Origin of the sequence: Corallococcus exercitus (assembly GCF_042231735.1) — a bacterium.
Taxonomy (GTDB): Bacteria; Myxococcota; Myxococcia; order Myxococcales; family Myxococcaceae; genus Corallococcus; species Corallococcus exercitus_B.
The window spans coordinates 1,754,465-1,811,578 of the sequence record NZ_CP102577.1; the positions used below are offsets into that span (position 1 = coordinate 1,754,465).

Below are 57,114 nucleotides of genomic sequence, written 5' to 3' on the forward strand. Positions count from 1 at the left end.
TCGTACACCGAACGGATCAGCGGGGACTCCGCCGTGTCCGGGCTCGCCGGGCACCTGGATCTGGGGGTGGGGCTCACCGTCGGCTACGAGGGGGACGAGGTGTTCCTCCTCGCGCGCGGCAGCACCGGCCGCCCCGGGGAGGAGCTGGCGCTGATCACCGGCTACCGCAGCGTCTTCGGATCCGAGTCCTGGCGGACCTTCTTCGATCTCGGTGTTTCCGTGCGTCCGATTTCTGGGCCCTGGCTGGGGCCTCGCATAGGGTTCGGCGCCAGACACACCCTCTCGGATCATTTCGCGCTGTACGGCGGGCTCGGCTTCACGTTCGGGTTCGGCTCCGGACTGCGCGCGGACACCGAGCTCTTCACCGGGTTGCAGTGGATCATCCCGGTGGGTTCGGCCTCGTAGGTTGTTTTCTTGAGGTTGTCCGACATTGTGAGAGGGTGTGTGCATCTGTCGGAGGCCACGCACTTGGACATGAATCCCCGCCTCACCTCGGTCGTGTTTCGTCTCAACCGCGAGAAGCTGGACGCCCTGAAGGAGCTGTCGCGCACCACGCGCATCCGTCAGAGCGAGTACCTCCGGGAGGCCATCTCGGATCTGCTGGCGAAGTACGAAGCGCGCTTCGTGGACTGAAAGCGCGACGTCAGCCCGGCGGCGCTCCCATGAAGGGTGGCGCGTCGGGCAGACCGGGCGGGTGGAGGCGCTCGCCGGGCCCGAAGGGGTCCACCGCGGAAGGATAGCGGACCTCCCACAGCACCAGCCCATGCGCCGGGGCCTTGAAGCCGGCCAGGGAACTCCCCGCATCCAGCGCCGCGTGCCACTGCTCCTCGGACAGGAGCCCCGCGGCCACCTTCAGCGCGCTGCCCACCAGGTACCGCACCTGGTAGCGCGCGAAGCCGTCTCCCTCCAGCCTCGCCTCGAAGAGCCCTCCGCCCAGCTCCCGCAGGGTGGCGGACGCGAGCGTGCGCGGCTTCTGGGGACTGGAGCGCTCGTGGAACGCGGTGAAGTCCCGCGTGCCCACGGCGCGGGCGAGCAGCGCCTCCAGCTTCTCCGGCGTCACCCGGCGCCCGGGCTGGAGCGTCTCATCCGCCGCCACGTCCAGCGCATACGGCCGCCACGCCTCCGGGGGCGGCGCGCCCAGCGTCAGGTGGTAGCGGTACTCCTTGCCGCTCGCGCTCCACTGGGCGTGGAAGGCGCCCGGGGGCCGCTTCGCGAGGCACAGCCCCACGTCCGGGGACAGGTGCGGCGTAAGCCTCGCGGGCAGCGAGTCCAGGGGCACGTCCTCGTTGAGGCGCAGGCTGATGACCTGCATCCGCGCGTGCACGCCCCGGTCGGTGCGCCCGGACGGCATCACCGTCGCCGGTGAGCCTGCCTGCTCCAGGGCGTCCTCGAGCGCGTCCTGGACCGTGGGGCCTTCCACCTGGCGCTGGAAGCCGCGGAAGTTTCCGCCGCGATACCAAGTCCACAGTACGGCGGGAATTCGTTTGAGCGAGGGCCTGGCCACGGCGTTGCGATGTCGGCGGGAGAAACACGATACTCCCGCGCGAATGCTGGCCGCTCAAGAACTCGCGATGGACAATGATGGGCAGTGGCTTTTCCGGCAGGGCGACCTGGTGCTGGGGCCCATCACCGCGTCCCAGGTGGTGGAGAAGCTCTACACGGGGGAGCTGACCCCGGACAGCCCGGTGGCCCCGGCCGGTGAGCGGGAGTTCCGGACGCTCCGGGACACCGCCGCCTTCCAGGTGCACATCGCTCGCTACGAGGCGCAGGGCCGCGTCGCCCAGACGATGCTCGTGGAGCAGGCCCGCAACCAGAAGCGCGTGAAGCTGCTGGCCGGCGTCGCCGCGGGCGTGGCGCTCCTTCTGGGCGTCACCGGCTGGTACCTGGCGCGCAACGCCGCCGTGTACGGCCTGTTCGGCGCGACGGAGGAGGGCGACGGCATCACCATGGACCCGCCCACCATCCGCCTGGCCCAGGCCCGGGGGGACGACGAGGACCTCTTCGCCTACCCGTCCAACGACCCGCGCCGCCCGGATCGCCCCCAGGGGCAGGGCAGTGCCACCCCCAAGACAGGGAGCAGTGGCGCGGTGGCCAGCGCCGCCGCCAGCCGGCCGCCCAGGACGGGCAGCGTCTCCACGGATCCCGACGGCCTGGAGATGGCCCAGCAGTTCGACCAGGGCGCCATCAACCGCGTCGTCGCCGGCAACCAGTCCAAGCTCTTCCGCTGCTTCAAGGAAGAGGCCGAGCGCACGCCCGGCCTGGCCGCGAAGATTCCCATGGAGTTCGTCATCGGGAACGACGGCCGCGTGAACAAGCTCTGGGTGGACAACCCCCAGTTCAAGCAGGGCCCGCTCTACGAGTGCCTCTTCGCGGAGCTGAAGAAGTGGCCCTTCAAGGCCTACGACGGCGAGCGCGCCACCGTGGGGCTTTCGTTCAATATCGGCAAGCGGGGGTAGGGCGACTTTCTTGCCCACCCCCCGGACGTGCCCGATACAACAGGCATGTCCGCCTCTGTCGCCGAAGTCGAAATCGCCAAGAAGGCCATGAGCGTCCCCCCGGGGACGTTCCGCCACACCGTCCTGCTCGCCGCCAAGCGCTTCAAGTCCACCTGGGCGGAGCTGGGCAAGCTGCTCGTCCAGGTCCGGGACGAAGCCAAGTACGAGGAGTGGGGCCACGCCTCCTTCGAGGCCTACTGCCTCAAGGAACTGCACATCAAGAAGCAGACCGCGCTGAAGCTCACGCGCTCGTTCAGCTTCCTGGCCAAGCACGAAGCCCCGGAAGAGCTCCAGCAGCACGAGTTCCCGGAAAAGGCCCCCGCCTTCGAGGTGGTGGAAGTCCTGGCCGACGCCGAGGAGCGGGGCCAGCTGTCCCCCACCGAATACAAGTCCCTGCGCGACAGCATCTGGAGCCCGGAGAAGTCCCCCACGGAGCTCAAGAAGGAGTTCACCGAGCGCTTCCCCCGGCCCCCGCCGGAGCCGCCCCCGGAGAGCCTCCAGGTGCGGAAACTGGCGCAGATGGCGCGCAAGCTCGCCTCCGAGCTGGCGGGAAGCCGTCGAGTCCCCAACGCTGTCGCCGAGCGGGCGGCCGCCCTCGCGGACGATGTCGAAGAGATCGCGTCGAGCGTGACGGACGCTTGAGTCGCTGTTATCCAAGACCGACCCGTTGACCTGGGCTGAACGCTCCTGGGAAAGGGCACTCCTGACGGGCTTCCTGCCCGGAGGGGAGGGCCCTATAGTGGGTTCAGGGCCTGTAGCAGGTGGGCCTGGAGCCGTCGAAAGACGTGGGCGGCTTCGCGGGTGGTGGAGTGCGGTGGTCGGCGGAGAAGGTCCCGAACCGGGACCGGCGAACTCGGAGGCGGCAGTGAAGAAGGAGCACCACGTCAACCTGTCCTGCTCGTTCTGCGGCAAATCGCAGCGCGAGGTTCGGAAGCTCATCGCCGGACCCACGGTCTACATCTGCGACGAGTGCATCAAGCTGTGTAACGACATCATCGCGGACGAGAACGAACGCGAGGAGGGCAAGCCGCAGGTCAGCCTGCCCACGCCACTGGAGATCAAGGCGTTCCTCGATGACTACGTCATCGGTCAGGACCAGGCGAAGAAGGTCCTCTCCGTCGCGGTCTACAACCACTACAAGCGCATCTACCAGAAGAAGCCGGCCGCCCGGCCGCGCCCCGGAGTGAAGGCCCCTGGCGGCGAGGACGTGGAGCTGCAGAAGAGCAACATCCTGCTCATCGGCCCCACGGGCTCGGGCAAGACGCTGCTCGCGCAGTCCCTGGCGCGCTTCCTCAACGTTCCCTTCACCATCGCGGACGCCACCAGCCTCACCGAGGCCGGCTACGTGGGTGAGGACGTCGAGAACATCATCCAGAACCTCCTCCACAACGCCGACTACGACGTGGAGAAGGCCGCGCGCGGCATCGTCTACATCGACGAGATCGACAAGATCGCGCGCAAGGGCGACATGCCCAGCGCCACCCGCGACGTGGGCGGCGAGGGCGTGCAGCAGGCCCTCCTGAAGATCATCGAAGGCACCCGCGCCAACGTCACCCCGCGCGGCGGCAAGAAGTACAACCAGCAGGAGTACGTCCAGGTCGACACGACGAACATCCTCTTCATCTGCGGCGGTGCCTTCCACGGCATCGACGGCGTGATCAAGCGCCGCGTGGGTGAGAAGGGCCTGGGCTTCGGCGCGAAGATCACCCACAAGGAAGAGCGCAGCGTGGGTGAGCTGCTGGCCATGACGGAGCCGGAAGACCTGATGAAGTTCGGGATGATCCCGGAGTTCATCGGCCGTCTGCCGATGATCGCGACGCTCAACGACCTGAAGGAGGATGACCTCGTCACCATCCTCACGATCCCGAAGAACGCCCTGGTGAAGCAGTACCAGAAGATGTTCGAGATCGAGAAGGTGAAGCTCACCTTCACCAAGGAAGCGCTGCGCGCCATCGCTCGCGAGGCGATGCGCCGTCACTCCGGAGCGCGCGGCCTGCGCGCCATCATGGAGGACGCGATGCTGGAGATCATGTACGACGTGCCGTTCCGCGAGGGCGTCAAGGAGTGCAAGATCACCGAACAGGTGATCACCAAGCACGAGCCCCCGCAGATCGTCATGGAGAAGGAAAAGAAGACCGCCTGAGGTTTCCCTCGGCGGTCGTTGCATCCCACCCGGCGCCCCTCGCCTCACAGCAGGCAGGGGCGCCGTGGTGTTTGTGGCGCCCGGTGCGTCAGCTCTGCGTGACGCGCACCGTGGTCTTCATCTCGCGGCCGGAGGCGGGGTCCTTCGCGCGCATGGTGAGGATGCCCTCCACGCTCACGTCGAAGATGATCTCCACGTTCACCGTGCCGGCCTTGGCGGGCAGGATGCCGGAGAAGGTGAACTCACCCAGCAGGTCGTTGCGCGCCACCGTGTCGTGGTCGCCCTGGTAGATGCGCATGGCGAGCTCGGTCTGGTTGTCGATGCTCGTCGTGGCCAGCAGCTGCTTCGCGTTGGGGATGGACGCGTTGCGCGGGAAGACGACGTGGAAGCCGCCGTCGCCGCGCTCCAGGCCAATGGCCATGGGAATCACGTCCAACAGCTGGATGCGCAGGTTGGTGTCGTCCTGGAGCGAGTGCGCGTAGAGCGCGGCGCCAATGGCCACGGCCTCGTCCGGGTGGACGCCCTTGCTGGGCGGCTTGCCAAAGAACTTGGTGAGCCGGTCCTGCACGACGGGCATGCGCGTCTGGCCGCCCACCAGCATCACTTCGTCAATGTCCTTGGTGGACAGGCCGGAGTCCACCAGCACGCGCGCCACCATCTGGAGGGTGCGGTCGACCAGCTGGTTCGTCAGCTGCTCCAGCATCTTGCGCGTGAACTTCATCTCGATGTTCAGCGGCTGGCCCTGCGCCGTCATCGTGATGAAGGGGATGTTGAAGGGCACCTCCTCGCGCGCGGACAAATCAATCTTGGTCCGCTCCGCCAGGTCCTTGATGCGCTGCATGGCCACCGGGTCCGTGGCCAGGTCGATGCCCGTCTTGGCCGCGAAGTCCTTGAGGACGTGGTGGATGATGGCGTTGTCGAAGTCGATGCCGCCCAGGAACACGTCGCCGCCGGTGGACTTCACCTCGAAGACGCGGTCGCGGATTTCGATGATGGAGACGTCGAAGGTGCCGCCGCCCAGGTCGTAGATGACGACCTTCTCCGACAGCCCCTTGCCCACGCCGTAGGCGAGCGCCGCGGCGGTGGGCTCGTTGATGATGCGCACCACCTCCAGGTCGATGAGCTTGCCGGCGTCCTTCACCGACTGGCGCTGCCGGTCGTTGAAGTACGCGGGCACCGTCACCACCGCGCGCTTGATGGGCGTCTTCAGGTAGTTGGAGGCGACCTCGCGGATCTTCCCCAGAATCTTGGCGCTGATCTCCTGGAGGGTGAACTCCTTCTTGCCCACGTCCAGGGTGACGTCGTTCTTCGAGCCGGGGCGCATGTTGTACGCCACGGACTTCTTCATCGTGCCGACGACTTCACTGCTGAAGTTGAGCCCGACGAGGCGCTTGGCGCCGTAGACGGTGTTGCGCGGGTTGAGCTGCCACTGGCGCTTCGCCTCGAAGCCGATGAGCTCGTTGCCCTTGTCGTCGATGGCGAAGATGGAGGGGATGGTGTACTCGCCGCCCTTGTAGGGGATGAGCTTGACGTTCCCGCTGTCCTCGACGATCGCCGCGCACGAGTTCGTCGTGCCGAGGTCGATGCCGATGATGGGCTCCTTGTGCATCGCGTGTGGGCTCCGGGTGAGGCGTTGCGGCTCTGTGGGGTGTGGCAGTCCGGGACCGTATCTCACCCATCCCGGGTCCGCGAATCACCAACCATCCGTCATCCGACGGACGTCCTCAAACTTCCAGCGCGCCTGAACCTCCCACCCCCGGGCGCCCGCCTGGCCGGGTGGGACACGGCCGGCGTCCAAGCGCGCGGCCCCGAACACACCCGCCTTCAGGGAGGGGGCGCCGGCTTTACATCCCCGGGGCCGGGAACGAAGGTCGTTCCCCGGGGTTCACATGCGACGGCGCAGCGCCGTGGCTACATCCGAGAGACTACCCACCCACAGAGGGGAGCCGCCGTGGAAGCGAAGGGCTATCTGCAGGAGGTGGGCGCACAGGTCAGCGCCGACTTCGTCAAGAACCGGTCCATCCTGTCCTTCGAGGAGTACCTGTCGCTCTTCTTCACGGACCCGAAGGGGCAGTCACGCAACGCGGCGCAGTACCTGCGGGACGTGATGGACCACTACGGCACGGAGGCCGTGCCGCACCCCACCGGCACCATCCGGCGCTTCAAGGTGTTCGACGTCCCGTCCGCCGACCATGACGGCCGCGTCGCCGGGCAGGAGGAGGTGCAGAACGCCCTCTACCGCATCCTGGGCAACTTCGTGCGCGCGGGCCGCATCAACAAGCTCATCATGCTGCACGGCCCCAACGGCAGCGCGAAGTCCAGCCTGGTCAACGCGCTGAAGCAGGGGATGGAGGACTACTCCCGCCAGCCGCAAGGGGCCCTCTACCGCATCGCGTGGGTGTTCCCGTCGGAGAAGCTCATCAAGGGCTCCATCGGCTTCGGCGAGCGCGCGGGCGCGAAGTCCGCCGAAGGCGAGCTCACCACGTACGCCCACCTGGACGCGGAGGCGCTGGACCTGCGCATGCCCTGCGAGCTGCGCGACCATCCGCTGTTCGCGGTGCCCCCCACGGAGCGCAAGGCCCTGCTGGAGGGCGCGCTCAAGAAGAAGGGGCTGGGCAACGGGGACGGGGAGACGGGGGACTTCCTCCTGTCCGACTACGTGCGCGACGGCGAGCTGTGCGCCAAGTGCCGCCGCATCTACACGGCCTTGCTCAACTCCTACGGCGGGGACTACCTCAAGGTCCTGCGCCACGTGCAGGTGGAGCGCTTCTACGTGTCGCGCCGCTACCAGGTGGGCACGGTGACGGTGGAGCCGCAGATGAGCGTGGACGCCGCCGCGCAGCAGATTTCCGCGGACCGCACCCAGCTCAACCTGCCCGCCGCGCTGCACAGCACGGTGCTCTTCGAGCCGCACGGCCCGCTGGTGCACGCCAACCGGGGCCTCATCGAGTACGCGGACCTGCTCAAGCGCCCGCTGGAGGCCTTCAAGTACCTGCTGGGCTTCAGCGAGACGGGCGAGGTGCCCCTGGAGCCCTTCGTGCTCCAGCTGGACGAGGTGCTCATCGCGTCCTCCAACGAGAAGCACCTGGGGGCCTTCAAGGAGCTGCCGGACTTCGCGTCGTTCAAGGGCCGCATTGAGCTGGTGCGGGTGCCGTACCTGCGCCGCTACAAGGTCGAGCAGGAGATCTACGACGCGCAGATCACCGCCACGTCCGTGGGCAAGCACGTCGCGCCGCACGCCACGGAGGTGGCCGCGATGTGGGCGGTGCTCACGCGCCTGAAGAAGCCCATTCCGGACCGCTACCCGGCCAACGTGAAGCCGCTGGTGGATCAGGTGGCCCCGGTGGAGAAGCTGCACCTGTACCAGGAGGCCGGGGTGCCCGCGCGGCTGTCCTCCGCGAACACCAAGGAGCTGCTCAAGCTGCGCGAGGAGATGTACGAGGAGTCCGACGCGTACCCCAACTACGAGGGGCGCTCCGGCGCGAGCGCGCGGGAGATAAAGACGGCGCTCTTCAACGCCGCGCAGAACCCGGACTACAAGTGCCTCCACGCGCTGGCGGTGCTGGAGGAACTGCACGCGCTCTGCAAGGACAAGAGCGTCTACGAGTTCCTCCTCCAGGAGGTGATGGACGGCTACCACGACCACGAGACCTTCGTGCGCGTGGTGGAGGGCGAGTACCTGGACCGCGTGGACTCCGAGGTGCGCGACTCCATGGGCCTGGTGTCCGAAGGGCAGTACCGCGAGCTGGTGGAGCGCTACATCCAGAGCGTCAGCCACTGGGTGCGCGGGGAGAAGATGCGCAACCGCGTGACGGGCGAGTCGGAGAAGCCGGACGAGGCGCGCATGGCGGAGGTGGAGGCCATCGTGATGCCGCAGGGCGAGGCGCCGCCGGACTTCCGCCGGGGCCTCATCGCGAGCATCGGCGCGCACCGGCTGGACAACCCGGACGGCGCCATGGACTATCCGCGCATCTTCCCGGACATGTTCAAGCGCCTGCGCGACCACTACTTCGAGGAGCGCAAGCGCGTGCTGCGCAAGAACAAGGAGAACATCCTCAAGTACCTCTCCGAGGACCGCAACCAGCTCACCCCGCGCGAGCAGTCCCAGGTGCAGGACACGCTCAAGACGATGGCGGACCGCTACGGCTACTGCGAGTTCTGCGCGAAGGACGCCATCCTGTTCCTGATGCGCCAGCGCTACACCTGACGGGGCGGGGAGGGCAGGCATCCGGGAAGCCAATGCCTGCTCGTCTGCTTCCCAATCCGGGCCGGGGCTCGGGATGATGGGACCTCACACCGAGTTCGCGCGTGTGTCGTCGTCTTTCGTCCCTCCTCTTCCTTGCGCCTGGAGTGTTGATGAACCGGTTGCTGTTGGGCACCCCCCTCCTGTGGGCCCTCGTGTCGTGCGCCAGTGCCCCGTCGCAGTCCTCCACGGAGACCCCGGTCGCGACGCACACGCAGGCCCCGCTCCGGGTGGAGCGGGCGCTGTCCCGGCCCGAGCCCACGCCGCAGCCCACGCGCAAGGCGATGGTGCGGCGCATCCTCCCGCTCAACGTGCGGCTGGTGACGACGGAGGACGGCAAGGTGCGCCGCTCGGCGTCGGGCGTCGTCATCGGGACGGAGGTCGGGGAGTCCGGCCCCGTCAGCTACGTGCTCACCAACGCGCACGCGGTGGAGCAGGGCGACCTCAAGGACCCCGTGCTCAAGGTCGTGCTGGACCGGCGCGCGGAGTCGCACGAGTACGCCGCGGAGGTGGTGGCCACGGGGCAGGTGCCGGACCTGGACCTGGCGCTCTTGCGCGTGACGGGCGTGACGTGGCCCGTGGCGGAGCTGGCGGCGGACGACGAGCCGGAGCCCGGTGAGGACGTGGTGGTGGCGGCGTCCCCGTACGGCCGCGCGCTGTCCATCTCCGGCGGCATGGTGTCCCAGGTGGAGTGGGACAAGCAGACGAAGCACCCGCGCATGCTCAAGACGGACGCGCCCATCGGCTACGGGGCCTCCGGCGGCGGCATCTTCAGCCTGGAGACGGGGCGCCTCCTGGCCATCGTGGAGGGCTACCGCACCGCGAAGGTGGACTTCGAGGTCGCCGCCCAGAACTTCAGCTTCGACGTGCCCATGCCGGGTGAGACGTTCGCCGCGCCCAGCGCCAAGGTGCGCGGCTTCATGCAGGCGAAGGGCTTCGGCCGGCTGCTGGAGCGCTCCGCGGACGCGGACGGTGCGGGGCCGCAGAAGACCGCGAGTCGCTGATCCGACAGCCAGTTTTCGTCCCGATTTCCGATTACTGGACGTGATTCAGGCCGGCGTTAGAGCTGCGGGCTCATTCGCCGGAGGGTTCACGCGCATGTCCGCTCGGGGCAATTGGGATCAGTACTTCATGGACATCGCCCAGCAGGTGGCCACCCGCGCCACCTGTGACCGCAAGCATGTGGGCGCGGTGCTGGTGCGGGACAAGACCATCCTGTCCACCGGCTACAACGGCGCCATCCGCGGCCTGCCCCACTGCGACGAGGTGGGCCACATGATGGAGAACGGCCACTGCGTGGCCACCGTCCACGCGGAGGCCAACGCCATCATCCAGGCGGCGAAGAACGGCGTCCGCATCGACGGCGCGACCATCTACACGACCGCCAGCCCCTGCTGGCCGTGCTTCAAGCTGATCGCCAACAGCGGCTGCACCCGCATCGTGTTCGGCGAGTTCTACCGGGACCCGCGCATCTTCGAGTACGCGGCCCGGCTGGGCCTCCAGCTCGTCGGCCTGGGCGCCGCCGCGCAGCCTCCGGCGGCCGCAACCGGGACCTGAAGGCGGTGCCGTGTCCGGGGGCGGACAACCCCTGGACGCGCTGATCGCCCGGTGCAGGGTTCCCGTTCGTTGAATGACACTTGTGAGAGGTCCTAAGTGGCCGTTCCGACACGGGAATTTTAGAACTCCGGCAAGAATTACCGACCCAGGGTTGACGATCCCAGGGGTGCTCCCTAAATCCTGGCTCCGGTAGGGCGGCGGCGGGGGTGGGGAGACGGAAAATTCCTAGGAGTTCCAGGTGGTTAGCTCAACAGCAATGGCAAGCAGTGCGCCCTCTGTCCAGGATGTGTCGGACCCCGTGGTGGGCGCGGCCCGCTACGACGCGGTTCCGCCGTTGATGGACAGCCTGCTGCACGACGTGCGCAACCCGCTCAACGCGCTGGCCATCCATCTCGAGGTCCTCTCCGAGAAGCTCAAGGGCGAGTCCGGCCAGGTGCCGGCCACGCAGGAGAAGAACCTCAAGGCCATGCGCGAGCAGATTGCTCGCGTGGACAGCCTGCTCAAGCTCTTCTCGGACTTCATCGTGTTTCGCGGGGCGGGCCCCTCCGGGGACGCGCCGCTGTCGGACGCCACCGGCAAGGCCCTGGACGTGCTGGGCCACGAGAGCCGCCGGCGCCGGCTTCAGGTCACGCGCGCCATCGAGCCGGACGTGCAGGCCCGCATGGAGGACACCACCGAGCTGGGGTTCTTCCTGGTGCAGGTGCTGATGCGCGCCTTCCAGCGCGCGGATCAGGGCAGCACCGTGGTCGTCGCGGTCCGCGCCGAAGGGCCTCAAGCGGTGCTGGAGGTCGTGGACGGCTCCTCGGCGCCCGAACGGGCGACGGACACCGTGGCCGCGCTGACGCTGCGCGCGGCGCAACTGGGCATCGAAGTCGCTATTCAGGCGGGGACGTGCCGCCTCGTGTTCCCGCGCGCCTGAGGTTCCCCCCTTCAGGCGCTGTCGGTCTTCCATCCGGTTTCATCACGCTTCATCGCAGTGGAGGTTTTCACCTTGGGCAGCGCACGAATCCTGGCCGTGGATGACGAACGTGAGACCTGCGAGGCCCTGGCGGAGATGTTGTCCGCCTGGGGTCACAAGGTCGAGACCGCGTTCGACGGGCATGACGCCCTCCGCAAGGCCGGTGAGTTCCGGCCCGACGTCGTCCTGTCGGATCTCGCCATGCCGGAGACGGACGGCCTGTGGCTCCTGCGCAACCTGCGCGAGGAGCTGCCGGACTGCCCGGTGGTGTTCCTCACCGGCCGCGGCACCATCGACACCGCGGTGGAGTCCATCCGCGAGGGTGCCTACGACTTCATCGTGAAGCCGCTGGACACCGCGCGGCTCAAGGTCTGCATCGACCGCGCGCTGGAGAAGAAGGAGACCCTGCGCGAGGTGCAGACGCTGCGGCGCCGCCTCAAGCAGCTGGGCTCCACGGACCTCATCGCCGGCTCCACCGGGATGCGCAAGGTCATCGAGATGATCGAGAAGGTGGCCCCCTCCAAGGCCAGCGTCTCCATCAGCGGCGAGTCCGGCACGGGCAAGGAAGTGGTCGCCCGCACGGTGCACAACCTGTCCCTGCGCCGCGACAAGCCCTTCATCGCCATCAACTGCGCGTCCATCCCCGCGACGCTGATTGAGTCCGAGCTCTTCGGCCACGAGCGCGGCGCCTTCACCGGCGCGGATCAGCGCCGCCCGGGCGTGTTCGAGATGGCCCACGGCGGCACGCTCTTCCTGGACGAGTTGGGTGAGATCCCCATCGACCTGCAGGCCAAGCTGCTGCGCGTGCTGGAGGAGGGCCGCCTGCGCCGGCTGGGTGGCAAGGTGGAGATCGAAGTGGACGTGCGCGTGCTGTCCGCCACGAACCGCGACCTGAAGCAGGAGATCAAGAACCAGCGCTTCCGCGAGGACCTCTACTTCCGCCTCAACGTGTTCCAGCTGCACCTGCCGCCCCTGCGCGAGCGCCGGGACGACGTGCCCATCCTGGTCCAGCACTTCGTGGACAAGTTCCGGGGGGACTCCGCCAAGCGCGTCTCCGGCGTGCACCCGGACGCCATGGAGGTCCTCAAGAACTACGACTGGCCGGGCAACATCCGCGAGCTGCGCAACGCCGTGGAGCGCGCCGTCATCCTCTGCGACGGGGAGCTGATCACCCGCGAGCACCTGCCGCCCGACATGGCCGGCAAGAGCCCGGAGCGCCACACGTTCAAGCTGCCGTTCGGCCTGAGCCTGGACGCCGTGGAGCGCGAGTACATCCTGGGCAGCCTCCAGCGCAACGGGAACAACAAGGCCCGCACGGCGGAGGTGCTGGGGGTGAGCGAGAAGACGCTCTACAACAAGCTCAACCGCTACGCGGCGGAGAACCGGGCGCAGGGCACCCCGGGTGGCGGCAGCCCCCTGGGTGGCCAGGGCAACGACGGCCCCCTGGGCGCCAGCAGCTTCCTGACCCGCTGATCCACCGGGTCCGGCGGCTGACGGCTGACGTCCGCTGACCTGATGGGTAGGCAGTGGGGCCCGGATTCCGGGCCCTTGGCAGGGCTCCTGGAGGGCGCGCGCGGGGCCTCCCCGGGCCGGCTTAAATGGGCAGGGGAGGTCTCGAAAACCCCTGTCAATTCTTGACTTTTCCCCCCTGGACGGGGGATCCTCCGGGCCTCTCCCACCCGTTGGTGAGGGCCCGGCCGGGACGTCGCATTTCGGGCCACGTCCGCCCCCCACGGGGCGGTCGTCCGACGTGAGTCATCTGGGGTGCCGCCGGGGGGGCACAAGGAAGGCCACAACGCAATGAGCGACGCGAGAGTTCTTCACTTCTTCGGTGGCAAGGGCGGGGTCGGCAAGACCACGCTCGCGGCAGCGTACGCGGTGAGGCTCTCCGAAGAAGCGCCCAAGCACAGGGTGCTGGTCGTCTCGTTGGATCCGGTCCAGTCCCTGTCGGACCTGGTGAAGAAGAAGCTTCCGGCGAAGCCCACCAAGCTCCAGGCGGGCAAGGGCGAGGGGGGCCTGTTCGGCGCGGAGCTGAACCCGCCCGCGCTGCTCAAGCCGTTCCTGGCGGAGTACCTCCCGGCGCTGGCGAAGGCGGCGGTGAAGGGCACGCACCTGTCCGACGAGGAGATGGGCAAGCTCTACCAGCAGGCGGTGCCGGGGCTGGAGGAGCTGGTGGCCCTGTTCCACGTCGTGGACCTGCTGGAGTCGGGCGAGTACGACCGCATCGTGGTGGACACGGCGCCCACCAGCCACACCCTGCGCCTGTTCGACCTGCCCGCGCAGCTGCGCAAGTTCCTGGGCTTCGTGAAGGCGGGCCAGGACCGCGCCGCCCCGGCCCCCAGCGGCAAGGGCAAGAAGGCCGCCGCGGCGGCGGAAGCGGCTCCCGCGGGCTTCCTGGAGCAGGTGGGCCAGAAGGCGGAGAAGCTGCTGGCGCTGCTGAAGGACCCCGCGCGCACGGCCTTCCACCTGGTGGCGCTGGCGGAGCCGGTGCCGGAAGCGCAGACGCGCATGTACTTCACCCAGCTGCGCGAGCGCGGGCTGCCGGTGACGGAGGTGGTGGTCAACCAGGTGGAGGACCACGAGGGCTGTCCGGCGTGCCAGGGCCGCCGCGGCCTGCAGGCGCCCCACGTGCGCAAGTACCAGGCGCTGGACAAGACCGTGCCCGTGAACCTGCTGGGCCGCCGCGAGGTGGCGCCCCGGGGGCTGGACGGGCTGAAGGAGTTCGCCAGGGAGTGGGCGGCGGGCAAGGAGACCAAGGCGCTGGAGTTCAGCGCGGCCGAGGGGCCTCCGGCGCTGGTGCGCGCCCCGTCCATGCCTCCCATCGCGGCGCCTCCGCTGCCGCCCACGCGGCTCATCTTCTTCGTGGGGCAGGGCGGGGTGGGCAAGTCCTCCTGCGCGGCCGCCGCGGCGGTGACGCTGACGGAGAAGGAGGGGCCGGTGCTCCTCATCTCCACGGACCCCGCGCACTCGCTGTCGGACGTGCTGCAGAGCCGCCTGACGGACACCGAGACCCAGGTGAAGGGCACCAAGGGCCTGTACGCACGCGAGCTGGACATGGCGGGCTGGTTCAACGCCCTGCGCAAGCGGCTGAAGGAGAAGGCGGAGAAGGCCTTCGAGGGCGCGCCCAAGGCGGGCAACGACGTGCCGGCGGACCTGCTCTACCTGCGCAACCTGCTGGAGTGCGCGCCCCCGGGCATCGACGAGCTGGCGGCCATGTCCGTCCTCACGGACGCGCTGGTGCAGGAGCGCTTCAAGCGCATCGTGGTGGACTCGTCGCCGCAGGTGACGAACGTGCGCGTGGTGGAGCTGGCGGACACCGCGAAGACGTGGCTGGGCGCGCTGCACGGCATCCTCAACAAGCACCGCGCCAAGGGCCTGGGCGAGCTGGCGGATGACCTGGCCGCGATGCTCAAGCACGTGAAGCGCTTCGAGGACGCGCTGGCGTCCCCCAGCGAGTCGCGCTTCGTCGTCGTCACGCGCGGCGAGGACCTGGCCGCGTCCCGCACGGAGCGGCTGGTGGAGTACCTCAAGGAGCGCAAGCTCCAGGTGGAGCGGGTGCTCGTCAACCGCGTGGGCCCCAAGTCCACCTGCGAGAAGTGCGAGAACCGCCGCAAGCTGGAGCTCAACGCGGCCAAGGCCATGGAGAAGAAGATTGGCCTGCCCGTGACGATGGCGCCCGCGCTGGGCCGTCACCCCGCGGGGCTGCGCGAGCTCAAGGCGTTCCGCACCGCGTGGTACGCGCTGTCCGCGCCGCCGGCGAAGATCAAGGCGGCCTGACGTTGGAGACGCCGGGCGCCTAGTGGGGGCCCGGCAAGAGCAGGGACAGGGGCAGCCGGTGGGGATACGCCCGGCGCGCCTGGCCCAGCAGGTCCACGGCGCTCGCCTTGAGCGAGCGCACCGTCGGGGCCGCCGGCACCTCCAGATGCTGCTGGAGGACCCAGCCCGGCCCGACGAGCATCAGCGCCACCGCCGGCACGATGCACAGGGTCACCACCGCGCTGGCGCCGCCCACCGTGCCCAGCAGGCGCAGCCCCGGGGATGCCTGGATGCGCGGCCGCTGCAGGGCCGCGAGGATGCGCGCGAAGAGGGCGCCGCCGACGAGTCCCAGCACCGTGGCCAGGCCCCAGCTCAGCCCGCCCACGGGAGTGCCGAGCACCGGCTCCAGGAGCTGGGGGGCCGCGGCGCCCAGCACGAAGGCGAGGACGAAGGGCGCCGCCGCGACGATGGCGACGAGCCCCCAGTGTCTTGCGTTGAGTCGGTGCACCGCTTCCCCCCTCTGCTTCACGAGGAAGGTGGGCACCGGCGGGCAGGCGCGCCAGGGCGGCGCTCCCCGGAGGCGTGTAGGCGTGAACGGGTCGTCACTTCACGCCCCGTCACGTCAGGCGTCGCACTCGGACGGGCTGTCGGTGAAGCCGCCCAGGGGCTCCGGGAAGGTGAGGGCGCCCGCCTCGGTGAGGGTGCCGGTGACGGGCGCGGTCCCGGGGAGCTTCACCTCCACCGTGCGGCCCTTCACCGTGTACGTGCCCCGGGTGCGCGACTCCTTCGGCGTGCCGGAGTCATCCACGTCCTTCTTCCAGAGCTCCACGCGGCCCCCGTCCTGGAACCTCAGGGCCCGGGTGGTGCCGTAGACGCCCACGCCGGGGCCGTACCAGGACACCGCCCTCAGGAGGGCCGGCACGTCGGCCTCCCTCTGGGGAGTGCGGCCCAGCAGCTTCTGCCAGCCGAGTGTGTCCCGGATGACGTCCAGGTCCCGGTCCTCCTTCGCCCGCTGGAGGCGGCGCGGGTCCAGGCGCACGGCGGTGGCCAGCTTCTCCACGATGACGTCGCGGTGGGCGCTGTACTCGCACACCTTGCCCTGCTTGCGCAGGACGCCCAGGGTGGCGGCGGCGTTGTAGTGGGCCAGGGCGTAGTCCGGGGTGGACTGGGCGGCCGCCTGGAACTTCTCCAGGGCCTCGGGGTAGCGGCCGGACTGGTAGAGGCGGAACCCCTGGGTGTTGAGGGCCCGGCCGGAAGGGGGCGTGGCCGGGGCGGCGGACAGGGTCAGGGCCAGCAGGGAGAGGGCGAGGACCATGTGGCTCCAGACGGGTGGCTTCCCGGGACATTCCAGGGGTGCGTAACCGCTTGCGCGTTGAAAGGCCTGAACCCTGGTGCTAGTTCGGCGCCATGGCAACCGGCATTGGCTACGCGCTCGACTTCGAGCGCCCGCTCATCGAGCTGGAAAAGAAGATCGAGGAGCTGAAGGCCCTCTCCACCACCGGCACGGCGGATTTCTCCTCGGAGATCTCCAAGCTGGAGAAGAAGGCGAAGAAGCTCCAGGCGGAGATCTTCAGCGACCTGTCCCGCTGGCAGATGGTGCAGCTGTCGCGTCACAGCTCGCGTCCGTTCTTCCTGGACTACGTCCAGCACCTGTTCACGGACTTCTTCGAGCTGTGCGGCGACCGGCACTTCGGCGAGGACCCGTCCATCGTCGGCGGGTTCGCGCGCTTCGACGGCAAGCCGGTGATGCTCATCGGCCACCAGAAGGGCCGCAACACGCGCGAGAACATGGCCCGCAACTTCGGCATGCCCCGCCCGGAGGGCTACCGCAAGGCGCGCCGGCTGATGGAGCTGGCGGAGCGGCTGGAGAAGCCCATCCTCACCTTCGTGGACACGCCGGGCGCGTACCCGGGCATCGGCGCGGAGGAGCGCGGCCAGGCGGAGGCCATCGCCGTGAACCTGGAGGTCATGAGCCGCCTGCGCGTGCCCATCATCTCCACGGTGATTGGCGAGGGCGGCTCCGGCGGCGCGCTGGCCATTGGCGTGGGCAACCGCGTGCTGATGCTCCAGAACAGCGTCTACTCCGTCATCACCCCGGAGGGCTGCGCGTCCATCCTCTTCCGCGACGCAGGCAAGGCGGACAAGGCCGCGGACGCGATGCGTCCCACCGCGCCCGACCTGCTGGAGATGAAGATCATCGACGAGGTGGTCCCGGAGCCTCCCGGCGGCGCGCACCGCGACCCGGCCAAGGCCGCCGAGGCGCTGGGCAAGACGCTGCGCAAGCACCTGGGCCAGCTGGCGGAGCTGTCCCCGGACGCCCTGGTTCGCGACCGCTACAACAAGTTCCGCGCCTTCGGCGTGTTCACCGGCAAGTAGAGGCCCGTCTCCCATGCGACCGCTCGTTCCTCCCTACGTCGAGACGCTCAAGGCCTACGTTCCGGGCAAGCCCATCGAGGAGACCGAGCGGGAGTACGGCCTCACCGGCGTCATCAAGCTGGCCTCCAACGAGAACCCGCTGGGCCCGTCGCCCCGCGCGGTGGAGGCCATGCGCAACGCCGCCTCCCAGGTGAACCTGTACCCGGACGCCACCAGCTTCCACCTGGTGCGCCGGCTCGCCGCGCACCTGGGCGTGAAGCCGGAGGAAGTGGTGCTGGGCAGCGGGTCCAACGAGCTGATTGAGCTGCTCATCCGCACGTTCACGACGCCGGAGGAGGAGATCCTCCTGTGCGGGGGCTCGTTCCCGGCGTACCGCATCTCCGCGCAGGCGCACGGCCGTGCGTTCGTGGAGGTGCCCATGCGCGAGGGCTTCCGCTACGACCTGGAGGCCATGGCCCGCGCCGTCACGCCGCGCACGCGCATGGTGTTCCTGGCCAACCCGGACAACCCCACGGGCACCACGTTCGGGCGCAAGGACCTGGAGACGTTCCTCCAGGCGGTGCCCAGGGACGTGCTCGTCGTCCACGACGAGGCCTACGCGGAGTTCGTGGACTGGCCCGACTACGCGAGCGCCGTGGAGCTGTTCCACACGTACCCGAACCTCGTGGGGCTGCGCACGTTCAGCAAGATCCACGGGCTGGCCGGCATCCGGCTGGGCTCGGCGGTGATGGACGCGAAGCTCGCGGGCTACGTGCACCGCACGCGCATGCCGTTCAACCTGACGACGGTGGCGCAGGCGGCGGGCATGGCGGCCCTGGAGGACGCGGAGCACGTGGAGCGCACGCGTGAGAACAACCGCGCGGGGCTGCGCTACTTCGGGGAGGAGCTGCCGAAGCTGGGGCTCACGCTGACGGAGAGCCACGCGAACTTCGTGTTCGTGGACTGCCACCGTCCGGGAGCCGCGGTGTACGAGCAGCTCCTGCGCCGGGGCGTCATCGTGCGGCCCATGGCGGGCAACGGCCACCCCCACTGCCTGCGCATCTCCGTGGGCACGCCCCAGGAGAACGCGCGCTGCGTCGCCGCGCTGAAGGAGATCCTGTCATGAGCGCGCGTCCGTTCATCGTCGCCATCGACGGGCCGGCGGGGGCGGGCAAGTCCTCCGTGTCGAAGCTGCTCGCGCGGCGGCTGGGCTTCGCGCTGGTGGACACGGGCGCCATCTACCGCTGCGTGGCGCTGATGGCCTCGCGCGAGGGCATCGCGTTCGACGACGACGCGAAGCTGGGCGAGCTGCTCGGGCGCGTGCGCATCCACTTCCAGGTGGTGGGCGAGGAGAACCACGTCTTCCTGGGCGGCGAGGACGTGTCGTCGGAGATCCGCACCCCGCCCATCTCCATGGGGGCGTCGCAGGTGTCCGGGCGGCCGGTGGTGCGCGCGGGGCTCCTGGCGCTCCAGCGGCGGCTGGCGCTGGAGGCGGCGTCGGGTGCCATCCTGGAGGGCCGGGACATCGGCACGGTGGTGTTCCCGGACGCGGACGTGAAGTTCTTCCTCCAGGCGAACCCGGAGGTGCGGGCGCGCCGCCGCTTCGAGGAGCTGTTCCAGAAGGGCGTGGACAGCAGCCTGGAGGGCGTCCTTCAGGACCAGACGCGCCGCGACGCCGCGGACTCCGGCCGCGAGGTGGCGCCCCTGAAGCCCGCCGACGACGCGGTGCACGTGGACTCCAGCAGCATGCCGCTGTCGGAGGTCGTCCAGTCGCTGGAGCACGAAATCGAGCGCCGCCGGGCTTCCCGCGGCACCTGAGCCGTCCCTTCCTCGTCAGAAGCTGACGCCGTCCGCGGAAGGGGCGGGCACCGTCATGGCCAGCCGGGCCTGGGTGCCGTCCTTCTCGTAGAAGCGGTGGTAGAGGTACAGGTCCGCCACCACCTGCTTCACGTAGCCGCGCGTCTCCCGGTAGGGGATGGACTCCACGAACAGGTCCAGCGGCAGGGTGCCGCGCTCCTGCGTCCAGCGCACCGCCGCCTTGGGGCCCGCGTTGTAGGCCGCAGCCGCGAGCGCCGGGTGAGCGAAGCGCTTCATCAGCTGCGCCAGGTACCACGCGCCGTAGCGGATGTTGCGCTCCGGGGCGAAGAGGTCCGCCGGGGCGGGCGCGGGCTCCGCCATCTTCTGGGCGATCTCCGTCGCCGTGGGCGGGATGATCTGCATGAGCCCGCGCGCGTCCGCCGCGCTCATCACCTCCGGGCGGAACGCGCTCTCCCGCCGCATGATGGCCCACACGAGGAACGGATCCAGCGCCTGCCGCGTGGCCTCCGTCTCCACCGCCTGCGCGAACGCTCGCGGATAGAACGCGGCCAGCGCGTCCGGCGCCTTGGCCCCGAAGGCCCGGCCCCACAGGTAGCGCGCGGCCACCCCGTGCGCGTGGCCGAACTCGCCCAGCTGCAGGAGCGCGTGCGCGAACGGCAACGCCTGGTCCGCGGTGCGCAGCCCCGACACACGCGACTGCACCTCGTCCGCCGCGTCCCGGAACAGGCCCGCGCGCGTGAGCGCCACCGCCAGCTCCAGCTCCGGCGGGCGGGGGAGGGTGAGCTGCTTCGGGGGCTGCGGGAAGGCCGCGGGCGGCGTGCGCCCCAGCTCGCGCAGCCGCTCCGTGGCGAGCAGCGCGTAGAACGACGCGGGCGCCGCGCTGATGACCGCCTCGTAGCCCGGCCCCACCGTGGCGGGCTTGCCGCCGCCCAGCTCCTCCGTGCGCGCCATCCAGTAGCGGGCCTGCGGCGCCATGCTCGTCTTCGGATAGGCCGTCACCAGGTCGTCCAGCGCCTGGCGCGCCTTCGCGTACTGCTCCAGCCGGATGTGCGAGAGGGCGCGGAACCACATCGCCTCGTCGCGGCGGCGCGAGCCCTTGTAGCGCTTCTCGTAGTCCGCGAAGGACTTCGCCGCGTCCTCGAAGCGGCTGCCCTGCAAATCCAACCACGCGGCGAAGAACGCGCCTTCCTCGCCGGCGGCCTGGGACGGATAGGCCTTGTCCAGCGCCGCCATCAGCTTGCGCGCCTTCTCGTTGTCGTCCGAGCGCAGCGCCCGGCGCGCCACCACCAGCGCGGCCTCCGCGGCGATGGCCGGCGGCCCTTTGCGCGCCACCGCGAGCGCCTTCTCCGCCTCCTCCTTCTTGCCGCGCGCGAAGAGCACCTGGGCGCGCAGCAGCGCCACCTGCGCCTGCGCGGGCGCGCCCTTCACCAGCCCCCGCTTCTCCGCCGTCGCCAGCTCCTCCTCGGCCCGCGCCGCCGCGCCGTCGGAGAGGAACTCCCGGACGCGCTGGAGGTGCTCGGGCAGGGTGAGCTTCACCGTGGGCTTCAGCGCGGCCAGCTGCTCCAGCGCCTGGTCCGCGTAGGGGTGGGTGGGGAAGCGCAGCGCCACGGTCTTCAGGTCCGCCCTCAGCCCCGCGGCGTTGCCCGTGGCCGCGCGGGCCTGGGCGCGCTGGAAGAGCAGCTCCGGGGTGGGCTGCGCCGCCGCCGCCGACTCCAGCACCGGCGCCGCGTCCCTGGGCCGATGTGCGTCCAGGAGCGACTCCCCCAGGCGGGCCCGCGCGCGCACGGCCAGGGCCGGGGAGGCCTTCTCCAGGGCCCGCTCGAAGTCCTTCGCCGCGCCGTTGGGGTCGCCCGCGTAGAAGCGCGCCTGGCCCAGGTAGAAGGCGTGGAAGGCCTCCAGGGGCGCGGTGGGCGCATGGCGGGTGAGCAGGTCCCGGGCCCCGGCGGCGTCCCCGTCGGAGAGCACGAGCGTCCCGGCGAGCAGGCCCAGGCGGCCCGCGTCCGGGCATTTCGCTTTTTCGCAGGCAACGAGCTCCGCCCGGGCGAGCGCCGCCGCGTCGGACCGGTGCAGGCGGACGGCCTCCAGCGTCGCCGGGGACTGCCCCAGCGCCACCCCCGTCACCCAACCCGCCACCCAGCCGGTCCAACTCATGGGATTCTTCCTTTCACTTCGCGGCCTTGCGGCTTCGGAACGAGAGGTTTGCAGTCGACATTCCCCACCAGGTGGGCGGGGGTCGGTTTGACAGTCGGCCCGACAAGTCCTAGATCCCGCGCCCACGGGCTGGTCCCGCGGGGTTGTCGGCCCGTTGCGCTATCTGAAGGGAATCCTTACGTTGCGCCGCCGTTGAGCGCTACTCCGGACCGCCGTCGTTTCAGGAACACCTGTCGTCGGTAGCACTGCTCGTTCACAGACCTCGGGGGGGGAAACAGCTCATAGGGGAGGCTCCATGAAGCCGTGTCCGTCCGATCTGCCGCAGACCATCAATCCCGAAGCCGGCCCGAAGCGGGCAGGCGTCGAGACGCATCGCAACCTGAACTGCAACCACTACGACAACTGCCTCGATGAGGCCGTCCGTCGCGGGTGGCAGTCGTTCACGTGCATGAAGTGCCCGATGTACGCCAACCTGGCTCCTCCGCAGATGGGGCTGGAGGCGTACGCCACGCAGCGCCGTCCTGTCTAACAAGGACGTCTGACATGGGCCCATGACACCGGGCCCGCGCGAGCTTGTACCCGGCCACGCCGCGAAGTGCGGACGTGGCCGGAGTCCGCGTGGAAGCTCCTCCCGAGGCCACCGCTTCAGGGGACCGCGGCGTAGATGACGGCCACCCAGTACTGACCCTGGCCGAAGCGCCTGGAGTTGCCCCGCACCAGTCCCACGCCCACGCGGGTGTTGGTGGCGGTGGCCAGGCTGCGTGACTCCGGCACGGCGCCCGGGTCTCCCACGACGAAGAAGTCCACCGACGCGGTGCCCGCATCCGGCAGGGCGGTGAACACGCGCTCGTGCAGCGGGGACGGGTCGCCGTCTCCAGCGGTGGGCTCGTCCTGCGCCAGCGCGCGGCGGGCGTGTTCGCGCGCCAGCCGCTCCAGCGCCTCGCTGCGCACCAGCGGCGGCAGCTTGAGCGTGGCGCGGTGCCGGGACAGGGCCTCGTAGACGTCCGACACCGGGTCCGACAGGAGCGCCGCGGCGGGCGAGGCCGCGGTGAACACCTCCGTGACGATGGCCTGGTCGCGGCCGTCCACCTTGTGGAACGCCACGCCCACGCCCATGAAGCGGAACGCGGGGTCCATCAGGTTCTTGCGGTGGCCGGGGCTGTGCTCGATGCCGAAGTGCGCCGCGAGCGGACCGGCCGCCAGCCCCAGGTTCTCCCCGGCGCGCACGTAGCGCGCGCCCTCCGGGAGCCGGCGCGTGAGCGTGGAGCCATCCGGCGCGATGTGGGCGAAGAAGCCCTCCGTGGCCATGCGCGTGCTGTAGCGCAGCGACACGTCCTCCAGCATCGGGTCCGGCGTGAGCTCCGGCAGCTGGTGCGCGCGGCGCAGGGTGTTGATGCGCTCGTAGAGGGCGGTGCGGGCCTCGTCCAGCGTGGTGGGCTCGCGCTGCGCCTCCTGCCCACCGCGTGTGGTCCGGGCGCCCACCTGCACCAGGAACAGAGACGTCACCTCCGGCCCCGCGTCCCCATGGCCCACCACCTCCACGGTGTAGGTGCCGGGCGTCTGGAAGTTCACCAGGGCGCAGAAGCCGTTGGTGCCGGAGGGCGCGCGGCTCAGGGCCACGCCCTCCACCTCGCCATCCGGCCGGGTGACGAAGACCTGCGGGCTTCGCAGCGGCGGCACGAGCCGGCCGCACACGCGCTTCTCCGTCCCGGCCCTGGCGAGCTTCCGGGGGAAGGGGAGCACCTCCGCCTTGCGGTCCGAGGTGAGCAGCACCAGCGAGGCGCGCTCGCCCAGGAAGGCCACGCCCACGCCGTAGTGGCTCACGCGCTCGTCGTTGAAGTCCGTGCGGGCGAGGAACGTCTCGATGGCGTGCGCGCGCACCCAGGCGCGGATGACCAGCGCCTTGGGGGACGGATCCGCGGCGCCCGCGTCGCTGACCGCCGCCGTCAGCGTGAGCAGGTCCGGGGCGCCCGTCGTGAACTCGGTCAGGGCCTCGCGCGCGAGCCTCCGGGCCGCGGTCTCCAGCGCCTTGTCACTGGTGGGGGCACGCCGGCCCACGCGCTCGAACTCGCGCTGGACGTGCAGCCGGGCCCGGGCCTCATGGGCCTGGGGCGTCTCCTCCACGACGGGGGGCGGGAGGTCCTGGCCCGCTGGTTCCGGGGCGGCGCTGGAGGCCACCGTCGGGGCGGGCGGCGCGGCGGACGCGGGGCCTGGAGCGACGGACATGCCCGCGAGCAGCAGGCCCAGGAGCACGCCCCTCATCGCGACTCCAGCTGGAAGGTGAGTGACTTCACGGTGCCGGTGCCCAGCTTCTCGTTGAGGCGCTCGCAGAGGGAGTCGGCCTGCCGGGTGAGGACCTGGGCCCACTCGGCGCTCTCCACGGAGATGACCAGCGTGGTGCCGTCCAGCTGGTGCGGGCGGCTGTGCCGCGCGATGTTCTCTCCCACCGCGGCGACCCAGAGCGGCGTCAGCGAGGAGGCGCGGCCTGACTCACCCGCCAGGCGCGCCAGCACGCGGGGCAGCAGGCTCTCCAAGGTCTTCGGTTCGCTGCGCGCCATCGTCTGGCGATTCTGGAACCCCTGGCGCCGGATGCCAACCAACACTTGCCTGCCCGCCCGGCCCATTCCGTCCAGCGCCCCGGTTTCCGGCGTTCAATGAAAGCGGGTCCGGTGTCATCCCCGGTCGCGTCACGGCCTTTCCCCCTGTAAGGTCGGGGCAAGGCCGGTCCCCCTCGGAGTTCCCATGCGTCACATCCCCCTTCCGGTCCGGTCCCCCGGCCTCGTGCTCGCATGTCTGCTGGCGTGCGCCATGGGCTGCGGGATGTCCGACATGGACGCGCCATTCATCCATGGCGGGCGGGCGGACGATGCCTGCACGGTGGATCAGGACTGCGCGGATCCAGCGCTGTTCTTCTGCAACACCGCCCTGTCGCGCTGTGAGCCCGCGTGCCGCACGGACCTCGACTGTTCCGTGATGCGCCGCGGGGAGCTGAACGCCATCGCCGCGTGCGAGTCGCAGGCGCTGGGCTGCCGCTGTGACGCCAGCCGCTGCGTCCCCGCCCTGTGCACCGGAGATGACGGCTGCGACGACCAGGAGGTGTGCCGCGACGGCGCCTGCCGTCCGCCCCCGTCGCCGTCCACCGCCGTGGCCTGCCGCGTGGTCCCCGAGCGCGTCATCGCCCCCGTGGGCACCCCCCTGCGCTTCGAGGCCTGGGTGTCCGATGCGCGCGGAGAGCCGGTCGTCCTGCGCGAGGGCCTCACCTGGTCCGCCGTGTCGGCGCGCGTGAAGGGCGGCGGTACCGGTTCCGGGGCCACGTTCACGCTGGACTCCGCGGGCACGGAGGTGGAGGCGGTGGAGGCCCGGGTGGGCACCATCGCGTGCCGCGCGAGCGTCACCGTGCTGCCGCCGCACACGGCCGAAGGGCAGGTGCGGGTGGTGGTGACGGACGCGCTCACCGGGCACCCCGTCGAGGCGGCCTCGGTGGTGGTGGCGGACGCGCTGGGCGGCGTGACGGCGCGCGAGTCGACGGACGCGCAGGGCGTGGCGGTGCTCGAGGGCCGGAGCGATTCGACGCTGTCCGTCCTCCACCCGGACTTCGGCTACCTCACCGTGGCGAACTACAACCTGGGCGGCTCGCGCGACCTGCGGCTGCCGCTGCGCCGCAACCCGGTGGACCGCGTGGGCGGGGTGCGTGCCCGGTTCACCAACCTGGCGCCCGTGGTGCCGAGCGGGGCGCTGTCCCTGGGGATGGCGGGGCTGTCCGTGCCGGGGCTCCTGTCGGAGGCGGCCCCCGCGCAGGTGCAGGGACCCGAGCGGGCCGTGGACCTCACGCTGGGCGGTGCGATGCGCCAGTTCCAGGTGCCCGCCAACGTCTGGGTGAACGGGATGGGCGTCGTCGCGCCCGAGGTCGTGGACGTGCCGGGCATCGCCGGGGTGTGCGACGCGGCGCTCCCGGACGTGGCGAATCCGGACGCGGCCACGCGCGTGGGGGGCTGCGGCACGCGCACGCTCTGGGCCCTCACCGCGCAGGTGCTGTCCGGCGAGCTGCCGGCGGGGATGATGGATCCGGGCACGGATCCGCTGCTGCTCCTGGCGCGCGCGCTGCCGCCGTCGGGGCGGTTCTCGTCCTCCGTCTCGCGCGACGTGCAGTTCGCCCTGCGTTCACCCAACCCCGGGGAGCCGGCGCTCCAGGCGCCGCTCGTGCCAACGGACTTCCGGCAGGTGCCGCTGGCCTTCCCGTTCGTGACCCGCGTCCCGCCGCTTCCTCGCTTCCGCGACGGCTACCTGGAGCGCGTCCTGGTGGTGGGCTCGGTGACGGCTCCCGGCCGCGGCACCGTGCCGCTGGGCCTGGGCGCCGCCGTCAACCTCAACCCGGTGGATCCCAACACGGATCCGCAGCCGGGGCTCTCCACGCCGGGCTTCGTGCGCGTGCGCATGGCGCCGGCCCATCACGGCCTGGAGGGGCAGGCGTACCGGCTGCTCGCGCTCGCGTCGTCGGGGACGCTGGGCGGCGAGGCGCCCATGGGCCAGGCCACCAGCGCGGTGCTGGCGCCCCTGGATGCGCCCCACTTCGATCCGGAGGGCACGGAGCCGGTGACCCTCGCGGACGCGTTCCTCGGCATCCCGGAGGGGGCCCGCTACAACCCCGACACGTCGCTGTGGCACGGCCTGCTGCCGCGCGAGTGGCGCATGGACGTCACGGTGCCGGGCGCGACGCTCGTGCGCGCGACGTTCACCAACGCGGCCGGACGGCGCTGGACGGTGTGGGTGGATGGCCGCCGCGCCTTCTCCGGCGTGCGCCTGCCCGTGCCGCCCTCGGGGCTGGAGGACCGCACCTTCCAGGGCGACACCGAGGGCTCGCGCGCGTCGCTGTCGGTGGAGGCGCTGGCCGTGGCCACGCCCGAGGGCAGGTCGCTGAACCTCTCCGCGCTGGCGGAGTCCGGAGGCCTGGCGCCCGAGCCGCTCGCCGCGGCCGTGCGCGCCGTGTCCACGCTGAACTACGGCCGGCCCCAGGTGACGTGGCTGGAGCCCGCGGAGGGCGCGGCGCTCTCGCGGGGCGCCACCGTGCGCGTGCGGGTGGACGGCTTCCAGGTGGGGAAGGAGTCCGCCAGCGGCGACGAGGGCGCGGTGCTGCTCACCGTGCGTGACGGCGGCCCGGGCTGCGATGGCGCGCTGGTGCGCGGTGACGTGAGCACGCGGTCGGGCGAGGTGGCGCTCACCCTGCCCGCCGCCTGCTCCGGGCCGGAGGTGACGCTGGTGGCGTCGCTGGTGGACCTGCTCGGCCTGCCGCTGCGGCCCGCCGTCAGCGCCGTGCGCACGGTGCGGGTGCCCTGACGTGCCGGGGTGTCAGGGGTTCCAAGACCTGGAGGGGCACTCGTTCCGGCCGTGAATTCGCTTTCGCGAATTGCGCGGTGATACGTTTGCCTCCGTCATGGGCCAGAAGGAGACGGTCGTCACCGTCATCTCGAAGATCTCCGAGCGCCCCGTCAACCTGGACGCGGCGCTGGTGGTCATCTACGGCCTGGATCTGGGCCGCAAATACGACCTGGCGCGTGAGGAGACGCTGATCGGCCGGTCGTCCAAGGCGGACATCCAGATTGATCAGGAAGCGGTGAGCCGCAACCACGCGCGCATCACCAACACCACCAAGGGCGTGCGCATCGAGGACCTGGGGTCCACCAACGGCACGTTCGTCAACGACGACGTCGCGTCGACGGCGCGGTCGCTGCACAACGGCGACCTGGTGAAGATTGGCCGCACCATCTTCAAGTTCATCGCGGGCGGCAACATCGAGGCGGCGTACCACGACGAGATCTACCGGCTGACCACGATGGACGGCCTGACGCAGATCTACAACCGCCGCTACTTCGACGAGCAGCTGGACCGCGAAATCTCCCGCAGCCGCCGCTACGAGCGCGTGCTGTCGCTGGTGATGTTCGACCTGGATCACTTCAAGGAAGTGAACGACACGTACGGGCACCTCGCCGGGGACTCGGTGCTCAAGCAGCTGGCGTCCACGGTGCGCACGCGCATCCGGCGCGAGGACGTCTTCGCCCGCTACGGCGGCGAGGAGTTCGCGCTGCTCCTGCCGGAGATCCACCTGGCCGGCGCCCGTCAGCTCGCGGAGAAGGTGCGCAAGCTGGTGGAGCGCCAGCGCTTCGAGTTCGACAAGCAGGTCATCCCCGTCACGCTGTCGGTGGGCGTGGCCACGCTGGAGCCGCAGCACCGCGAGCCCGCGGAGCTGGTGCGCGCCGCGGACGAGCACCTCTTCGAGGCGAAGAACCAGGGGCGCAACCGCGTCTGCGGCTGACGCCCCCGGGTGCCCCGTAGGACTTCCGGGACTTCAGCCCGCGAACACGGAGCGGCGCTCGCGCAGCAGGGCCTGGAGCATGCTCTGGATGGACTCGCGGGTGAGCTCCGTGAGGCGCTGCACCTCGCCCAGGTCGTCCGCGGCCTCCGGGGGCAGGCCCTCCATGGTCAGCGGCTCGCCGAAGCGGATGGTCCACTTGGCGGGCAGCGGGCCGGGCGCGGTGAGCGGCAGCGACGGGAACCCGAGGAAGCCTCCGGGGAGGCGGCCCAGCAGCGGGGACGTCTCCTCCGCGCCCACGATGGCCACCGGGACGATGGGCGCGCCGGTGCGCAGGGCCAGCTTCACGAAGCCGCCGCGGCCGAAGCGCTTGAGGCGGTAGCGCTCCGCGAACGGCTTGCTCGCGCCCTGGTAGCCCTCCGGGAAGACGACGAGCGGCCGGCGTTCGTCGAGCAGCCGCAGCGCGTTCTCCGGCGAGGCGCGCACGGCGCCCAGGCGGTTGAAGAGGGTGCCGAGCATGGGCGCGTGGAAGACCTGATCCTCCACCAGCCAGCGGGCCTCCAGCAGGTCCGGGCGCTCCCGCACGAGCGCCTGCGCCATCACGAGGCCGTCGTAGGGCAGGGCGCCGGAGTGGTTGGCGACGAGGATGGCGGCGCCGCGCGGCACCTGATCCACGCCCTCCACGGAGACGCGCCAGTACTGCTCGTAGAGGAAGTCCAGGACGGGCTGGAGGTTCTCCACCAGCCCCGCGTCCTTGCCGTAGTCATCCAGCCGGCTGCCGCCGCCGGTCCCCAGGCTGGTGCGCACGGCCTCCATCAGGCCGTGCATGGCGCCGACGGCGCGGCCCAGCCCTTCGCTCGCGAGCGCCTGACCGGCGATCTCCCTCGCCAGGGAGAACATGCCCGCCGCGCGGCCCGCGAAGCCCGCGGCCGGAGCAGGTTCCTCCGGACGGTCGAAGGTGGACTCGCCCTGCTCCGGGGCTTCCGGGTAGGGCTCCTCCCCAGGGTCGCTCACGAGCGACAGGGGACGGCGGCTGGGGGGCAGCTCGTCGTGGGACTCGTCGGGCAGCTCCACCTCCGGCTCCACGTCCGTCGGGGCCGCGCCCTCAATGATGGAGACGGAGATGTGCACGCCGTTCTCCTCGACGCGCTCGACGCCGCTGACGAAGTCATCGTCCTCGTCCGGGCCGGCCGGAGCGGACATGTCTTCCGGGTCGCGGCTCCACGCGTCCGCGGTCCAGACCTCCTCGGTCTCCTCGGGAGGGGGCACGTCCTTCGGGTCGCGTTGCCAGGCGTCGGCGGTCCAGACCTGCTCGGTCGCTTCGTCCTCCACGTCGAGGTCCCGGGAATCGCGGTCCTCGGCGGTGGACAGCGCGCGCTCCTCGGGGCTGGTGGCGTGGCGGTCCAGCACCTCGTCCACGGCGACGCCCGCGGTGGCCTCGGCCACCTGGGTCGCGACGGCGGTGGCGAGCTCGCGCTCGGGGGCGCTGCCGTCGCCTTCATCCAGGACCTGCCGCACGGCGGACTCGGCCAGCTCGGCGACGAGCTCCGTCGCGAGGACGCGCTCGATGTCGCGGTCCGGCCCCCGGCGTCCTTCGAACAGCTCGTCCACGGCCGTCTTCGCGGCGGCCTCCGCCGCGTCCGAGGCGATGGCTTCCGTCAGGGCGCGGTCCACCGTGCGCTCCTGCGGACGCGAGCCGTGCACCTCCTCCGCGAGCACCTGGGGCCGCGATGGCCGGAACTCGGGGGAGGGGCCCGGAGTGGAAGGCTCGCGCAGCGGAGAGTGCTCCTCGCCGGAGGGGGGCTGTCCGTTCGTGCGCGCCTCGAACATGTGGACCTTGGCGGCGGGCGTCTTCGGCGTCGCGGCGGCCTGCTTCGCCTCCGCGCCCTTGCCACCCTTGGGGGCCTTCGCCTGCGCGCCGGACTTCGACGCGCCGCCCTTGGCGCTCTTCGCCTTGCCCGCTGACTTCGCACCCTTCGCGGACTTCGACCCCGCGGACTTCGACGTCGCGGACTTCTTCGCGGCCTTCGGGTGGGCCGCGTCGTCCTTCACCTCGCCCGTACGAGGCGCGGCGCCCCGCTGGAAGGGATCATTCCCGAGGACACCCTTGGTCATGACTGGCTCCTTCTGAGCGCCGAGGCGGCGTCCCTGACATGGTGGAGGGGCACGAACCCCAGCGCGGACTCAGCGCGCTCCCCGTCCGCGACCCAGGAGTAATGCATGTAGTCGAGCAGGGCTACCGGCAACGTGCCCGCTCCCACCACCCCCAGCGCGCGAAGTGCTCCACGAAACAACGGCCCCGGCAGGGGGAGCGGTTGCGCGCCCGCCTGGCGGATGAGCCCCGACAGGGGCAACACTCCGCGCCCCACGATGTTGAACTCTCCGGCCGCTTCCGCCCGCAGCGCCAGGTGCAGCGCCCGGCCCGCGTCCTCCTCGTGCACGGCCTGCCACAGCGGGTCGAATCCCAGGAGCGTGGGCACCACGGAGTGCGACAGCAACCGCGTCGCCGGATTGTCCAGGCTCCGGCCGAGCAGGGGCGCGAAGCGCAACACCAGCGTGCGCGTGTCCGGGTGCCGCTCGCGGAACGCCCGCACCTGTCCTTCGACCTCCACCTTGTCGTTCACGAACCGGCTGTGCGGACAGCCGAACAGCGGGGAGCCCTCGCGCAGGAGCGCCGGGTTGTTGCCCCGCGCCCCGTACGTCACCGTGAGCGACGGCACCACCAGCCTCGGCAGCCGAGCGCGGCCCACCGCCGTCAGCACGTTCATCGTGCCAATCACTTCCAGCTCGTGCGCCAGCGGGCCGTTGAGGATGGGCCCGAAGAGGAACGCCAGGTGGAAGAGGGCGTCCACGGGGCGCTCGGTGAGCGCGTCCGTCAGCTCACCTTCCGCGTCGTAGCGGGTGAGGTCCACGCGGTGGAACTCCACCTTGCTCGTCCCCTGGGGCTCCTTCGTGTCCAGCACGAGGATGCTCTCCACGTCGGGGTCCGCTTCCAGCCTCGGCAGGAGCAGCTTGCCGTAGTCGCCATTGGCGCCTGTCACCGCGATGCGCATCGGGCCCTTGCTCGCTCGGATCACTTCCATTCGCAGGGGCGGGTGTTAGCCCAGCCGTCCGGGAATGTCAGCCGAGCGCGTCAGTGATGTTCTGGACAACGTCATCCAGTTCGCGGAGGGTGGCTGATCGCCATGTCCCGAATCGCCCGCCTGAGCGACGTGCTCATCAACAAGATCGCCGCCGGCGAGGTGGTGGAGCGCCCCGCCTCCGTGGTGAAGGAGCTGTGCGAGAACTCGCTCGACGCCGGCGCGCGCACCGTGCGCGTGGAGCTGGAGGGCGGCGGGGTGGGGCGCATCACCATCTCCGACGACGGCCACGGCATGAGCCGCGCGGACGCCACGCTCTGCCTGGAGCGCCACGCCACCAGCAAGCTGCGCGAGCTGGACGACCTCTTCCACATCGACTCCATGGGGTTCCGGGGGGAGGCCATCCCCGCCATCGCCTCCGTGTCCCGCTTCACGCTGCACACCGCGGAGCCGGACGCGCACGAGGGCACCCAGGTCACCGTGGAGGGCGGAGGCCCGCCGACGGTGGAGGACGCGCCGCCCCGCGTGGGCACCGTCATCACGGTGGAGGACCTCTTCTTCAACGTGCCCGCGCGCCGCAAGTTCATGCGCCAGGGCGCCACCGAGCTCAAGCACTGCGAGGAGGCCGTGGTGCGCCTGGCGCTCGCGTACCCGGAGGTCGGCTTCTTCGCCTCGCACGAGGGCAACGAGCTCTTCTCCAGCCCGGTGAGCGAACATGATCCGCGCGAGCGCATCGCCGCGGCCCTGGGCCCCGCGTCCTTCGCGCACCTGTTCCCGGTGGAGGAGCGCCGGCTGGGCGTCGTCGTCACGGGCTACCTCGCGTCGCCGGAGTACACGCTGCCCAACGCGCGCGGCCTCTACACCTTCGTCAACCGCCGCTACATCCGCGACCGCGGCCTCATCAGCACCGTGCAGCGCGCGTTCCAGGACTACCTGCCCGCGGGCCGCCAGCCGGTGGTGGTGCTGCACATCGACGTGGAGCCCGCCGCGGTGGACGTCAACGTGCACCCGCAGAAGATGGAGGTGCGCTTCGCGGACGCCCGGGGCGTGCAGGACGCCATCAGCGCCGCCCTCTCGCGCGTGCTGCGCGCGGCCCCCTGGCTGGGCACGCCCGAGCAGCAGGCCGCGAACCCCCAGCCCCGCGACGCCGCGCACTACGCGCACGCCGTGGAGCGCTTCCTCACCCGCGCGCAGGAGGCCACCTGGGGCGCGCCGCTGCCCACCGCGATGGACGCCCCCGGCCCCGGAGGCTCGGTCGGCTCCACGCCCGCGCGCCCGCTGACGCCGTCGTACTTCTCGCCGCAGGGTGGAGCGCAGGGCGGTGCGTTCCCCGGTCCGTTCCAGGGCCCGCAGCTGCCGGGCCGCTCGCCCGCGTTCGGCGAGGCCCAGCCGCAGCTCAACGAAGCCCCGCCCCCGGGCTACTTCGCGGCGCTGCGCCCCATGGGCCTTTTGGGCAGCCGCTTCCACGTCTGCGAGGGCCCCGGCGGCACGCTGGTGGTGCTGGATCCGCACGCCGCGCTGGAGCGCGCGCGCCTCACCGCGTACCTGCGCCGGCTGGACGACGACACGAAGGCGCCGCCGCCGTCGCTGTTCGGCACCACGGTGGACCTGTCCCTGGCGGCCGTGAAGGCGCTGGTGGACGGCCGCGAGGCGCTGCTCAAGCTGGGCGTGGACGTGGAGCCCTTCGGCGGCACGGCGCTCGCGCTCAAGTCGGTGCCGACGGGCCTGGAGGGCGTGGACCCACGCGCGCTCCTGGAGGCCCTGTCGCGCGCGCTGCCTCCGCGCAGCGCTCCGCTGGACGTGACGAGCCTGGCGGAGGCCGTGCGCGTGATGGCCTGTCACGCCGCTCGCCGCGCATCCTCCTCGCCGCTCACCGACGCGCAGCTGCGCGCGCTCCTGGGCGAGCTGGACCGCGCGGACTTCACCCCGCCGTGCACGCACGGCACGGTGGTGGTGCTGGAGATGCCGCTGCTGGAACTGGAGCGGCGCGCTCGCTGACGGCTCAGGCCTTGGCCTTCGCCTCGAGCTGAGCGCGCAGGGCCTCCTCCTTCGCGCGCAGCTCGCCCGTGGGGTCGCTGGGCGCGAAGTCCTCCGCGGAGGCCACCTGGCGGATCTCCACCTCCCCGTCCTGGAAGGGGATGCGGCGCGCCCAGGCGATGGCCTCCTCGCGCGACTTCACCTCGATGATCCAGAAGCCGGCGATCAGCTCCTTCGTCTCTGAGAAGGGGCCATCCGTCACCGTGGTCCCCTTGGGGGAGAACGCCACGCGGACGCCCCTGGAGCTGGGGTGCAGCCCTTCGCCCGCGAGCAGGATGCCGGCCTTCACCAGCTCCTCGTTGTACTTGCCCATCTGGGTCAGCTCCTCCGTGGAGGGGAGCCGGCCGGTCTCGCTGTCGGTGTTGGCCTTGACGATCATCATGAAGCGCATGGGGGTGTCTCCTGGAACGTCGGGTTCAACGTCGTCTTCAAAAGGGCGACGAATGGTAGGGCGCGAAATCGACACGGCGGGGAACGAACCGGAAAGTTGACGCGGAAGGGGCCCCGGCTACGGTGTGCGACACGCCTGTAGCACCGGGCCGTGTGCGCCCGTGCCGGCAGAAAGCCCCGGGTTCCGCGCCTTGATGCTCCGCCGTCTGCCGCTCCTCCTCGCCCTCGCCGCCGCGCCCGTCCTTGCCCAGGACGAGGACTCGGGCGGGGAGAACGCCCCCACCAACCTGGACGGCGTGGGCCGCATCACCGTGCAGGCCGGCTACCGGCTCACGTCCAACGGCACGCTCTACGACTCCTGGTATGGCGCCAAGGGGCCAGGCGAAGGCCTGACGCGCGCGCCGGAGTCCACGGGGGCGCCCTTCGGCGCGGCCACGTTCGCGTACGCGATGTCCGACCTGGTGGAGGTGGGCATCGACCTGTTCGGCACCGCGCAGACCCTGCGCCTGACCGAGCCCGGCGACGACGGCAGCGTGTCCCGCAAGGTCAGCTCCGTGTCCTACGGCGTGCTCATCGGCCTGCGCTTCCAGGGCGTGCTGGACGTCGGACCGCAGGGGCTGGTGCCCTTCGCGGGCCTGCTCACGGGGCCCACGGTCATCTCCTCGACGCGCGAGGGCTCGGCCCTCCAGGAGAAGGTCACCCAGGCCTGGGTGGGCTCGCTTGGCGCCACGCTCCGCCTGTCCGCGCGGTGGGGCATCACCGCTGAGTACCGCTTCACGTTCCTGCGCGGCCCCGTGGAGTCCCCGGACGCGGCGAAGTGGCCCGGGCCCTTCAGCTTCAGCCATGGCGGCAACTGGTTCGCGCTGGGTGTGACGTACACGTTCCCGCCGGATCCGTCCCGGCCGCTGACCAACTTCTAGCGCCGCGGAAAGTTCCAACGCGAGAGCAGGCGGGCGCGCACGAAGCGGGGAGTCCGGGGAATGGTGTGCACGGAGGGCACTGTTGGGGAGCGACAAAAGAACCCGCCCCTCATCCCGGAGAGTCCCCTAGCATGCGTGAGTCGGCCGAAGTCATTTCCGGTCCCAGGAAGATGTCCATGCCCCCCTCTGAACAGCCGAAGACTGACGTCGAGAAGGAACTCTCCGAGCTCCGCCGCGAGGTCATCGAGTCGCGCAACCTCGTCATCAAGACGGACAACCTGCTGAAGAACCTCCATGCGGAGGTGAAGGCGGTTGGCAAGCGTCACGAGGACTTCCAGAAGCGGCAGTGGATCTCCTCGGCGGTGGCCTACGCGCTCTTCGCGGTGCTGGCGGTCGGTGGCGCGGTCCTGGTGAACGGCGCGCGCAGCTCCAGCAACACCAACGAGCGCGAGCGGCTGGAGAAGCAGGTGTCGGACCTCTCCGCGCAGCTGGAGAAGCAGCGCGCGGACACCACCGCGCACCTGACGGCCCAGCGCGCCGCGGGTGAGGTCTACAAGATGATGACCACGCTGCCGGGCGACGAGCGCCTCAAGGGCATCGACGCGCTGGTGAAGCTGGACACGCAGAAGCTGTCCTCGCTGGAGCGCCAGGCGCTCAACGACCGCGCCGCCATCCTGCGCCGCGAGACGGGCGACGCCGCCTTCGAGCGCGGCAAGATCGCCTTCCGCAAGAACGAGATGTCCGCCGTGGTGGAGGACCTGTCGCGCTTCCTGGCCATGAACCCGCCGGAGGCGGACGCGCTGGACGCGTCCTTCTTCCTGGGCACCGCCTACAACCAGCTGCGTCAGCACGACAAGGCCGTGCCGCTGCTGGCCCGCTTCGTGGAAGGCGACAAGAAGTCCAAGACGCGCGACTACGCCATGCTGCTGCTCGCCCAGTCGTACCAGGAGACGGGCGCGTTCGATAAGGCGGCGGACACGGTGCGCGACGCGCTGGCCACGTACCCGGCCACCCAGTACCTGTCGCAGTTCCGCGGCCGCCTGAGCTCCGCGAAGCGCGCCGCCGCCGGTGGCACCGACGCCGCCGCGCTGCCCGCCGCCGCTCCGGCTGGCGCGCCCCAGGCCGCCCCGGCCGTGCAGACCGCTCCCGCGGGCCAGTAGTCCGGCCCGGAGCCCGTCGCCGTCCGGAGGCCTTGCGCTTCCGGACGGTGTGCAAGGGAAGGATTGCCACCCGGGGTCCAGGGTCGTAAGACCTGGGCCCCGTGTCCGCTCCCGACCCCCGGAAAGACCCCCGCTTCCGCACCTACCGTGGCGCCGCGTACGGGGTCCACATCACGCTGGCCACGCTGTTCTCGCTGTGGATGCTCTGGAACGTGGGGCACTCCGTCGCGGCGATGACGCCCGAGCGGCCCCCGGCCGTGACTCCGCCCCTCACCGTGCGCGAGTGCCTGGACGCCGCGGATGCGCACTGGAAGGACCTGGAGGCCGAGCGCGAGAAGCTCGTGCACGTCCTTCCCGCCCGCAAGGTCGACCAGGAGTGGATGCGCTTCCGCACGGACTGGCTGACGCGCGTGCGCAAGTCCGAGTCCGAGTGCGCCCTGGAGTCGCGCGACCCGTCCCGCGTGGAGCTGCGCTCGGTGTACCGCCACCTCACGCGGGTGCAGGACCTCTACACCATCCACGCGGTGCAGTACGCGGGCGAGGTGGGCGGCGCGGTGGACGCGCTGCACGCCGCCTTCGACACCGCTCGCCGCAAGGACAGCGGCCGGTAAGGCTTCCAGGCGTCCGGCGCGCTCAGCGCGTGGGCAGCACGGTGGAGTAGCGCCCCGTGCTGTCGGACACCGTCTGCGCCAGCAGGATGGAGTCCGGCCGGCCCGCCACCGTCACCACGCGGAAGAAGCGCACGGACGCGTTCGCCGCGATGCCGTCCGGCGCCACCTCCGGGTCCGGGGGCAGGGTGATGCGGCCGCTCAGCGAACGGCCCCGCGACAGGGTGAACGCCGCCAGCTCCAGCCGCTCCTCCTCGTCTGCGCCCGCCGGCACGGTGACGAAGCGGCTGACGCGCGGCAGGTTCTCCCCGGGCAGGAAGTCCAGCCGGTACTCGCCCGGGTCCAGGGCCAGCTCGAAGCGGCCCTCGCCGTTGGTGGTGAAGGGCGCCTCGAAGCCCAGGGGCGGCTGCGGCCAGCCCGTGAGCGCGCCCACCGGCTCCACCACGATGCGCACGCCGGACGCGGGGCCCGTGCCCTCCGGGTTGTTCACGCTGCCCACCACCACCCTGCGCGCCGGGCACGTCACGTCCGGCAGCACCGTGTCCTCCGCGGCCACCGCCACCGGCTGGAGCGTCAGGCGCGAGGGCGAAGTGGGCGGCGGGACGACGACGAGCGTGAGCGGGGACTCCGCGACGCCGGGACGGGACTGGAGCTGGTAGCGCCCCTGCGCGTCCGTGAGCACCGGCAGGCCCTTGAACGTGCCGCCGCCGGCCACGCGGCCCTGGAGCGACACGCGCGCGCCGGCCATGGGCGCCTGGCCGTTGGACTCCAGCACGCGGCCCTCCACGCGCACGGCCGCGCCGGGGTCCCCCAGCTCCAGCGGGGAGGAGAGGTCGCTGGCCGGCTCCACCACGAAGGTCTTCCAGGGCATCAGGTCCCCGGCGTTCATGGGCGTCGCGCGCAGGAGCACCGTGTCGCGCGTGGCGTCCTCCACGCTGAGCGCCAGCTGGAACGCGCCCGTGTCGCGGGCCACGCGGGCGCGCTGGGACAGCGGGCGCAGCGACTCATCCAGCGCCTGCACCTCCATGTCCGCGTCCACCTTGCGCGAGCCCTGGAGCACCAGCGTCCCCGTGAGCGTCACGACGCGCGAGGCGGTGGGCAGGTCGAACGCCACCATGCCGCCCGTGGCGGGGTCCACGGAGGCCGCGCGCGACAGCGGAGGCAGCGCGGTGTCCAGCGGCGTGAGCGTCACCGTGTAGTCGCCGCTGCCCACGGGCAGCACCCACGCGCCGTCGTCCGGGGTGAGCGTCGTCTCGTAGCGCCGCGCGACGCCGGGGATGAGGCGGCTCTCGCCCGTGGCCAGCAGGTGGATGGGGGCGCGGTAGGGGAGGGCCTCGGTGCCGCCATCGGCCGTGGCGGCGGCGCCTCGCGACACCTCGCCCCGCAGGCGCACGGGGCTGAACAGCTCCAGGTTCTGCTCCGGCCGCAGCCGGTCCACCGGGAAGTCCTGCGCGAGCAGGCCCGCCTTGGGGTGGGGCTCCACCTCCACGACGATGTCGCCGCCGGGGTTGCCGCAGCCGTCCACGAAGCACACCTGGCCGGCGGCGCACTCCGCGTCGGAGCGGCACACCAGCTGCTCCGGCGGAGGCTCGTCCTCCAGGAAGCCGCACCCGGCCCCGGTCAGCCCGAGCGCCAGCGCCAGGGCCCGGAGCGCGCGCCTCACTGGCAGTCCCCCGCCACCGTGTTCACCACCCACGAGTACGAGGTGACGAAGCCCGGGTCCTTCACCACGCCGCCGTCCGCGAGGAGGACCTCCTCCGGGGGATCCGGCTGGCGGTTGGTGAGGTGCCGGTCGGTGACCAACGCCTCCACCAGGTGGATGCCCGGGGGAGCCAGCGGGTTGTTGGCCGAGCGCAGGTCCATGCGCAGATCGCCGCGGTCGCCACGGGTGGGCTGGCCGGTGTTGGGGAGGACGAACTGCCGGTAGAAGCCCGTGGGGTTGGACGGGTTGTAGTCCACGTACCACTCCACGGTGATGCGGTCGTCGACGTCCAGGTCCTCCACCACCACCTTGAAGTCCTCGACGCAGCTGCCCACGCCGAAGGTGCGCAGGATGCGCTCGGAGGGCTTCACCTGCTCCTCCAGGATGCGCGGCGGCCGGTTCCTGAACTGGGGCACGCTCTCCAGGAGCGCCTCGTCCTGGGGGATGAGGCAGCCGGAGCCTGTCGCGAGGGCCGCGAGCCCCAGTGCCGTCACGAGCGGCTGGAGGATGCCCCGGGACTGTCGCGGCGCGTGAGGGTGCATGGCGTGGCTTGCGGGAACCCTATAGCAGTTCCTCGTTGTCGTCTGGGGGCAGCGGGCCGCCCGTCTTCTCCGCCTCCAGCTTCTCCAGGTGGCGGAAGATGGTGCGCGGGTCCACGCCCAGGTCCTTGGCCGTCTTGGTGCGGTTGCCGTTGTTCCGCGCCAGGACCTCGTTGATGTAGCGCTTCTGGAACTCCTCCTTCGCCTGGAGCAGCGGCATGATGGGCTCCAGGTTCTCCGGCTTGAGGTCCAGGTCGTCCGCGCCCAACAGCGGCTTGTCCGCCAGCACCACCGCCTTCTTCAGGCGGTTCTCCAGCTCGCGGATGTTGCCCGGCCAGCCGTACTTCTTCATGGACACGGCGGCCGCGGGCGTGAAGCCGCGGGCCTTGGAGTTGAACTCGCGCGCGTACTTCTGCAGGAAGAAGCGGCCCAGGACGATGACGTCCTCGCCGCGCTCGCGCAGGGGCGGCAGCTTCACGGTGACGACGTTGAGGCGGTAGTAGAGGTCCTCGCGGAACGTGTTCCGCTTCACCTCCTCCTCCAGGACCTTGTTCGTCGCGGCCACCACGCGGATGTCCACCGGCTCGCCGCGGTTCTCGCCGACCTTGTAGACGACCTTGTCCTGCAGCGCGCGCAGCAGCTTCACCTGGAGCTGGAGCGGCATCTCGCCAATTTCGTCCAGGAAGAGCGTGCCGCCGATGGCCGCCTGGAACTTGCCGGGCCGCGTGGCCACCGCGCCGGTGAAGGCGCCCTTGGCGTGGCCGAACAGCTCGCTCTCCAGCAGGTTCTCCGGGATGGCGCCGCAGTTCACCGTGATGAACGGGCCCTTGGTGCGCGGCGAGCGGCGGTGGATCTCCCGGGCGATGAGCTCCTTGCCCGTGCCCGTCTCACCGGTAATCAGCACGGAGATGTCCGTGGGGGCGATCTTGTCGATGCGCTTGTACACGTCCCGCATGCCCTGGCACGCGCCCACGATGTCGCCGTAGCGCTGGTCCTCCAGCTTGCGGCGCAGCTCCGTGTTGTCGAGCTTCAGGTCGTTCACGAGCAGCGCGTTCTGCAGGAGCAGGGACGCCTGCGCCGCGAACACGGTGAGCATGTCCAGGCTCTTGGGCTCGAAGCGGTTCACCAGCCGGTCGTTGCCCACGTAGAGCACGCCGAACAGGTCGCCCTTGTGCATCACGGGCACGCACATGACCGAGTGGACCTTGAGGTTCACCACGGACTCGCTGGCCTTGAACTCCGGCGCGTCCAGCGCGTCCGCGACGATGATGGCCTTCTGGTCCTTCACCACCTTGGAGATGATGGAGTCCGACAGCTTCTCCACCGCGTCCTCGATGTTCTCCCGGGCCACGTTGCGCGCGGCCTTCACGCGCGGCTCGCCGCTCTCCATCAGGATGAGGAAGCCCTTGTCGGCGCGCGTCACCTCGATGGCCTCGTCCAGCAGGCTCTCCAGGATGCGGTCCACGTCGTAGCTGCCGAAGAGCCGCTCGCTGAATGCCGTCAGCCGCTTGAGGAGCACCAGCTCGCGGCCCACCACGCCGGGCAGCTCCGCCGTGTGCGAATCGGAGGAGGCCGTGGCGGCGGAGGGGAGGGTCACCTCCCGCTCGGGCACCTCGCGGCGGATGGGCTCGCGGGGGGCGTCCTCGCGGGAGAAGGTCAGCTCGGTGCCGCCGACCTTGACCACGTCGCCGGTGGCCAGCGCGTGGTTGTCTCGGCGCTTGCCGTTGACGTGGAAGGTGGCGCCCAGGCTGCCCACTTCGTAGCGGGTGCCGTCGAAGGTGACGTGCAGGGCGCTGGCGGGGACGTTGGCGTCCTCCAGCGGCACGTCGTTGTCGGATCCCCGCCCCAGGCTGGTGATGCGCTTGAGCAGGGAGACCGTGCGGACCTTTCCATCGGGGGTGCGGACGGTGAGGCTGGCCATGGGCGGACTTTGGGTTTCTGGGGCTAGAACGTGAGGGAGAAGCCGGCGCCCAGCCCACCATGGGTGGAGTACAGCCGCACGCGCGGCGGCGCGGCCTGGGAGACGGTGGGAGTGGGCTTCGGTTCGGGGCGGGACTCCACGGTGGTGCTCGTCACCACCTGGTCCTCGTGGTGGTAGACGGCGTCCACCACGCCCAGGGTGTAGACGGTGTAGAAGCCGGTGGCGGACGCGAGCTTGAGCAGCTGCCAGGTGTCCGCCTGCCGCGCGCGGTCCGTGGGGATGTAGCGCACCGGGATGGACGCGCGGCCGTCCTCGTCCAGCACGTTGTCGATGTTCACGAACCGCTCCTCGAAGAGCGAGTCGTACGCGAAGAACGCGATGATGCTGGTGATGGCCAGGGCGCCTTCGGTGGCGGCGAAGGCGATGCCCATGCCGTTGCGGCCCTGCTGGAACTGGCCTGCGCCGAAGGGGACGAAGTTGACCAGGAAGTTGCGCTTCTCCACGGTGCGCACGGTGACCTGGCGGGCCAGCTCCTCGGCGCGGCGGCGCTGCGTCTCCAGGGCGACGCGCTCCTGCTCGCGGCGCTCCTGTTCGGCCTTCTCGCGCTCCAGGCGCAGGCGCTGCTCCTGGCGGAGGAACTCGCGCTCGCCGGACATCTGGTTCTTCAGGTCCTCGAAGTAGGCGACGGCCGGGGGCGGGACGACGAAGGGGTCCAGGCTGAAGTCGGGGTCCAGCCGGAGCACGGCGCGCAGGTGGCGTTCGGCCTCGTCGGTCTTGTTGAGGTTGAAGGCGGACAGGCCCGCGAGCTTGTGCAGTTCCACCAGGTCCTCTTCGGGCAGGTCGCCGCGGTCGATGCGCTGGCCGGCGCGCTCCAGCACCTCGGCGTACTTGCCGTACTCGAAGGACGAGCGCAGGGCCGCGACCTCCGGATCCGCGCCGTTGGGCACCTGGGCGCGCGCGGACGCGGGGCCGAGCAGGGCCAGGAGGAGGGTGACGAGCAGCAGCGGGCCGCGGCTCATTCGGGCGCCAGGCTTCCGCGAAGGGTGGTGGGCTTGCCGGGCTCCAGCAGGACGACGCGCTTCTCGGTCTTGTAGCCGGGGGAGGAGATCTCCACCTCCACGCGGTGCTGGAAGCTGGCGGGCCCCCGGGGGGAGCGGATGTCGAAGGGGTGCTGGAGGCTGTCGTGCGCGGTGCGCTCCACGCCGCCCACGCGCACGGTGGCGTCCGGCGGCTGGTAGTCCAGGGCCAGCTGTGACGACTTGAGGAGGGCGCGCAGCCGGAAGACGTTCTCGCCGTCGGGCTTCACGTCGATGGTCTCCGTGGCGTCCTCGCAGTAGCCGCAGGAGACGGTGATGGTGTGCGGGCCCGGCGACAGGTGCACGTCGTGCTGCGCGAGCTGCTGCGTGCCGGTGGGGCCGTCGTCCACGCGGATGGAGCCGTAGGGGCGCACGAGGATGGACACGGGGATCCGGCCGCCGCGCGCGTGCTTCGGGTCGTCCTGCGGGTCGAGGCTGGCGACCATCGTGGGCCGCGACGTGCGATCCGTGGAGGAGGGGAGGCGCGGGTTGGTGTCCGTGGCGTCGCGGCCGGGAGTCCCCGTGCCGCCCGTGCCCTGCGCGCCGGTGGAACGTGAGCCGTTGGGAGCACCCGTGGTGCTCGCGCCCTGCGAGCCGCCGGGCACGTCGCCCGTGCCCTGCGTGCCGTTGGGAAGACCGGAGCCCGTCCCTTGTGCGCCGCCGCCCTGCGAGCCGTTGTCGCCGCCCGTGCCGTTGGGAGCGCCCGCGACCTGCGCGCCGTTGGGCGTGCCCGTCGTTCCACCCGTGCCTTGCGCACCTTGAGGGCCGCCGTTGAGGGCGCCCGTGCTGCCTTGCGTGCCGGTGACCGCGGCGGTGCCGGCCGGAAGCCGCGAGCCCGTGGCCGCGCCGTGGGTGCCGCCCGCGCCCTTCGGGCCCTCGGCTCGCGGACCCACCGTCTCCACCTTCGGCGTCTCGGGCCCGGCCGCGTTCATCCGGTAGAGCTGCCAGCCGCCCAGCCCCAGCGCGAGCGCCACGCCCGCTCCGATGCCCGCGCGGATGCCGCGCCTGCGCCACGTGCGCCGCCGCTGCTGACGCTGGAGGCCCTTCAGCAACCCCAGCGCCCGCTCGTTCGTCGCGTCCAGCGCGAGCACGTGGTTGAGGCACGCCAACGCGCGCGGCGTCCGCTTCTCCTGGAGCTGCCGCTCCCCGCGCTCCAGCAGCGCCGCCACGATGCGCTGGCGCGCGAGCCGCTGGTACGACGGCGGATCCGCGAAGAACGAGATCAGCTCCTCGCCCACGCGGGAGAACCCCAGCCCCGCGAGCGCATCCGCCAGCGCGTCGCGCAGCTTCCCCGCGTTGGGGTAGCGCCGCGCCGGGTCGCGCTGGAGACACGTCGCGCAGATCTCCGCCAGCTCGTCCGACAGCGCGGGCACGCGGCGGCGCGGGTCCTCGTAGGCCCCGTCCAGGATGCGCTTCAGCGTCGCCGTGGTGTTCGACGCGGTGAAGGGCAGCCGGCCCGTCATCAGCGCGTAGAACATGATGCCCAGGCTGAAGACGTCCGCCTCCGGCCCGGCCTCCAGGCCCTCGATGATCTCCGGCGACATGTGCGCGGGCGAACCCACCAGCGCGCCCGTCACCGTCATCCGGTCCTCGATGTCGAGCAGCCGCGCGATGCCGAAGTCCATGAGCTTGAGGACCCCGTCCTCGCGCACCATGACGTTCTCCGGCTTCAGGTCGCGGTGGATGACGCCCGCCTCGTGCGCGTGCGCCAGCGCCGCCGCCAGCTCGTGGATGATCATCGCCGCCAGCTCCGGCGGCTCCAGCGGGCCTTCGTCCAGGTACGTCTTGAGCGTCCGGCCGCGGATGTACTCGGTGACGATGAAGGCGTCGTGCGCCTCCGCCGAGGAGAAGTCGAACACCTCCAGGATGTTGGGGTGGTGCAGCTTCGCCACCGCGCGGGCCTCGCGAGCCAGCCGCCGCCGCGACTCGTCCTTGCCGGCCAGGTGCGGGTGCAGCACCTTCACCGCGACCTCGCGGTCCAGGGCCGTGTCCAGGCCCTTGTACACGACGCTCATGCCCCCGGAGCCCAGCTCCTCCAGGATGCGATAGCGACCGATATGGCGGCCGACGAGCGTCATGGCGTTAGCGCGCGCGCACTCCCCTCAGTCCCCGAACCCGATGCCCATGCTCCGCGCGAACCGCACCAGGTCCCCCTGGACGTCCACGCGTCGCTCCTTGCGAGACTCGCTCAACGGCACGGCGACGACGTCGTTGTTCCTGAGCGCCACCATGTGCCCCCACTGACCGTCCCGCACCAGGTCCAGCACCTTGCAGCCGTAGCGCGTGGCCAGCACCCGGTCCGCGGCGCTCGGGCTGCCGCCGCGCTGCAGGTGGCCCAGCACCGTGACGCGGATCTCCGCGTCGATGTGGCGCGCGAGCAGATCCGCGCAGACCTTGCCGGAGCCGCCCAGCCGCACCACGCCGCGGCCCGGGATGTCCGCGGCCTCCGCCAGCACGGACAGCGCGCCGCCCTCCGGATACGCGCCTTCGGAGATGGCGATGATGGAGAAGCTGCGCCGCCGCGTGGCCCGCCGCTTCAGCGTCTCCAGCAGGGACTCCACGCGGTACGGAATCTCCGGGATGAGGATGAGGTCCGCGCCGCCCGCGATGCCGCTCTCCAGCGTGAGGAAGCCCGCATGGCGGCCCATGATCTCCACCACCATCACGCGGTCATGCGCCTCCGCGGTGGAGTGCAGCCGATCCAGCGCCTCCGTGACGATGAGCCGCGCGGTGTCGAACCCGAACGTCTGGTCCGTGCCGGACAAATCATTGTCGATGGTCTTGGGACACCCGACGACCTTCAGCCCCTTGTCCGCCAGCTGGTGCGCGATGGACAGCGTGCCGTCCCCGCCAATGGCGACCAGCCCGTCCAGCCGCAGCTCCTCGCAGCGGCGCACGACGTGATCCGACACGTCCTTCTCCACCCAGCCGGAGCCCTCACGCACCGGGTAGGAGAACGGGTTCGCCTTGTTGGACGTGCCCAGGATGGTGCCGCCCTTGGGCAGGATGCCGCGCGTGTCCTCCACCCCGAGCGGGCGGACGAGCTCCGGCTCCACCAACCCCATGTAGCCGTTCTCGATGCCCACGAACGAGTGGCCGAACTCGTGAACACCCCGACGGACGAGGCCACGGATGAGCGCGTTGAGCCCCGGGCAGTCACCACCACCGGTGAGGACGCCGAGTCGGAGAGGTCTGGCCATAGGTCGAAGAAAGTCGGACGCGGGTGTCAGTGGGAGCAGGCGACACTATGACAGCAACGTCGGTGCGGATTGTAGGTGCCACCCCAGGGGGGTGCAACGCATCAATCAGCCGTTACGTCGGATCCGCGCTCGCAAGGACGCGGGGGCGCCCCCTCAGTCGCGCTTGAGGCGACGCCGGGAGGCCAGCCGGTCCAGGAGGGCCTGGAGCCGGTCTTCCTTCTTCGCGGGGAGGGCCCGGTCCGTGGGGGACTGCACGGGCATCTCGCGGGCCATCCGGTACAGCTCCGCCAGCCGCTCCAGCACCAGCTCGTTGCCGGGGCGCTCCTGCAGTGCCCGGCGGTACGCGGCGGCGGCGCCCACGTAGTCACCCAGCGTGAAGAGGCGCTCGCCCTCCTGCATGGGGGAGGGCGGGCCCAGCGGGAGGCGCTGGGGCTCACGCACCCGGTTCTTCAGGTGCTGAAGTTCCTCCGGCTGGAGGCTGTCGCGCAGGTGGGCCAGCTTGAGGGCCAGCGCCTCCTCGCGCGGAAAGGCGGCGAGCAGGTGCTCGAAGAGCTCGAACGCCTCCGCGAGCTCGCCCCGGCGCAGGGCGCGGTCGGCACGTGCTTCCATGTCGGCCCGGACGGCAGGGGTCATCTCGCGCGGCAGAGTAACTGCTGCCCGCCCGGGATGTCACACGCGGAAACAGGAGCGCTCGACGGGCCGCATGCCCCGGGGCCGCGAAGGGGGCCGGGACTTCCCGTGCTTCGCGCTATCCTCCCGTCCGTGCTCCTGCCCGTGCTCACCGGTGTGTGGCTGTCGCTGTCCGGCGCCCTGGGCACGGAGCTGCGGCGGGACGGCTACAGCTTCCGGCCGCCGGACACGTTCCGGATGTCGCGCTGGGAGCGCTACGCAGGCTCGCAGGCGGGCGCGGTGGCGGAGGACGGGGTGCGCACGCGCGCCCTGTCCGCGGCGCTGGCGGACGGGGAGGGGCCAGACGCGGCCACGTTCCTCATCGCCGTGGTGGAGGGGAGCTTCTCCGCCAGTCCCTCGGAGCGCGACGCGTTCTCCACCGCCGTGATGCAGCACTTCCAGCGCGAACTGGGCGTGGCGCTGACGCCGGAGCGGGTGGACCGCGTGGGCGGGCCGGTGCCCCGGGTGGAGCTCTTGGGCACGCTGCGCGAGGCGGGGCAGGTGCGCACGGTGCTGGTGACGGCCCTGGCCTCCGAGGGGCGCCACGCCGTGGTGACGGTCAGCGCGCCGGCCGACCGCTGGGACGCCATGGCCCCGCGGGTGCGCGCCTCGCTGGAGACCTTCCGCATGGAGGCCCCGGTGACGGGCGTCGTGTCCCGGCGGCTGGCGGGGGCGCTGGCGGGCACCCTGGCCGGGGCCCTGCTGGTGTCGTACGCGGCCTGGCGCCGCCGCCGGCAGGGAGAGGGGCCGGCCTCCGCGTAGCAGGGCCTGACAGGAGGGCGACGGCGTCCCCCGATGGGGCTCGCGGTGGGATACGGTGCCGCCGCCCATGTTCTCCCTCCTCCTTGTCGCCATGCTCGCGCAGGGGCCCGTGGCACCTCCGGAGCCTTCGGCGTCCCCAGCCCCGCCGGTCGTCCTCCCGGCGCCGGACGCGGGCGTCGCGGACGCGGTGGTGCCGCCCCTGCCGGTGGCCTCGCTGCCGCCCGCCACGCACGAGCTGTTCCGCCGCATCCAGGGGCGCGTCGCGCAGGTGCGCATCATCGAGCGCCGCTCCGGCACGAAGTCCTCCATCGGCTCCGCGTTCTTCGTGAGCGCGAAGGGCCACGCTCTCACGAACTACCACGTCGTCTCCGACCTGGTGCTCCACCCGGAGGACTACACCGCGGAGCTGGACCGGGGCGTCGCGACGGTGCCGGTGCGCCTGCTCGCGGTGGACGTGGCCAGCGACCTGGCCGTCATCCAGATGGATGCCCCCGTCGGGGACTACTTCAAGCTGGAGGAGCACGAACCGCCGCAGGGCACGCGCCTGTTCGCCATGGGCAACCCGCGCGACCTGGGCACCACCATCGTGGAGGGCACCTACAACGGCCTGGTGCGCGACGCCCTCTATGAGCGCGTCCACTTCACCGGCGCCATCAACCCCGGCATGAGCGGCGGGCCCACGCTCAGCGGCGAGGGCGGCGTCGTGGGCGTCAACGTGGCCACCATGGGCAACCAGGTGGGCTTCCTCGTGCCGGTGGCGCGCGCGCGGGCGCTGCTCGACCGGGCGCTGGCGCAGGAGGCTCCGCCGGACCCGGCCGCGCTCTTGACGTCCGTGAAGGAGCAGCTGATGGCCAACCAGCAGCGCATCACCGACCGGCTGCTGGCCACGGACCTGCCGAAGCAGTCGCTGGGCGGGTACCGCGTCCCCGGCCGCTGGAGCCCGTTCCTCAAGTGCTGGGGCGACACGCCGCACGACCCCGAGACGCCCTACACGGTGACGAGCTACCAGTGCTCCTCCGAGGAGGACCTCTTCCTGTCCTCCAGCCACCGCACGGGCGTGGTGGCCTACCTGCACCAGCACGTGGAGAGCCAGACGCTGGGCGCGATGCGCTTCTCCGCGCTCTACAGCACGCTCTTCTCCCAGGACCCGGACGCGGTGGCCGCCACGCGCGAGGACGTCACCAACTTCCGCTGCAAGTCGGAGTTCGTGGACGTGAACGGCCTCACGGTGCGCGCGGCCCTGTGCCTGCGCGCCTACCGCCGCTTCCCGGGCCTCTATGACCTGGTGCTGCGCGCGGCCACGCTCAACGCGGCCACGCACGGCGTGGACACCAGCCTCACGCTGGGCGGCTTCTCCGCGGAGAACGCCCGCAAGCTGGCGCGCCGCTACCTGGAGGGCCTGTCGTGGACGAAGTGATCTTCCTGGAGGTGCTGGAAGGGGACGCCGTCCAGTCCCGCCACCGGCTGGACAAGCTGCCGGTGACGGTGGGGCGCGGCTACGCCAACGACATCATCCTGGACGACCCGAAGGTCTCCGCGGAGCACCTGCGCCTGGAGCGGCGCGAGGACGGCGCGGTGGTGCTGCACGACGTGGGCAGCGTCAACGGCACCTTCAGCGTGGAGCCCTGGGCGGCGCTGAAGGAGCTGGTCCTCACCCCGGACACGCGCGTGTCCGTGGGGGACACGGTGCTGCGCTTCCGTCACCGGAACTTCGTGGTGGAGGACACCGTCGTCAACGAGGCCCCGGCCTCGCCGCGCGAGCGCCTCTTCGAGCGGCCCCGCGCCTTCGCGCTGGCGATGCAGGCGCTGGTGGCCATGTCCTTCATCTCCGAGCGGGTGACCCAGTTCACGAAGACGGACTGGGGCGACCTGCTCCTGTCCAGCGTGATACCGCTGGGGATGGCGCTGCTGTGGGCCGGAGGCTGGTCGCTGGCGAGCCGCATCGCGCGCAGGAGCTTCCACTTCCGCGTGCACGCCACCATCGGCGCGCTGATGCTGCTGGGCTTCGCGGTGGCGCCGCCCCTGTTCGCGCTGTTCAGCTTCAGCTTCTCGCTGGGCGCGTGGCTGGGCTTCGTGCGCACCCTGGCCGTGCTGGGGCTGGTGGGGTGGGGGCTCTACTGGCACCTGCGCTACGTGACGCGCTGGAGCGGGCGGCGCGTGGTGCGCGGGCTCGTCATCGCGTCGGTGGGCGTGCTGGTGCTGACGAACGTGTCGGAGCTGCTGGGCAACGAGCCCTTCAGCGAGGCGCTGGAGTTCCCCCGCTCGCTGCTGCCGCCGGTGCTGCGCGTGGCCCCGGCGCACTCCATGGACTCGTTCTTCGAGGACGTGAAGCCGCTGGAGCAGAAGGTGGACGCGCTCGTGAAGGAGCGCTGAAGGCGCGTCCACCGCTCCACGGCCTACAGGCCGCGCACCTCGTGCGGCTTGTAGGGGGCCTCCAGCGCCTTCACCTCTTCGGGCGTGAGCTTGAGGCTCACGGCCTTCACCGCGTCCTCCAGGTGCTGCGGCTTCGTCGCGCCGATGATGGGCGCGGTGACCACGGGCTTGGACAACAGCCACGCCAGGGCCACCTGCGCGGGCGGGGCCTTGCGCGCGTCCGCCACCTGCTTCACCGCCTCCACCACGTCCCAGTCCCCGGCCTGGTTGTAGAGCATCGGCGACAGCGTGTCGGAGCCCGCGCGCGTCGTGGCCTCCTTGTCGTCCAGCGACTTGCGCGACCCCGCGAGCAGCCCGCGCGCCAGCGGCGACCAGGGGATGACGCCCACGCCCTCCGCCTCGCAGAGGGGCAGCATCTCCCGCTCCTCCTCGCGGTAGACGAGGTTGTAGTGGTTCTGCATGGACACGAAGCGCGCCCAGCCGTTGCGCTCGGACACGCTGAGCGCCCGCATGAACTGCCACGCGTACGCGGAGCTGGCGCCCAGGTAGCGCACCTTGCCCTGGCGCACGAGCTGATCCAACGCGGACAGCGTCTCCTCGATGGGCGTGTTCGGGTCCATCCGGTGGATTTGATAGAGGTCGATGGTGTCCACGCCCAGCCGCTTGAGGCTCGCCTCGCACGCCTGCGTAATCGCCTTGCGCGACAGGCCGCGCTCGTTCTGCCCGCTGCCGGTGGGGAAGTAGACCTTCGTCGCCAGCACCACCTCGTCCAGCTTCGCGTACTTGCGCAGCGCGCGGCCCGTGACCTCCTCGCTGACGCCGTCCGAGTACATGTTCGCGGTGTCGAAGAACGTCACGCCCAGCTCCACCGCGCGGCGGAAGAAGGGCTGCGCGGCCTCTTCATCCAGCACCCACGGGCGCCACTTCGGGGTGCCGTAGCTCATGCAGCCCAGGCAGATGCGGGAGACCCGCAGGCCGGTGTGTCCCAGGTTGGCGTACTTCATTCGTCCGCTCCTTCGCGTGCACTGCCAGTTTCGTTCGAAGCTTGCGTATGCCCAGCATGAGCGAGCGCTTCAACCTCCTGTCGCCGGAAGTGAAGGCCAACCCCTATCCCACCTACGCCCGCATGCGCCGCGAAGCCCCCGTGTGTCAGGTGGAGCCCGGTGGCATGTGGGCCGTGTCCCGCCATGAAGACGTGCTGCGCGTCCTCAAGGACCCGCAGCGCTTCTCCTCGCAGGGCTTCCGCGTGGCCACCAACCCGCCCTGGCTGGGCGGCAATCCCTTCTCCGAGTCCATGCTCACCATGGACCCGCCCCAGCACGGCCGCCTGCGGGTGCTGGTGCAGAAGGCCTTCGGCGCGGCGGCCATGGCCCGGCTGGAGCCCCGCGTGCGCGACATCTGCCGGCAGGCGGTGGCGGAGCTGCCCCGGGGCGTGCCGGTGGACCTGATGCCGCCGTACGCGCTGCGCATCCCCGCCGCCGTCATCAGCGACCTCCTGGGCCTGGACCCTTCACGCGCCACGCGCCTGAAGCAGTGGGCGGACCTCATCACCGGCGGCGTCACCACCGTCAAGCCTGAGGAGGAGGACCGCAAGCAGAAGGCCCGCGACGCGGTGGCGGAGCTGCGCCAGTACTTCGGCGAGGTGCTGGAGGCCCGCGCCCGCACGCCCGGCACGGACCTGGTCAGCGAGCTGCAACAGGCCCGCGTGGACGGCGAGGCCCTGTCCAAGGACGAGCTCATCGCCTTCATGGCGCTCCTGCTGGTGGGCGGCATCGAGACGGTGGTGCACCTGTTGGGCGCGTCGCTCGTCGTGCTGCGGGATCATCCGGAGATCTGGGCCCAGCTGCGCGCGGACCGCTCGCGCATCCCCGCCTTCATCGAGGAGGTGCTGCGCTACGAGCCGCCCGCCCAGGCCGCGCCGCGCCTCACCACGGAGGCGGTGGAGCTGGGTGGGGTGAGCCTGCCCAAGGGCGCGCCGGTGCTGGTGCTGCTGGGCTCCGCCGCGCACGACGAGGCGCACTTCCCGGACGGCGACCGCTTCAACCTGTCCCGGCCCGGCCCGCAGAACCTGCCCTTCGGCCACGGCATCCACTTCTGCCTGGGCGCGCAGCTGGCGCGCATGGAGGGACGGCTGGCCCTGGAGGCGCTGCTGGACGCCGTCGGCCACCTGCAGGCCGGCCCGGAGCCCATGACGTGGCACCGCACGCTGGTGGTGCGCGGGCCCGCCACGCTGCCGCTCGTGCTGCACCCGCACTGAGGCGGGCAGGGCAGGGGAGCCCGCCCCCCGCAAAGACGACGGGCAGGCTCCCGTGAAGGAACCTGCCCGCGTCACTTCAGGAGCCGGAGCCCGCCGCTACGCCCGGACTTCCGCCGGGGGCGTGTCCGTGGTGGTGGCCGGAACCACCCCCTCCTTGAAGGGAGAGGTCTCCATCGCCGCACGGAGGACGTCGTCCATGTGCGTGGCGAAGATGAACTCCAGCTCGTTCTTCGCCTGATCCGGCACGTCGATGAGGTCCTTGCGGCAACGCTCCGGCAGGATGACGCGCTTGATGCCCGCGCGGTGCGCCGCCAGGACCTTCTCCTTGATGCCGCCCACCGGCAGCACCAGGCCACGCAGCGTGGCCTCGCCCGTCATCGCCGTGTCGTGCCGCACCCGGATGCCCGTCAGGAGGCTGGTGAGCGCGGTCAGGATGGTGACGCCGGCCGAAGGACCATCCTTGGGGATGGAGCCCGCGGGGAAGTGCAGGTGGATGTCCGTCTTCTCGAGGAAGTTCGGGTTGATGCCGAGCGACTCCGCCTTGCTGCGCAGGTAGCTCAGCGCCGCCGTGGCGGACTCCTTCATCACGTCGCCCAGCTGGCCGGTGAGGGTCATGCCGCCCTTGCCCGCCATCTTGGTCGCTTCGATGAAGAGCAGGTCGCCACCCGCCGCGGTCCACGCGAGGCCCGTCGCCACACCGGGGACCTCCGTGCGCTCCGCGACCTCCGAGTAGAACGTCTCGGGCCCGAGGATCTCCTTCACGCGCTCCGCGCCGATGACCTGCTTCTCCGTCTTGCCGCCGGCCACTTCCACCGCCACCGCGCGGCAGATGTCCGCGATGCGGCGCTCCAGGTTACGCACGCCCGCCTCGCGGGTGTACGACGTGGTCAGGATGAGCAGCGCCTCGTCCTGCACCTCGATGTGGTCCCCGGACAGGCCGTGCTCCTTGAGCTGCTTCGGCACGAGGTGGATGCGGGCGATGGCCTGCTTCTCCTCGAACGTGTAGCCCGTCAGCTCGATGATCTCCATGCGGTCCCGGAGCGGCCCGGGGATGGGGTCGAGCTGGTTCGCCGTGGCGACGAACATGACCTTCGACAGGTCGAACGCCACGTCCAGGTAGTGGTCGCTGAACGTGCTGTTCTGCTCCGGGTCCAGCACCTCCAGCAGCGCCGCGCTCGGGTCGCCGCGGAAGTCCGCGCCCAGCTTGTCGATTTCGTCCAGCATCATGACCGGGTTCTTCGTCCCGGCCTTCTTCATGCTCTGGATGAAGCGGCCCGGCAGCGCGCCCACGTAGGTGCGGCGGTGGCCACGGATTTCGGCCTCGTCACGCACGCCGCCCAGGGACAGGCGCACGAACTTGCGGCCGGTGGCCTTGGCCACGCTCTGGCCCAGCGACGTCTTGCCGACGCCCGGGGGACCGACGAGGCACAGGATGGGCCCGCGCATGTCGTTCTTCAGCTTGCGGACGGCCAGGTACTCCAGGATGCGCTTCTTCACCTTCTTGATGCCGAAGTGATCCTTGTCCAGCTGCTGGCGCGCGTTCTCGATGTCGAGGTTGTCCTCGGACACCTTCGACCACGGCAGGTCGGCGATCCAGTCCAGGTAGGTGCGCGCGACGGTGTACTCGCTGGAGGCCGCCGGGATCGTCTTCAGGCGGTTGAGCTCCTTCTGGGCGACCTTCTCCACCTCAGGGGGCAGGGCGGCCTTCTTCAGGCGCTCCTGCAGCTCGTCGAGCTCCTCCTCCTCCTCGCCCATCTCGCCGAGCTCTTCCTTGATCGCCTTGAGCTGCTGGCGCAGGTAGTACTCGCGCTGGGTCTTCGACATCTCGCCCTTCACGGCGGAGTCGATCTTGTTGGAGAGCTTGAGGATCTCGCGCTTGCGGTTGAGCAGCTCCAGGACGAGCTTCATGCGCGCCTTGAGGTCGACCGTCTCCAGCACGGCCTGCTTCTCCTCGATGGGCACGTCCACGTTGGCGGCGATGAGGTCCGCCAGGTGGCCCGGATGCGTGATGCTCTCCACCAGCTCCGTGGCGGCGGCGGGCAGCTCGGGCATCAGCTCGATGACCTCGCGCGCCAGCTTCTTCAGGTTGATGCCCAGGGCCTCCACTTCGACGTTCTCGCTGGAGGTCTTGTCCTCCACGGCGTCGACGCGGGCCTTCAGGTAGGGGGCTTCCTGCACCAGCTCCATCACGCGGAAGCGCGCGAGGCCCTGGACCACGAGCGAGTAGTTGTCCTCGCCCATCTTCAGAAGTTTCACGATGCGGGCGACGGTGCCCATCGTGTACAGGTCGGACGCGCCCGGATCCTCTTCCTCGGCGCGGCGCTGCGTCACGACGCCGATGACCTGGTCGTCACGGACGGCGTCCTTGATCAGCGCGATGGTCTTCTGGCGGCCGACGGCCAGGGGCAGCACACCGCCGGGGAAGAAGACACTGTTGCGCAGCGGCAGGATGGGCAGCACCTGCGGGATGTCTTCCTTGTTGATGAGCCCCGGAGGGGCCATCGCGGTGGGCATGGCGCTGGCCGCGGTGCCCTTCTTCTTCTCGTCAGACATGGGAGTTCGGCCTCTTCCTTGCTTGAACCCGGTCAGCAAGCGGCCGGGCCGGTGAACCATCCGGTTGTTTTCTGCGACGGATGAACCAACGTAACAACCAAACCGGACATGGCAAACGCGATGTGCGTTATTTCCGTGCCTCGTCGGCTGTACGACGCTCCTCCTTTAACGGCCCAGAAGTCTCGCGTCCGGCGAAGGGGTGGGGCATGCTCGCCCCCTCTCACGCTTGATGCGGTGCGCGAGCGCGCGCCCCCGCACTGGAGGCCGATGTGAAGCTCCACACCTGCGCCCACCTGCTGTCGCTGTCCGCGCTCCTGGCGCTCGGATGCCACTCTCCCGTGGACGACGCGGGATCCACCGTGCCCGACGCCTGCGAGGCCACTCCGCCGGTGGTGGCGCCCCAGAAGACGGACATCCTCTTCGTCATCGACAACTCCGGATCCATGGAGGAGGAGCAGCAGGGCATCGCGACGGAGCTGCCCGCCTTCCTGGCCGCGCTGAAGGAGGGCAGCGGCGTGGCCCAGGACTTCCGCGTGGGGGTCATCACCACCTCCGTGTACCAGCGCCTGCTGCTGGCGAACGGCTCGGACACCATCCGCTCCTTCCCGGATCAGGAGGGCCGCCTGCAGCCGGTGAAGGACGAAGCCGGCCAGCCCACCGCCGAGCGCTTCATCGAGGGCACGGATCCGCTGCTCCTGGACAAGTTCCAGCGCCTGGTGAACCAGGGCACGTCCGGCAGCGGGCAGGAGACGCCCTTCGAGGCGGTGCGGCTGGCGGTCGCCTCGCCCCTGACCACCCGGCCGATGTCGGAGGGTGGCAACGCGGGCTTCCTCCGGGACGGCGCCCGCCTGCTGGTGGTGGTGGTGTCCGACGAGGAGGACTGCAGCTCCACGCAGCGGCCGCCCCCTGTGACGCTGGGGCAGGACACGTCCGTGGACTCCTGCACCCTGCAGGGGGACAAGCTGACCCCGGTAGGGGAGTACTACCAGACCTTCCAGGGGCTGCATGACGGCACGGGCGCGTCGCGCGAGGTGCTGTGGGCGACCATCGGGCCGGTGGCGCTGACGGACAAGCGCGCGGAGCTGACGACGGAGCTGGTGGGGAACACGACCTACGTGCGCAACGTCGACTGCCCGACGTCCTACGGGCCGGGCTACCGGCAGAGCGACATGGCGAAGGCGTTCGACGCGACCCGGGCGAACCTGGATTCCATCTGCAAGCCGAGCTACCAGCAGACGCTGCTGGACATCGCGGCCCTGGCCACGGTGGCGCAGAGCGTGGACGTGGTGAACCTGCCGGATCCGCGGCTCGCGGTGGTGTACGTCACGCGCGCGGACGGCTCCGTGCAGACGTGCACGGCCGCCAACGGCGACTTCCGCTACGAGCCCTCCGGTGAAGGCCGCTCCGCGCGCCTCTTCTTCCTGGGCCCGTGCCTCCGGCGCGTGGGCGACACGAAGGTGGAGGTGAAGGTGCTGTGCGCCGGGTAGCCCGGAGCTGATCCGCGCGCCGCACCCGAAGGGCCCCGCGAAGGACGCGGGGCCCTTCTTCTTTGGCGTGGCGCATGACCTGTCATGTCCGGTGCCAGGTGAAGTGACACGCGCGGATCCGACCCCTCCCGTCGAGCGGAGCACCCGACGCGACAGGTCCCATGCGCTCGGAATGCCGCCTGCTGGGGTGTCAGACGGCTTCGGATACTGGCCTCATGCGCGCACCGGTGGCGGTGCGGAAGAACGCGAGGAGGCGACATGAGCGCGGCGGTGGAGCGGTCGGTGGGGACGGGGGTGGTGGAGGCGCTGCGCGAGAAGATCCGGCAACTGCAGGCGGCGCCCCGGCGCGCGCTGTCGGTGCTGCGCACGGGCGTGGACGCGGTGGACGCGCTCCTGCCGCAGGGAGGCCTGCCGCTGGGGACGACGGTGGAGCTGTGCGGCGAGGCCGCGTCGGGGCGCACCAGCCTGGCGCTGCGCGCGGTGGCGTCCGCGCACCGGGAGCTGCGCCTGTGCGCGTGGGTGGATGGCCCGAAGGAGCTCTATCCCCCCGCGGCGGCGGCGCTGGGCGTGGACCTGGAGCGGCTGCTCGTCGTGCGGCCCCAGGCCTTCGCGCAGCGGGTGTGGTCCACCGTGCAGCTCGCGCGCAGCGGCGCCTTCACGGCGGTGGTGCTGGACCTCACGCACGGCGTGGGCGCCCCGGGGCGTCCGGAGCGGCTGGCGCTGACGGAGGCGCGCAAGCTGGTGGACGCGGCGGCGCGGGGCGGGACGCTGGTGCTGCTGCTGACGTCGCCGGAGGCGCCCGCGGACGGGCTCGCGCGGCTGCGGCTGGAGGCCCGGGGCGTCCAGGGCTGGTCCGTGGAGCTGGAGCGCAGCCGGGGCGGGGGCGTGGGGACGCGCGTCGTGCGCCCCTGGCGGGAGCTCTACCCGGAGGTGGGGCTGGATGCCGGGGCGCGGCTCTTGGACGCGGACGTGGCGCAAGCGGGGGACGCGGGGCCGGGCTTCTACCGCGACCCGGGCGACCGCGTGCGCAACGGCCTGGGCATCCTGGGCCAGCGGCCCGGCCGTGACGCGCCCATGCCGTCCCTGGGGGACGCGCTCCCCGGGCCGTCGTCGGGCGGCTGCTGAGGACGGTGGGCCATGCGGAGGGGCTACCTGCACGTCATGCGCTTCCCGGTGCAGCGCAAGGTCATCGAATCGCCCGGGCTCGCGGGCCAGCCGCTGGCGCTGGTGGAGGAGGTGCGTGGCCAGCGCCGGGTGGCCTTCGCCTCCACGCGCGCGCTGAAGGCCGGCGTGCGGCCGGGGATGACGCTGACGGCGGCCACGGCGCTGGAGCCCGGGCTGCGGCACTTCCCGTACCGGCCCAAGGACGAGGCCCAGGCGCTGGCCGCGCTGGGGGAGTCGTTGCTCGGCCTGTGCCCGGGCTTCCAGCGCGACGCGCCGGAAGGGCTGTGGTTCGACGCGAGCGCGGCGCACCTGGTGGGAGGCGAAGCGGAGCTGGGCGCGCGCGTGCTGGAGGTCTGCGCCGAGCAGGGCTACCGGGCGCACGTGACGGTGGCGTCGGAGGCGTTCACCTCGCGGGTGCTGGCGCGGCATGGCTCCCGGCGGGTGGAGGTGGTGCCGGAGGGGCAGGGCGCCCGGGCGCTGGCCCCTCTGCCGCTGGGCGCGCTGGAGGACGCCGCGGCGCGGGCCTTCTCCGTGCTGGGGCTGTCCACGCTGGGGGAGGTGGCGGCGCTGCCGGCCGGGGCGGTGACGGCGCGCGGAGGCGCGGGCGCGGCCCGGGTCCACGCGCGGTGCCGGGGCGTGGACGACACGCCCTTCACGCCGGAGCCGCTGGAGGAGGCGCTGGAGGACCGGGTGGTGCTGGACGCGCCCGCGGACACCTTCGAGCCCGTGCAGTTCGCGCTCAAGACGCTGTTGGACCGCCTGGGCGCGCGGCTCTCCGGGCGGCAGCGGGCGGCGGTGCGGCTCACCTTCGTGCTGCGCCTGGACCCCACCGGCGAGGCCCAGGTGCCGCTCCTGCTGGCGCGGCCCACGGCGCGCGCGAAGCTGCTGCTGGACCTGGCGCGGCACCGGCTGGGGGAGCTGCGGCTGGAGCGGCCGGTGGCGGAGGTCGCCGTGCGGGTGGACGCGCACGACGAGGACCTGGGCCAGCAGCTCGCGCTGGGGGACGCGCCGGAGGGGGACGCGGCCCTGGAGGCCGTGCTGTCGCGGCTGGCGACGACGCTGGGCGAGGAGGCGCTGTTCGCCGCGTCCCTGGAGGCGGTGCACCGCCCGGAGTCCGCGCACACGCCCCGGGCCTTCCACCCGCCGGAGACGCGGCGCGGCCTGCTGTCCTCGCCGGACTCCCCGGCTCCCTCGGCCCTGGCGCCGGAGCCCGCGGCCCCCATCACCGTCTGGCGTGAGACGGGGGCGGCCCGGGAGCGGCCGTCGCGGCTGCTGGCCCAGCCGGCCCGGCTGGACGCGGAGGTGGCTGCGTCCGGGGAGATGCTCGCCGCGCGCATCGGGGGACGGCGGCACCGGGTGACGGCGATGGCGGGCCCGGAGCGGCTGGGTGGTGAGTGGTGGACGGAAGCCCCGTACCAGCGGGACTACTACCG

At 71.2% G+C, this 57,114-nt stretch carries 47 protein-coding genes (2 of these 47 only partly in view); 28 read left to right on the forward strand and 19 right to left on the reverse strand.

What is annotated here, in order from left to right; translation table 11 throughout:
• Positions 1-405, forward strand: partial view of a hypothetical protein gene (locus NR792_RS06625; protein WP_375759217.1) — the 3' portion only. 132 nt of this gene lie to the left of the window's left edge; only the last 405 of its 537 coding nucleotides appear in the window; its start codon lies off the left edge, out of view; the stop codon is at positions 403-405.
• Positions 406-468: 63 nt separating this feature from the next.
• A complete protein-coding gene (locus tag NR792_RS06630; RefSeq protein ID WP_014396701.1) occupies positions 469-633 on the forward strand; it encodes a ribbon-helix-helix domain-containing protein in 165 nt (54 codons plus the stop codon).
• Positions 634-643: 10 nt separating this feature from the next.
• Here NR792_RS06630 and NR792_RS06635 read toward each other — a convergent pair whose 3' ends face one another.
• Positions 644-1,504: a tRNA pseudouridine synthase A gene (locus NR792_RS06635; RefSeq protein ID WP_375759218.1), complete on the reverse strand. Its 861-nt coding sequence runs from the start codon at positions 1,502-1,504 to the stop codon at positions 644-646.
• A gap of 43 nt (positions 1,505-1,547) precedes the next feature.
• Here NR792_RS06635 and NR792_RS06640 point away from each other — a divergent pair, with 43 nt between their 5' ends.
• From NR792_RS06640 to clpX, 3 genes are all read left to right on the forward strand, one after another.
• Positions 1,548-2,456, forward strand: a complete 909-nt coding sequence (locus NR792_RS06640) for an AgmX/PglI C-terminal domain-containing protein (protein ID WP_375759219.1) — start codon at positions 1,548-1,550, stop codon at positions 2,454-2,456.
• A gap of 27 nt (positions 2,457-2,483) precedes the next feature.
• The gene (locus NR792_RS06645) at positions 2,484-3,137 is read left to right on the forward strand and encodes a hypothetical protein (RefSeq protein WP_207056414.1); all 654 of its coding nucleotides are present in this window, start codon (positions 2,484-2,486) and stop codon (positions 3,135-3,137) included.
• A gap of 223 nt (positions 3,138-3,360) precedes the next feature.
• Entirely contained in the window at positions 3,361-4,638 is a 1,278-nt protein-coding gene (gene clpX, locus NR792_RS06650; protein WP_014396705.1) for an ATP-dependent Clp protease ATP-binding subunit ClpX, read from the forward strand.
• Positions 4,639-4,726: 88 nt separating this feature from the next.
• Here clpX and NR792_RS06655 read toward each other — a convergent pair whose 3' ends face one another.
• The gene (locus tag NR792_RS06655) at positions 4,727-6,247 is read right to left on the reverse strand and encodes an Hsp70 family protein (RefSeq protein ID WP_375759220.1); all 1,521 of its coding nucleotides are present in this window, start codon (positions 6,245-6,247) and stop codon (positions 4,727-4,729) included.
• A 342-nt stretch (positions 6,248-6,589) separates the two neighbouring features.
• Here NR792_RS06655 and NR792_RS06660 point away from each other — a divergent pair, with 342 nt between their 5' ends.
• From NR792_RS06660 to NR792_RS06685, 6 genes are all read left to right on the forward strand, one after another.
• The gene (locus NR792_RS06660; protein ID WP_375759221.1) at positions 6,590-8,845 is read left to right on the forward strand and encodes a PrkA family serine protein kinase; all 2,256 of its coding nucleotides are present in this window, start codon (positions 6,590-6,592) and stop codon (positions 8,843-8,845) included.
• Positions 8,846-8,994: 149 nt separating this feature from the next.
• Positions 8,995-9,885 (forward strand): S1C family serine protease, encoded by an 891-nt coding sequence (locus NR792_RS06665; protein WP_375759222.1) that lies wholly within the window; start codon positions 8,995-8,997, stop codon positions 9,883-9,885.
• 94 nt (positions 9,886-9,979) lie between these two features.
• Positions 9,980-10,438 carry a cytidine/deoxycytidylate deaminase family protein gene (locus NR792_RS06670; RefSeq protein ID WP_375759223.1) on the forward strand — a complete coding sequence of 153 codons (459 nt, stop codon included), beginning with the start codon at positions 9,980-9,982 and terminating at the stop codon, positions 10,436-10,438.
• A gap of 256 nt (positions 10,439-10,694) precedes the next feature.
• Positions 10,695-11,357: a histidine kinase dimerization/phospho-acceptor domain-containing protein gene (locus NR792_RS06675; protein ID WP_375759224.1), complete on the forward strand. Its 663-nt coding sequence runs from the start codon at positions 10,695-10,697 to the stop codon at positions 11,355-11,357.
• 72 nt (positions 11,358-11,429) lie between these two features.
• Positions 11,430-12,869 carry an enhancer binding protein Nla6 gene (gene nla6 / locus NR792_RS06680; protein WP_375759225.1) on the forward strand — a complete coding sequence of 480 codons (1,440 nt, stop codon included), beginning with the start codon at positions 11,430-11,432 and terminating at the stop codon, positions 12,867-12,869.
• Positions 12,870-13,196: 327 nt separating this feature from the next.
• Positions 13,197-15,173 carry an ArsA family ATPase gene (locus NR792_RS06685; protein WP_375759226.1) on the forward strand — a complete coding sequence of 659 codons (1,977 nt, stop codon included), beginning with the start codon at positions 13,197-13,199 and terminating at the stop codon, positions 15,171-15,173.
• A 19-nt stretch (positions 15,174-15,192) separates the two neighbouring features.
• Here the strand turns inward: NR792_RS06685 and NR792_RS06690 are convergent, their stop codons facing one another.
• Positions 15,193-15,660, reverse strand: a complete 468-nt coding sequence (locus NR792_RS06690; protein WP_375759227.1) for a hypothetical protein — start codon at positions 15,658-15,660, stop codon at positions 15,193-15,195.
• A gap of 114 nt (positions 15,661-15,774) precedes the next feature.
• Positions 15,775-16,467, reverse strand: coding sequence for a tetratricopeptide repeat protein (locus NR792_RS06695; RefSeq protein ID WP_375759228.1), 693 nt, complete (start codon positions 16,465-16,467; stop codon positions 15,775-15,777).
• Between the two features lie 92 nt (positions 16,468-16,559).
• Between NR792_RS06695 and NR792_RS06700 the strand changes: the two genes are divergently transcribed.
• From NR792_RS06700 to cmk, 3 genes are read left to right on the forward strand one after another with little or no spacing between them, the layout of a single operon-like run.
• Positions 16,560-17,528 (forward strand): acetyl-CoA carboxylase carboxyltransferase subunit alpha, encoded by a 969-nt coding sequence (locus NR792_RS06700; protein ID WP_375759229.1) that lies wholly within the window; start codon positions 16,560-16,562, stop codon positions 17,526-17,528.
• Between the two features lie 13 nt (positions 17,529-17,541).
• Positions 17,542-18,633 (forward strand): histidinol-phosphate transaminase, encoded by a 1,092-nt coding sequence (gene hisC, locus NR792_RS06705; protein WP_375759230.1) that lies wholly within the window; start codon positions 17,542-17,544, stop codon positions 18,631-18,633.
• The gene (gene cmk, locus NR792_RS06710) at positions 18,630-19,325 is read left to right on the forward strand and encodes a (d)CMP kinase (RefSeq protein ID WP_375759231.1); all 696 of its coding nucleotides are present in this window, start codon (positions 18,630-18,632) and stop codon (positions 19,323-19,325) included. The genes hisC and cmk overlap by 4 nt, the downstream gene beginning before the upstream one ends.
• A gap of 15 nt (positions 19,326-19,340) precedes the next feature.
• Here cmk and NR792_RS06715 read toward each other — a convergent pair whose 3' ends face one another.
• Positions 19,341-21,476: a transglycosylase SLT domain-containing protein gene (locus tag NR792_RS06715; RefSeq protein ID WP_375759232.1), complete on the reverse strand. Its 2,136-nt coding sequence runs from the start codon at positions 21,474-21,476 to the stop codon at positions 19,341-19,343.
• A gap of 295 nt (positions 21,477-21,771) precedes the next feature.
• Between NR792_RS06715 and NR792_RS06720 the strand changes: the two genes are divergently transcribed.
• On the forward strand, positions 21,772-22,005 hold the full coding sequence (locus tag NR792_RS06720; protein WP_014396719.1) for a hypothetical protein: 234 nt from the start codon (positions 21,772-21,774) through the stop codon (positions 22,003-22,005).
• Between the two features lie 116 nt (positions 22,006-22,121).
• Here NR792_RS06720 and NR792_RS06725 read toward each other — a convergent pair whose 3' ends face one another.
• The gene (locus tag NR792_RS06725; protein ID WP_375759233.1) at positions 22,122-23,738 is read right to left on the reverse strand and encodes a CAP domain-containing protein; all 1,617 of its coding nucleotides are present in this window, start codon (positions 23,736-23,738) and stop codon (positions 22,122-22,124) included.
• Positions 23,735-24,034, reverse strand: a complete 300-nt coding sequence (locus tag NR792_RS06730) for a DciA family protein (protein WP_375759234.1) — start codon at positions 24,032-24,034, stop codon at positions 23,735-23,737. Before NR792_RS06730 ends, NR792_RS06725 begins: the two co-directional genes overlap by 4 nt.
• 271 nt (positions 24,035-24,305) lie before the next feature.
• Here NR792_RS06730 and NR792_RS06735 point away from each other — a divergent pair, with 271 nt between their 5' ends.
• The gene (locus NR792_RS06735; RefSeq protein WP_375759235.1) at positions 24,306-26,810 is read left to right on the forward strand and encodes a carboxypeptidase regulatory-like domain-containing protein; all 2,505 of its coding nucleotides are present in this window, start codon (positions 24,306-24,308) and stop codon (positions 26,808-26,810) included.
• 97 nt (positions 26,811-26,907) lie between these two features.
• Complete coding sequence (locus NR792_RS06740; RefSeq protein WP_375759236.1) at positions 26,908-27,786, forward strand: diguanylate cyclase; 879 nt, start codon at positions 26,908-26,910, stop codon at positions 27,784-27,786.
• 33 nt (positions 27,787-27,819) lie between these two features.
• Here the strand turns inward: NR792_RS06740 and NR792_RS06745 are convergent, their stop codons facing one another.
• Positions 27,820-29,898, reverse strand: coding sequence for a 1-acyl-sn-glycerol-3-phosphate acyltransferase (locus NR792_RS06745; RefSeq protein ID WP_375759237.1), 2,079 nt, complete (start codon positions 29,896-29,898; stop codon positions 27,820-27,822).
• A complete protein-coding gene (locus tag NR792_RS06750; protein ID WP_375759238.1) occupies positions 29,895-30,866 on the reverse strand; it encodes an SDR family oxidoreductase in 972 nt (323 codons plus the stop codon). The genes NR792_RS06745 and NR792_RS06750 overlap by 4 nt, the downstream gene beginning before the upstream one ends.
• A 102-nt stretch (positions 30,867-30,968) precedes the next feature.
• On the opposite strand from NR792_RS06750, the gene mutL reads away from it, so the two are divergent.
• A complete protein-coding gene (mutL, locus tag NR792_RS06755) occupies positions 30,969-32,861 on the forward strand; it encodes a DNA mismatch repair endonuclease MutL (protein ID WP_375759239.1) in 1,893 nt (630 codons plus the stop codon).
• 4 nt (positions 32,862-32,865) lie between these two features.
• Here the strand turns inward: mutL and NR792_RS06760 are convergent, their stop codons facing one another.
• On the reverse strand, positions 32,866-33,291 hold the full coding sequence (locus NR792_RS06760) for a YciI family protein (protein ID WP_375759240.1): 426 nt from the start codon (positions 33,289-33,291) through the stop codon (positions 32,866-32,868).
• A gap of 193 nt (positions 33,292-33,484) precedes the next feature.
• On the opposite strand from NR792_RS06760, the gene NR792_RS06765 reads away from it, so the two are divergent.
• The 3 genes from NR792_RS06765 to NR792_RS06775 all read left to right on the forward strand — a co-directional run bounded on the left by NR792_RS06765 (position 33,485) and on the right by NR792_RS06775 (position 35,981).
• Positions 33,485-34,210 (forward strand): hypothetical protein, encoded by a 726-nt coding sequence (locus NR792_RS06765; protein WP_375759241.1) that lies wholly within the window; start codon positions 33,485-33,487, stop codon positions 34,208-34,210.
• A 131-nt stretch (positions 34,211-34,341) separates the two neighbouring features.
• Positions 34,342-35,370 carry a tol-pal system YbgF family protein gene (locus tag NR792_RS06770; protein WP_375759242.1) on the forward strand — a complete coding sequence of 343 codons (1,029 nt, stop codon included), beginning with the start codon at positions 34,342-34,344 and terminating at the stop codon, positions 35,368-35,370.
• Positions 35,371-35,471: 101 nt separating this feature from the next.
• Positions 35,472-35,981 (forward strand): hypothetical protein, encoded by a 510-nt coding sequence (locus NR792_RS06775; protein WP_375759243.1) that lies wholly within the window; start codon positions 35,472-35,474, stop codon positions 35,979-35,981.
• Positions 35,982-36,003: 22 nt separating this feature from the next.
• Here NR792_RS06775 and NR792_RS06780 read toward each other — a convergent pair whose 3' ends face one another.
• The 7 genes from NR792_RS06780 to NR792_RS06810 form a co-directional block, all read right to left on the reverse strand.
• Positions 36,004-37,641, reverse strand: a complete 1,638-nt coding sequence (locus NR792_RS06780) for a carboxypeptidase regulatory-like domain-containing protein (RefSeq protein ID WP_375759244.1) — start codon at positions 37,639-37,641, stop codon at positions 36,004-36,006.
• Positions 37,638-38,222, reverse strand: coding sequence for a hypothetical protein (locus NR792_RS06785; protein ID WP_375759245.1), 585 nt, complete (start codon positions 38,220-38,222; stop codon positions 37,638-37,640). Before NR792_RS06785 ends, NR792_RS06780 begins: the two co-directional genes overlap by 4 nt.
• Positions 38,223-38,241: 19 nt before the next feature.
• Positions 38,242-40,140 (reverse strand): sigma 54-interacting transcriptional regulator, encoded by a 1,899-nt coding sequence (locus NR792_RS06790; protein ID WP_375759246.1) that lies wholly within the window; start codon positions 40,138-40,140, stop codon positions 38,242-38,244.
• Between the two features lie 23 nt (positions 40,141-40,163).
• Positions 40,164-41,159, reverse strand: coding sequence for a hypothetical protein (locus NR792_RS06795; RefSeq protein WP_375759247.1), 996 nt, complete (start codon positions 41,157-41,159; stop codon positions 40,164-40,166).
• The gene (locus NR792_RS06800) at positions 41,156-43,294 is read right to left on the reverse strand and encodes a protein kinase (RefSeq protein WP_375759248.1); all 2,139 of its coding nucleotides are present in this window, start codon (positions 43,292-43,294) and stop codon (positions 41,156-41,158) included. The genes NR792_RS06795 and NR792_RS06800 overlap by 4 nt, the downstream gene beginning before the upstream one ends.
• Positions 43,295-43,318: 24 nt before the next feature.
• On the reverse strand, positions 43,319-44,416 hold the full coding sequence (locus NR792_RS06805) for a 6-phosphofructokinase (RefSeq protein ID WP_375759249.1): 1,098 nt from the start codon (positions 44,414-44,416) through the stop codon (positions 43,319-43,321).
• Positions 44,417-44,569: 153 nt separating this feature from the next.
• Positions 44,570-45,049 (reverse strand): hypothetical protein, encoded by a 480-nt coding sequence (locus NR792_RS06810; RefSeq protein WP_375759250.1) that lies wholly within the window; start codon positions 45,047-45,049, stop codon positions 44,570-44,572.
• Positions 45,050-45,178: 129 nt separating this feature from the next.
• Between NR792_RS06810 and NR792_RS06815 the strand changes: the two genes are divergently transcribed.
• The 3 genes from NR792_RS06815 (at position 45,179) to NR792_RS06825 (ending at position 48,220) form a co-directional block, all read left to right on the forward strand.
• Positions 45,179-45,847 carry a hypothetical protein gene (locus NR792_RS06815; RefSeq protein ID WP_375761580.1) on the forward strand — a complete coding sequence of 223 codons (669 nt, stop codon included), beginning with the start codon at positions 45,179-45,181 and terminating at the stop codon, positions 45,845-45,847.
• A gap of 67 nt (positions 45,848-45,914) precedes the next feature.
• Positions 45,915-47,264 (forward strand): serine protease, encoded by a 1,350-nt coding sequence (locus tag NR792_RS06820; RefSeq protein WP_375759251.1) that lies wholly within the window; start codon positions 45,915-45,917, stop codon positions 47,262-47,264.
• Positions 47,252-48,220, forward strand: a complete 969-nt coding sequence (locus tag NR792_RS06825) for an FHA domain-containing protein (protein WP_375759252.1) — start codon at positions 47,252-47,254, stop codon at positions 48,218-48,220. The genes NR792_RS06820 and NR792_RS06825 overlap by 13 nt, the downstream gene beginning before the upstream one ends.
• Positions 48,221-48,243: 23 nt before the next feature.
• On the opposite strand, the gene NR792_RS06830 is transcribed toward NR792_RS06825, so the two are convergent.
• Positions 48,244-49,224 (reverse strand): aldo/keto reductase, encoded by a 981-nt coding sequence (locus tag NR792_RS06830; RefSeq protein ID WP_375759253.1) that lies wholly within the window; start codon positions 49,222-49,224, stop codon positions 48,244-48,246.
• Between the two features lie 47 nt (positions 49,225-49,271).
• On the opposite strand from NR792_RS06830, the gene NR792_RS06835 reads away from it, so the two are divergent.
• Positions 49,272-50,477, forward strand: a complete 1,206-nt coding sequence (locus tag NR792_RS06835; protein ID WP_375759254.1) for a cytochrome P450 — start codon at positions 49,272-49,274, stop codon at positions 50,475-50,477.
• A 96-nt stretch (positions 50,478-50,573) separates the two neighbouring features.
• Here the strand turns inward: NR792_RS06835 and lon are convergent, their stop codons facing one another.
• Positions 50,574-53,030 carry an endopeptidase La gene (gene lon, locus NR792_RS06840; protein WP_375759255.1) on the reverse strand — a complete coding sequence of 819 codons (2,457 nt, stop codon included), beginning with the start codon at positions 53,028-53,030 and terminating at the stop codon, positions 50,574-50,576.
• A gap of 269 nt (positions 53,031-53,299) precedes the next feature.
• Here lon and NR792_RS06845 point away from each other — a divergent pair, with 269 nt between their 5' ends.
• The 3 genes from NR792_RS06845 to NR792_RS06855 form a co-directional block, all read left to right on the forward strand.
• Positions 53,300-54,517: a VWA domain-containing protein gene (locus NR792_RS06845; RefSeq protein WP_375759256.1), complete on the forward strand. Its 1,218-nt coding sequence runs from the start codon at positions 53,300-53,302 to the stop codon at positions 54,515-54,517.
• 258 nt (positions 54,518-54,775) lie between these two features.
• On the forward strand, positions 54,776-55,642 hold the full coding sequence (locus NR792_RS06850; protein WP_375759257.1) for an ImuA family protein: 867 nt from the start codon (positions 54,776-54,778) through the stop codon (positions 55,640-55,642).
• Positions 55,643-55,654: 12 nt separating this feature from the next.
• Positions 55,655-57,114 carry the 5' portion of a DNA polymerase Y family protein gene (locus NR792_RS06855; RefSeq protein ID WP_375759258.1) on the forward strand. Its footprint extends 85 nt past the window's final position, so 1,460 of the gene's 1,545 nt are visible here — the first part of the coding sequence; its start codon is at positions 55,655-55,657; its stop codon lies off the right edge, out of view.

Coding starts and splice junctions, on each gene's coding strand:
- NR792_RS06640 (WP_375759219.1), top strand. CDS start 1,548: ATGCTGGCCGCTCAAGAACTCGCGATGGACAATGATGGGCAGTGGCTT.
- NR792_RS06655 (WP_375759220.1), bottom strand. CDS start 6,247: ATGCACAAGGAGCCCATCATCGGCATCGACCTCGGCACGACGAACTCG.
- NR792_RS06665 (WP_375759222.1), top strand. CDS start 8,995: ATGAACCGGTTGCTGTTGGGCACCCCCCTCCTGTGGGCCCTCGTGTCG.
- NR792_RS06670 (WP_375759223.1), top strand. CDS start 9,980: ATGTCCGCTCGGGGCAATTGGGATCAGTACTTCATGGACATCGCCCAG.
- NR792_RS06675 (WP_375759224.1), top strand. CDS start 10,695: ATGGCAAGCAGTGCGCCCTCTGTCCAGGATGTGTCGGACCCCGTGGTG.
- NR792_RS06685 (WP_375759226.1), top strand. CDS start 13,197: ATGAGCGACGCGAGAGTTCTTCACTTCTTCGGTGGCAAGGGCGGGGTC.
- NR792_RS06695 (WP_375759228.1), bottom strand. CDS start 16,467: ATGGTCCTCGCCCTCTCCCTGCTGGCCCTGACCCTGTCCGCCGCCCCG.
- NR792_RS06700 (WP_375759229.1), top strand. CDS start 16,560: ATGGCAACCGGCATTGGCTACGCGCTCGACTTCGAGCGCCCGCTCATC.
- hisC (WP_375759230.1), top strand. CDS start 17,542: ATGCGACCGCTCGTTCCTCCCTACGTCGAGACGCTCAAGGCCTACGTT.
- cmk (WP_375759231.1), top strand. CDS start 18,630: ATGAGCGCGCGTCCGTTCATCGTCGCCATCGACGGGCCGGCGGGGGCG.
- NR792_RS06715 (WP_375759232.1), bottom strand. CDS start 21,476: ATGAGTTGGACCGGCTGGGTGGCGGGTTGGGTGACGGGGGTGGCGCTG.
- NR792_RS06720 (WP_014396719.1), top strand. CDS start 21,772: ATGAAGCCGTGTCCGTCCGATCTGCCGCAGACCATCAATCCCGAAGCC.
- NR792_RS06725 (WP_375759233.1), bottom strand. CDS start 23,738: ATGAGGGGCGTGCTCCTGGGCCTGCTGCTCGCGGGCATGTCCGTCGCT.
- NR792_RS06730 (WP_375759234.1), bottom strand. CDS start 24,034: ATGGCGCGCAGCGAACCGAAGACCTTGGAGAGCCTGCTGCCCCGCGTG.
- NR792_RS06735 (WP_375759235.1), top strand. CDS start 24,306: ATGGACGCGCCATTCATCCATGGCGGGCGGGCGGACGATGCCTGCACG.
- NR792_RS06740 (WP_375759236.1), top strand. CDS start 26,908: ATGGGCCAGAAGGAGACGGTCGTCACCGTCATCTCGAAGATCTCCGAG.
- NR792_RS06745 (WP_375759237.1), bottom strand. CDS start 29,898: ATGACCAAGGGTGTCCTCGGGAATGATCCCTTCCAGCGGGGCGCCGCG.
- NR792_RS06750 (WP_375759238.1), bottom strand. CDS start 30,866: ATGGAAGTGATCCGAGCGAGCAAGGGCCCGATGCGCATCGCGGTGACA.
- mutL (WP_375759239.1), top strand. CDS start 30,969: ATGTCCCGAATCGCCCGCCTGAGCGACGTGCTCATCAACAAGATCGCC.
- NR792_RS06760 (WP_375759240.1), bottom strand. CDS start 33,291: ATGCGCTTCATGATGATCGTCAAGGCCAACACCGACAGCGAGACCGGC.
- NR792_RS06765 (WP_375759241.1), top strand. CDS start 33,485: ATGCTCCGCCGTCTGCCGCTCCTCCTCGCCCTCGCCGCCGCGCCCGTC.
- NR792_RS06770 (WP_375759242.1), top strand. CDS start 34,342: ATGCGTGAGTCGGCCGAAGTCATTTCCGGTCCCAGGAAGATGTCCATG.
- NR792_RS06785 (WP_375759245.1), bottom strand. CDS start 38,222: ATGCACCCTCACGCGCCGCGACAGTCCCGGGGCATCCTCCAGCCGCTC.
- NR792_RS06790 (WP_375759246.1), bottom strand. CDS start 40,140: ATGGCCAGCCTCACCGTCCGCACCCCCGATGGAAAGGTCCGCACGGTC.
- NR792_RS06795 (WP_375759247.1), bottom strand. CDS start 41,159: ATGAGCCGCGGCCCGCTGCTGCTCGTCACCCTCCTCCTGGCCCTGCTC.
- NR792_RS06800 (WP_375759248.1), bottom strand. CDS start 43,294: ATGACGCTCGTCGGCCGCCATATCGGTCGCTATCGCATCCTGGAGGAG.
- NR792_RS06805 (WP_375759249.1), bottom strand. CDS start 44,416: ATGGCCAGACCTCTCCGACTCGGCGTCCTCACCGGTGGTGGTGACTGC.
- NR792_RS06810 (WP_375759250.1), bottom strand. CDS start 45,049: ATGACCCCTGCCGTCCGGGCCGACATGGAAGCACGTGCCGACCGCGCC.
- NR792_RS06820 (WP_375759251.1), top strand. CDS start 45,915: ATGTTCTCCCTCCTCCTTGTCGCCATGCTCGCGCAGGGGCCCGTGGCA.
- NR792_RS06830 (WP_375759253.1), bottom strand. CDS start 49,224: ATGAAGTACGCCAACCTGGGACACACCGGCCTGCGGGTCTCCCGCATC.
- NR792_RS06835 (WP_375759254.1), top strand. CDS start 49,272: ATGCCCAGCATGAGCGAGCGCTTCAACCTCCTGTCGCCGGAAGTGAAG.
- lon (WP_375759255.1), bottom strand. CDS start 53,030: ATGTCTGACGAGAAGAAGAAGGGCACCGCGGCCAGCGCCATGCCCACC.
- NR792_RS06850 (WP_375759257.1), top strand. CDS start 54,776: ATGAGCGCGGCGGTGGAGCGGTCGGTGGGGACGGGGGTGGTGGAGGCG.